50 protein-coding genes (2 of these 50 running past the window's edge) are annotated in these 57,671 nt (G+C 49.6%); 30 read left to right on the top strand and 20 right to left on the bottom strand.

The window, feature by feature from the left end; translation table 11 throughout:
- Positions 1–378 carry the final stretch of a response regulator gene (locus PP769_RS05265; RefSeq protein ID WP_312645870.1) on the top strand. It extends 1,677 nt beyond the left edge of the window, so only the last 378 of its 2,055 coding nucleotides appear in the window; its start codon lies beyond the left edge, outside the window; it ends in the stop codon at positions 376–378.
- A gap of 185 nt (positions 379–563) precedes the next feature.
- Here the strand turns inward: PP769_RS05265 and PP769_RS05260 are convergent, their stop codons facing one another.
- On the bottom strand, positions 564–1,334 hold the full coding sequence (locus PP769_RS05260; RefSeq protein ID WP_312645869.1) for an MBL fold metallo-hydrolase: 771 nt from the start codon (positions 1,332–1,334) through the stop codon (positions 564–566).
- A gap of 48 nt (positions 1,335–1,382) precedes the next feature.
- Between PP769_RS05260 and PP769_RS05255 the strand changes: the two genes are divergently transcribed.
- Positions 1,383–2,018: a HEAT repeat domain-containing protein gene (locus tag PP769_RS05255; RefSeq protein ID WP_312645867.1), complete on the top strand. Its 636-nt coding sequence runs from the start codon at positions 1,383–1,385 to the stop codon at positions 2,016–2,018.
- A 20-nt stretch (positions 2,019–2,038) separates the two neighbouring features.
- Here PP769_RS05255 and PP769_RS05250 read toward each other — a convergent pair whose 3' ends face one another.
- Positions 2,039–2,665, bottom strand: a complete 627-nt coding sequence (locus tag PP769_RS05250) for a hypothetical protein (protein WP_312645866.1) — start codon at positions 2,663–2,665, stop codon at positions 2,039–2,041.
- A gap of 221 nt (positions 2,666–2,886) precedes the next feature.
- Between PP769_RS05250 and PP769_RS05245 the strand changes: the two genes are divergently transcribed.
- The 4 genes from PP769_RS05245 to PP769_RS05230 all read left to right on the top strand — a co-directional run bounded on the left by PP769_RS05245 (position 2,887) and on the right by PP769_RS05230 (position 6,520).
- Positions 2,887–4,125, top strand: coding sequence for an ornithine cyclodeaminase, nickel-pincer nucleotide-dependent (locus PP769_RS05245; protein ID WP_312645865.1), 1,239 nt, complete (start codon positions 2,887–2,889; stop codon positions 4,123–4,125).
- 15 nt (positions 4,126–4,140) lie between these two features.
- Complete coding sequence (locus tag PP769_RS05240) at positions 4,141–4,941, top strand: dimethylarginine dimethylaminohydrolase family protein (protein ID WP_312645864.1); 801 nt, start codon at positions 4,141–4,143, stop codon at positions 4,939–4,941.
- 636 nt (positions 4,942–5,577) lie between these two features.
- Positions 5,578–5,898 carry an HNH endonuclease gene (locus PP769_RS05235; RefSeq protein ID WP_312645863.1) on the top strand — a complete coding sequence of 107 codons (321 nt, stop codon included), beginning with the start codon at positions 5,578–5,580 and terminating at the stop codon, positions 5,896–5,898.
- 265 nt (positions 5,899–6,163) lie between these two features.
- On the top strand, positions 6,164–6,520 hold the full coding sequence (locus PP769_RS05230; RefSeq protein WP_312645862.1) for a BON domain-containing protein: 357 nt from the start codon (positions 6,164–6,166) through the stop codon (positions 6,518–6,520).
- Between the two features lie 15 nt (positions 6,521–6,535).
- On the opposite strand, the gene PP769_RS05225 is transcribed toward PP769_RS05230, so the two are convergent.
- A complete protein-coding gene (locus tag PP769_RS05225) occupies positions 6,536–7,663 on the bottom strand; it encodes an endonuclease/exonuclease/phosphatase family protein (protein WP_312645861.1) in 1,128 nt (375 codons plus the stop codon).
- Positions 7,664–8,492: 829 nt separating this feature from the next.
- On the opposite strand from PP769_RS05225, the gene PP769_RS05220 reads away from it, so the two are divergent.
- On the top strand, positions 8,493–9,098 hold the full coding sequence (locus PP769_RS05220) for an outer membrane protein (protein WP_312645859.1): 606 nt from the start codon (positions 8,493–8,495) through the stop codon (positions 9,096–9,098).
- Positions 9,099–9,389: 291 nt separating this feature from the next.
- Here the strand turns inward: PP769_RS05220 and PP769_RS05215 are convergent, their stop codons facing one another.
- Complete coding sequence (locus PP769_RS05215; protein ID WP_312645858.1) at positions 9,390–10,004, bottom strand: DUF488 domain-containing protein; 615 nt, start codon at positions 10,002–10,004, stop codon at positions 9,390–9,392.
- A 260-nt stretch (positions 10,005–10,264) separates the two neighbouring features.
- On the opposite strand from PP769_RS05215, the gene PP769_RS05210 reads away from it, so the two are divergent.
- Entirely contained in the window at positions 10,265–11,560 is a 1,296-nt protein-coding gene (locus PP769_RS05210) for a tetratricopeptide repeat protein (RefSeq protein WP_312645857.1), read from the top strand.
- A 1,551-nt stretch (positions 11,561–13,111) separates the two neighbouring features.
- Here the strand turns inward: PP769_RS05210 and PP769_RS05205 are convergent.
- The 3 genes from PP769_RS05205 to PP769_RS05195 form a co-directional block, all read right to left on the bottom strand.
- Positions 13,112–13,795 (bottom strand): zinc metallopeptidase, encoded by a 684-nt coding sequence (locus tag PP769_RS05205; RefSeq protein WP_312645856.1) that lies wholly within the window; start codon positions 13,793–13,795, stop codon positions 13,112–13,114.
- Between the two features lie 119 nt (positions 13,796–13,914).
- Entirely contained in the window at positions 13,915–14,703 is a 789-nt protein-coding gene (locus PP769_RS05200; RefSeq protein WP_312645855.1) for an SDR family NAD(P)-dependent oxidoreductase, read from the bottom strand.
- Positions 14,704–14,776: 73 nt separating this feature from the next.
- The gene (locus tag PP769_RS05195; protein ID WP_312645854.1) at positions 14,777–16,246 is read right to left on the bottom strand and encodes a protein adenylyltransferase SelO; all 1,470 of its coding nucleotides are present in this window, start codon (positions 16,244–16,246) and stop codon (positions 14,777–14,779) included.
- Positions 16,247–16,623: 377 nt separating this feature from the next.
- Here PP769_RS05195 and PP769_RS05190 point away from each other — a divergent pair, with 377 nt between their 5' ends.
- Positions 16,624–16,830 carry a hypothetical protein gene (locus PP769_RS05190; RefSeq protein ID WP_312645853.1) on the top strand — a complete coding sequence of 69 codons (207 nt, stop codon included), beginning with the start codon at positions 16,624–16,626 and terminating at the stop codon, positions 16,828–16,830.
- A 169-nt stretch (positions 16,831–16,999) separates the two neighbouring features.
- Here the strand turns inward: PP769_RS05190 and PP769_RS05185 are convergent, their stop codons facing one another.
- The gene (locus PP769_RS05185) at positions 17,000–17,191 is read right to left on the bottom strand and encodes a hypothetical protein (RefSeq protein ID WP_312645852.1); all 192 of its coding nucleotides are present in this window, start codon (positions 17,189–17,191) and stop codon (positions 17,000–17,002) included.
- Positions 17,192–17,404: 213 nt separating this feature from the next.
- Here PP769_RS05185 and PP769_RS05180 point away from each other — a divergent pair, with 213 nt between their 5' ends.
- From PP769_RS05180 to PP769_RS05160, 5 genes are all read left to right on the top strand, one after another.
- Positions 17,405–17,875, top strand: a complete 471-nt coding sequence (locus PP769_RS05180) for a cupredoxin domain-containing protein (protein ID WP_312645850.1) — start codon at positions 17,405–17,407, stop codon at positions 17,873–17,875.
- Positions 17,876–17,955: 80 nt separating this feature from the next.
- Positions 17,956–19,719: a hypothetical protein gene (locus PP769_RS05175; protein WP_312645849.1), complete on the top strand. Its 1,764-nt coding sequence runs from the start codon at positions 17,956–17,958 to the stop codon at positions 19,717–19,719.
- Positions 19,720–19,878: 159 nt separating this feature from the next.
- Complete coding sequence (locus PP769_RS05170) at positions 19,879–21,264, top strand: sigma-54 interaction domain-containing protein (protein WP_312645845.1); 1,386 nt, start codon at positions 19,879–19,881, stop codon at positions 21,262–21,264.
- A 256-nt stretch (positions 21,265–21,520) separates the two neighbouring features.
- The gene (locus PP769_RS05165) at positions 21,521–22,951 is read left to right on the top strand and encodes a rhodanese-like domain-containing protein (RefSeq protein ID WP_312645844.1); all 1,431 of its coding nucleotides are present in this window, start codon (positions 21,521–21,523) and stop codon (positions 22,949–22,951) included.
- Positions 22,952–22,971: 20 nt separating this feature from the next.
- Positions 22,972–23,508, top strand: coding sequence for a rhodanese-like domain-containing protein (locus tag PP769_RS05160; protein ID WP_312645842.1), 537 nt, complete (start codon positions 22,972–22,974; stop codon positions 23,506–23,508).
- Between the two features lie 182 nt (positions 23,509–23,690).
- Here the strand turns inward: PP769_RS05160 and PP769_RS05155 are convergent, their stop codons facing one another.
- The gene (locus tag PP769_RS05155) at positions 23,691–23,867 is read right to left on the bottom strand and encodes a hypothetical protein (protein ID WP_312645841.1); all 177 of its coding nucleotides are present in this window, start codon (positions 23,865–23,867) and stop codon (positions 23,691–23,693) included.
- Between the two features lie 52 nt (positions 23,868–23,919).
- On the opposite strand from PP769_RS05155, the gene PP769_RS05150 reads away from it, so the two are divergent.
- From PP769_RS05150 to PP769_RS05095, 12 genes are all read left to right on the top strand, one after another.
- Positions 23,920–24,450 (top strand): DUF1264 domain-containing protein, encoded by a 531-nt coding sequence (locus tag PP769_RS05150; protein WP_312645840.1) that lies wholly within the window; start codon positions 23,920–23,922, stop codon positions 24,448–24,450.
- 70 nt (positions 24,451–24,520) lie between these two features.
- Positions 24,521–24,991 (top strand): c-type cytochrome, encoded by a 471-nt coding sequence (locus PP769_RS05145; protein ID WP_312645839.1) that lies wholly within the window; start codon positions 24,521–24,523, stop codon positions 24,989–24,991.
- A 37-nt stretch (positions 24,992–25,028) separates the two neighbouring features.
- Complete coding sequence (locus PP769_RS05140; RefSeq protein WP_312645838.1) at positions 25,029–26,264, top strand: hypothetical protein; 1,236 nt, start codon at positions 25,029–25,031, stop codon at positions 26,262–26,264.
- A gap of 74 nt (positions 26,265–26,338) precedes the next feature.
- The gene (locus tag PP769_RS05135; RefSeq protein WP_312645837.1) at positions 26,339–26,746 is read left to right on the top strand and encodes a hypothetical protein; all 408 of its coding nucleotides are present in this window, start codon (positions 26,339–26,341) and stop codon (positions 26,744–26,746) included.
- Positions 26,747–27,057: 311 nt separating this feature from the next.
- Entirely contained in the window at positions 27,058–28,290 is a 1,233-nt protein-coding gene (locus tag PP769_RS05130; protein ID WP_312645836.1) for a molybdopterin-dependent oxidoreductase, read from the top strand.
- 12 nt (positions 28,291–28,302) lie between these two features.
- A complete protein-coding gene (locus tag PP769_RS05125; RefSeq protein WP_312647031.1) occupies positions 28,303–28,965 on the top strand; it encodes a cytochrome c in 663 nt (220 codons plus the stop codon).
- 216 nt (positions 28,966–29,181) lie between these two features.
- Positions 29,182–30,612, top strand: coding sequence for a pyruvate kinase (gene pyk / locus PP769_RS05120; RefSeq protein ID WP_312645835.1), 1,431 nt, complete (start codon positions 29,182–29,184; stop codon positions 30,610–30,612).
- A gap of 27 nt (positions 30,613–30,639) precedes the next feature.
- Entirely contained in the window at positions 30,640–32,289 is a 1,650-nt protein-coding gene (locus tag PP769_RS05115) for an FAD-dependent oxidoreductase (RefSeq protein WP_312645834.1), read from the top strand.
- 259 nt (positions 32,290–32,548) lie between these two features.
- Entirely contained in the window at positions 32,549–32,995 is a 447-nt protein-coding gene (locus PP769_RS05110) for a response regulator (protein ID WP_312645833.1), read from the top strand.
- Positions 32,996–33,288: 293 nt separating this feature from the next.
- Positions 33,289–34,722, top strand: a complete 1,434-nt coding sequence (locus tag PP769_RS05105; RefSeq protein ID WP_312645832.1) for a c-type cytochrome — start codon at positions 33,289–33,291, stop codon at positions 34,720–34,722.
- 100 nt (positions 34,723–34,822) lie between these two features.
- Positions 34,823–36,436 carry a PAS domain S-box protein gene (locus PP769_RS05100; RefSeq protein ID WP_312645831.1) on the top strand — a complete coding sequence of 538 codons (1,614 nt, stop codon included), beginning with the start codon at positions 34,823–34,825 and terminating at the stop codon, positions 36,434–36,436.
- Positions 36,437–37,715: 1,279 nt separating this feature from the next.
- The gene (locus PP769_RS05095) at positions 37,716–38,504 is read left to right on the top strand and encodes a sulfite exporter TauE/SafE family protein (RefSeq protein WP_312645830.1); all 789 of its coding nucleotides are present in this window, start codon (positions 37,716–37,718) and stop codon (positions 38,502–38,504) included.
- Between the two features lie 18 nt (positions 38,505–38,522).
- Here the strand turns inward: PP769_RS05095 and PP769_RS05090 are convergent, their stop codons facing one another.
- The 9 genes from PP769_RS05090 to PP769_RS05050 all read right to left on the bottom strand — a co-directional run bounded on the left by PP769_RS05090 (position 38,523) and on the right by PP769_RS05050 (position 49,339).
- Entirely contained in the window at positions 38,523–39,527 is a 1,005-nt protein-coding gene (locus tag PP769_RS05090; RefSeq protein ID WP_312645829.1) for a potassium channel family protein, read from the bottom strand.
- Positions 39,528–39,627: 100 nt separating this feature from the next.
- Positions 39,628–41,448, bottom strand: coding sequence for an SLC13 family permease (locus tag PP769_RS05085; RefSeq protein ID WP_312645828.1), 1,821 nt, complete (start codon positions 41,446–41,448; stop codon positions 39,628–39,630).
- A gap of 600 nt (positions 41,449–42,048) precedes the next feature.
- Positions 42,049–42,279, bottom strand: a complete 231-nt coding sequence (locus tag PP769_RS05080; protein WP_312645826.1) for a hypothetical protein — start codon at positions 42,277–42,279, stop codon at positions 42,049–42,051.
- Positions 42,280–42,652: 373 nt separating this feature from the next.
- Positions 42,653–43,720 (bottom strand): SAM-dependent methyltransferase, encoded by a 1,068-nt coding sequence (locus tag PP769_RS05075; protein WP_312645825.1) that lies wholly within the window; start codon positions 43,718–43,720, stop codon positions 42,653–42,655.
- 158 nt (positions 43,721–43,878) lie between these two features.
- Positions 43,879–44,232 carry a hypothetical protein gene (locus PP769_RS05070; protein ID WP_312645824.1) on the bottom strand — a complete coding sequence of 118 codons (354 nt, stop codon included), beginning with the start codon at positions 44,230–44,232 and terminating at the stop codon, positions 43,879–43,881.
- A 183-nt stretch (positions 44,233–44,415) separates the two neighbouring features.
- Positions 44,416–46,218, bottom strand: a complete 1,803-nt coding sequence (locus PP769_RS05065) for an ATP-binding protein (protein ID WP_312645823.1) — start codon at positions 46,216–46,218, stop codon at positions 44,416–44,418.
- Between the two features lie 144 nt (positions 46,219–46,362).
- Positions 46,363–46,764: a phage holin family protein gene (locus PP769_RS05060; protein ID WP_312645822.1), complete on the bottom strand. Its 402-nt coding sequence runs from the start codon at positions 46,762–46,764 to the stop codon at positions 46,363–46,365.
- 599 nt (positions 46,765–47,363) lie between these two features.
- Entirely contained in the window at positions 47,364–48,350 is a 987-nt protein-coding gene (gene hpnA / locus PP769_RS05055; RefSeq protein WP_312645821.1) for a hopanoid-associated sugar epimerase, read from the bottom strand.
- Positions 48,351–48,448: 98 nt separating this feature from the next.
- Positions 48,449–49,339 (bottom strand): polyprenyl synthetase family protein, encoded by an 891-nt coding sequence (locus PP769_RS05050; RefSeq protein ID WP_312645820.1) that lies wholly within the window; start codon positions 49,337–49,339, stop codon positions 48,449–48,451.
- A gap of 862 nt (positions 49,340–50,201) precedes the next feature.
- Here PP769_RS05050 and PP769_RS05045 point away from each other — a divergent pair.
- Entirely contained in the window at positions 50,202–50,381 is a 180-nt protein-coding gene (locus PP769_RS05045; RefSeq protein ID WP_312645818.1) for a hypothetical protein, read from the top strand.
- A 6-nt stretch (positions 50,382–50,387) separates the two neighbouring features.
- Here PP769_RS05045 and uvrA read toward each other — a convergent pair whose 3' ends face one another.
- A complete protein-coding gene (gene uvrA / locus PP769_RS05040; RefSeq protein WP_312645817.1) occupies positions 50,388–52,922 on the bottom strand; it encodes an excinuclease ABC subunit UvrA in 2,535 nt (844 codons plus the stop codon).
- Positions 52,923–53,083: 161 nt separating this feature from the next.
- Between uvrA and PP769_RS05035 the strand changes: the two genes are divergently transcribed.
- Together PP769_RS05035 and ruvB are read left to right on the top strand one after the other, a co-directional pair.
- Positions 53,084–53,641: a hypothetical protein gene (locus PP769_RS05035; protein ID WP_312645816.1), complete on the top strand. Its 558-nt coding sequence runs from the start codon at positions 53,084–53,086 to the stop codon at positions 53,639–53,641.
- A gap of 156 nt (positions 53,642–53,797) precedes the next feature.
- Positions 53,798–54,811: a Holliday junction branch migration DNA helicase RuvB gene (ruvB, locus tag PP769_RS05030; RefSeq protein WP_312645815.1), complete on the top strand. Its 1,014-nt coding sequence runs from the start codon at positions 53,798–53,800 to the stop codon at positions 54,809–54,811.
- Positions 54,812–55,669: 858 nt separating this feature from the next.
- On the opposite strand, the gene PP769_RS05025 is transcribed toward ruvB, so the two are convergent.
- Positions 55,670–56,191 carry a hypothetical protein gene (locus PP769_RS05025; RefSeq protein WP_312645814.1) on the bottom strand — a complete coding sequence of 174 codons (522 nt, stop codon included), beginning with the start codon at positions 56,189–56,191 and terminating at the stop codon, positions 55,670–55,672.
- A gap of 780 nt (positions 56,192–56,971) precedes the next feature.
- Here PP769_RS05025 and PP769_RS05020 point away from each other — a divergent pair.
- A protein-coding gene (locus tag PP769_RS05020) for a formylglycine-generating enzyme family protein (protein WP_312645813.1) crosses the window boundary here: on the top strand, positions 56,972–57,671 show its 5' portion. Its footprint extends 227 nt past the window's final position; the window shows 700 of its 927 coding nt (coding positions 1–700); the start codon lies at positions 56,972–56,974; its stop codon lies beyond the right edge, outside the window.

Below are 57,671 nucleotides of genomic sequence, written 5' to 3'. Positions count from 1 at the left end.
CATATTTTATTTGTGGATGATGAGGAGGTCCTGGTTTTTTTCTGGAAGCAGGCTTTAGAGGATCTCGGATATACGGTCGAGGTTCGAACGAGCAGCGTGGAAGCACTGGAGGTTTTCCGTAACGCTCCGGACGCTTTTCATGCGGTGATTACTGATATGACCATGCCTCACATGACCGGTGAAGTGTTGGCACGCGAGATTTTGCAGATCAGACCTAACCTCCCAATTATTCTTTGCACCAGTTTCGGCCAAAGCAGTGAATCTATGAAAGTCCAAGCGACAGGAATACAAACCTGTTTAAGGAAACCTCTCTTGATTCGAGATCTTGCCATTGCTCTTCATCAAGTCTTGGGGCAGAAACATGGAGGAAACGTGTGATAAGGAACGTCATTTGGGTTGGCTATGGCTCAGACAAGGTCCGCCCAGACATTAGAGCGTCAGCCCGATGGCAATTTGCAGGCGGCACACTATTGGAGGCTTGCATGTGCAGGTTCTGGCAATTGCCAAATTCCCAAAAAGAATAGGGGTCAGGTCCTAGGCCAGATTCGCTTCATTCTCCAACACTATTTTGACAATGCTCTCCCCACTTGAAAGGCTTGAAGGTCCTTGCCTTTGATGACGGGTCCTGAAAAAAATCGGCGGGCTTGGGCCACAACATTCGACCGATCGGCCGTCTCATAAAAATGCGAAAGAATAAGTTTTTTGATATTGGCTTCTTCTGCGACTTTTCCGCATTCTTCCGCATGCATATGCGATCCACCTGGTTGATGAGACGAAAAAGAGCAGTCCAAGACCGCCAGATCCGCATTCTGACATAGGCGAAACAGGTTCGGTGAGGCCATCGCATCTCCCGAAACAACCGCTGACCGGCCCTGATACTCAAGACGATAGCCAAGACAGATCTGTTGCTCAGAATGGATCATGGGCAAGGGCGTGATTTGTGTGTGGCCGATCACAAACGGCCGATCATGGACCTCTTTGAGGGTCACCCGGAAGGGTGAACCCGAAAAATTGGGAAATGTCCGGAAAATGGTTCGAAAGAGTCGTTGAGTGCCGGGTGGACCATAAATCGTGAGGTCGGGTCGAACCTGCGCGAATTTTGAATGGCACACGGCATCAAAGAAAAATGGAATAAAATCAGAAAAATGGTCCGCATGGTAATGGGTAAAGAGTAGGTGTTGAATCGTATGGCGATCTATGCCGGTTTGTAATAAATTTGAGAGCGTTCTCGGACCAAAATCCAGTAGAATAGGCCGGTCCGTCTCGAAGACATACCCGGCCGCAGCGCGGGTAGGATGAATATTGGTTCCTGAACCTAGTATGGTGAGCTTCATTGTTATACCCTGTCGGCAAATAAAGACTCTGTGGTAACCACACCTCGTATGGCAACACAACCCGAGACAACCCGTTCCATCAATCCGTTTATCGGCCTATTAGGTCTGGGCCTGATCGTAGCAGTCATATGGATATGGAATCATCTGACGTTTGACACTCAGGATTACATTACCGATGAGATCCTCCCCATACTCGGAGGCATTCTTGTCTTAGGGATAGGAATATGGGTCAGCACAAAAAAATGGCGCGCTCGCAAAGAACGTCTTCAGCTTCGTGATCGGCTCCTCCAACGCTTTCAAAAAGAACCTTCAGCCCAAAAACGGCGGGATTTGGCCTTTACACTGATTGAAGTGAACCAATTTGAAGCCGAAGGATTGGAGACCGTCACCGAACCCATGGCGGAACTCTTTATTTGGACATTGAAGACGGCACTTGGTGACAAACAACATCGCATACGGGGAATGTCAGCCAGTTACCTGGGGGTCTTGAAACATCAAGCCTCGATCCCGTTGTTGATTCGTGCGTTGGAAGATGACCATGCCCATGTGCGAGCTTGTGCCGCATTGGCCCTGGGCCGCATGCGGGCTCAAGATGCGAAGGCGATACTGGAAGAAAAGATGAAAGAAGACTGGGACCAGACGGTCCGCAGCCGGTCCCGAGAAGCGTTGGAACGAATACGATAAGTGCTTCATCCGACACGCTATCAATTAAGCTCCTGATTCAATGCCCGTTGATCCGCTTCGGAAAAGCGATACCCCTTGTTCATCAACACCTGCATGCCCTCCATCAGGTATTTGAATTGAACATCCCTGCGAATACTATCGAATAAGCCCGTCAGGGCGTTCATATACCCTCCCAAGGGTCGTCCCTCTTGAAACGGTAGTCTGAAGGCTTCCAGCAGATCGTGGATTTCGTGTGCACTATATTCCTGATTATCATCTCCATCCCCCACTAAAGCCATTTGATAAAACGTCAGGCTGAGGGAGAGAAGTTGTTGCGAATTCCCAAAGGCTTCCCGGGCCTGTTCCAACCCCTCGGGAAAGAGCCTCACACAATCAAGATCAAGCCCTGTCTTTAAGAGAGGGGAGAAATGAATGCGCTCAACCTCAGGCCGGGCTTTTTTGTTCCAAAGTTGATAAAAATAGACCGTACAGGAATCGGCAATTGCAAATTCCTGTTTATCTTTCCCGATTTGAGCACCGATGTGTTGAGTGAAGGCTTGGAAGACATCCGTGCCGGGGGAAGCCCATGCCGTCGCCTGCAAGGCCTGCCCCCCACAACCCCAGACGAGTCCAAGACTGAATAGGAAAGGAAAAAGATACTGGTTCAAATTTGGTTCCCCCAGGAAAATGATGGATGCTTCTAGTATAGCACCGTCGGGAAACCCATGAGAATGATTCTTCTCCCATTTCCTTTAAAAGGTCTAACAGGATGGGCCGGGGCATCATGAGCGAGAACTATTCCAAGTCCCTCTTCGCCATCGCGCGAAGGATTAACCCCCAAGCGATATTTTCATCAAGTCTTTACAGAATTTCATGGTAAAATAAAACTATGATCGTTCAAACCGTCACCATCCAAGGGCATATCATTGATTCACTGATCCTCGCGAAGGTTCTGGATGACATTGTCATGTTGGGAGGGACCTTTACCCTCTCGGAAGTCACGGTGGGAACCCGACGGGAAGACACTTCTCATGCCACCATCCTGATTGAAGCGCCCACGATGGAGTTACTACAGGAAATCCTGAAAATCATCCAACCCCATGGAGCTGTAGTTGAAACCGAGGAAGACTGCACAGTTGAGCCAGCCCCGGCTGATGGAATTTTACCGGAGGATTTTTACGCGACCTCTCATCTGGCCACTCAAATCCGGTGGCAAGGAAATTGGATCGATGTTCCGCAACCCGAAATGGATTTAGCCATCAGGCTGAAGACCTCCCCCCCTTCCGCGCAAATGGTTTCCATGGGCTCTGTAAGAAAAGGCGATCTGGTTGTCACGGGGCGGAAAGGGGTTCGGGTATTCCCGCTGGAACGTCCAAAGGAACGCGATGTCTTCGGGTTCATGGAAGCCCAGGTTTCTTCCGAACGCCCACACCGTCATATCATCGCCGATGTGGCCAAGCGAATGAAGGCGATCCACCAACAACGAAAAGAGGGCAAAGGGTCAGGGAAGGTGTTGTTTGCCGGTGGTCCGGCCATCATCCATGCGGGAGGACGGGAAGCCCTGGCATGGATTATCGAAGCGGGATACATCCATGTGCTCTTTTGCGGGAATGCCCTGGCCGCTCATGACATGGAAGCCAGCCTGTACGGAACGTCCCTGGGATATAACCTGGGGATCGGCCGTTCGGTGCCCCATGGACATGAACACCATCTTCGCACCATCAATCGAGTCCGGGCCCTAGGAAGCATTCAACAAGCCGTCAAAGGCGGTCTCATCAAAGAAGGGATCATGGCGGCCTGCGTGCGACGGGGGGTCCAGATGGTATTGGCCGGGACGATTCGCGACGACGGCCCTTTGCCGGACGTCATCACCGATTCCGTTAAAGCCCAGGAAGCCATGCGCGCGGCCATTCCCGGCGTGGGATTGGCCTTGTTGGTGGCCTCCACGCTGCATGCCGTGGCGACGGGAAATTTGCTACCGGCGTCGGCACCTACGGTCTGTGTTGACATCAATCCCGCCGTTCCCACAAAGCTGAGTGACCGTGGAAGCTTCCAAGCCGTCGGGCTGGTGATGGATTCTTCTTCTTTTTTATGGGAACTGGCGCGTGAACTGGGCTGGAAAGGATAGGAGGATACCAATATCATGAGCCGTTTATTGATGTGCCCGCCGGATTATTTCGGTATCGAATATGAAATAAATCCATGGATGAGAGTGTCCAATCAATCCAATGGAGAACGCGCCAGGACCCAATGGAAAACACTGACCCAGGTACTCGAGAGCGAGGTTGGAGCCAAACTTGAATTTATGGAACCGGTACCAAAACTTCCAGATCTGGTATTTACCGCCAATGCGGGTGTCCTACACGGCGGCAAGGCTGTACCCAGTCAATTCCGCCACCCGGAACGGCAGGGTGAGGAACGATATTTTATTGATTGGTTCACCAGGAAGGGCTATGAAGTCATCAACCTTGACCCCGACATAAACTTTGAAGGTGCGGGGGACTTATTGGGATTTCCGGATTTCTGGATCGGCGGCTACCGCCAACGAAGTGATATCCGCGCTTATGTCCAATTGTCGGAAATTTTCCAAAAAGAAATCATGCCTGTGGAACTGGTGGATCAACGGTTTTATCATCTGGATACCTGCTTTTGTCCCCTCAGTGGAGGAGAACTCCTTTATTTCCCCCCCTGTTTCGATTCGTACGCCCAAACCGTGCTGACCTCTCGCATAGAACAGAAAAAACGATTTGCCGTTCCATCCCGGGAAGGCGAGCGGTTTGCCTGCAATGCAGTGTGTATCGACCGCCATGTCGTGCTGCCGACCGGATGCCCGGAAACGATGGCGTGGCTACAGAAACAGGGCTACACCACCCATCCCGTGGAACTGGATGAATTTCTCAAAGCCGGTGGCTCCGCCAAATGCCTGACTCTGGCGCTGGACTAATCGCACAACCTTCAATCTCCTTCTATCTGAACTGCGGGACTGCAGTAGCTTTCACTGACTCATTGTCATCCCGAGGCGTTGCGAAGGATCGGTGCCCCAGTGGAAAACCCGATCATACAGGTTGTATGGCTCCTCGTTCTTTCATGTGAATCATTGAAATAATCAGTTTCCCATGGTCCGACGCCTGCCGTCTGGCCCAAGGAAGGACGCTCTCATTCGCTGGCGGGCCTTGTTTGAGCGGAGCGAGTTGGTCCGCCCTCCGCAGGCTGGCGTCCGTCCGCTCCAATGAGGCCAGACAGGGCGTCAATGGTTTGGGTCCTTTTCCCGAAAGTAAAAGACCTCCCCTGCCGAGGCGAAAACCGGCAATACAGAAAATTACGTGGGCAGCAGGATTGCTCCCAAGTGCGACTCGTTCACCTGCCTATTTTTTCCCTGGAAAACCCCAACTGGCATTAGATTCACATCGTAAAAGTATAAGGCCGGAATCATAATTTTTTTTTATGATCCGAAAATCACCCGTGTCTTTTAAAAGCGCCGACCCAAGCGCTACAATCTTTCAAAGCAGGTTAACCTGGCTCATGACTTCAATGGTCATCAACCCGCATAAAGTCTTGTAAACAGAGGCCACCTTTCTTTATGACCCAACCAGAACAGTTTTACTCACTCGGTGACGATGACGCGATCAGACGGCATATACGAATTGAGCGCGAAAACGGGAAAAAGTTACGGAAGACTCCCTGGTGGAAAGCCCAGATCCAAAAAGGGGAGTGTCACTTTTGTCATCAGCAGGTGGGAGCAGAAAACTTGACCATGGATCATGTGGTGCCATTGGCCAGGAAAGGAAAAAGTACCAGAGGCAATGTCGTCCCGGCCTGTCAGTCCTGCAACCGCAGCAAAAACCTCACTACCCCCGCTGAAACTCTCCTCGATCAGATAAAGCAGAAGGATATTAACTAACCCGATTTCTAAAATTTCGTCCTTTTAAAATCTCCTCGGCCTGTTAACACCCACTTTCCTTTTGCTTTCCAAACCATTTCTCGGGCCTCCTAACAAGAATTTTTCTGCCCTGACGACTCCCCCAAGAACCCAGGCGCCTCAAGTCAAAAATCAAGGGTTTTTATCAATTCTGCTTCGTCCCTCTTTGACGCATACTGACCCAGTCTATTGTCGAATGGCCTAGAGGCTGTGCCCAAAAACTTTCATTTCAAAAAGGAGAATTGTTATGACCACCACCTTCACAAACCAACTGAGAGTCAAAGCCATGTTAATGGTGGCAAGCGTAGTATGTGCATTGGCATTTTCAGCATGTGCGAGCGATCCCCATGGGCGGAGTGTGGGAACCACGGTTGACGATGCCGTGATTACGTCATCGGTCAAGTCATCATTGATTGCCGATGACCTGGTGGATGCGTTTGAGGTTGAGGTTGATACCCACCGAAGCACGGTCATGTTGAGTGGATTCGTTGAAACACAAAATCAGATCGATCGGGCCGTGGAAATCGCAAAAAAGACAGATGGAGTCCAGAAGGTCGTTAATAAATTAGCGATTAAGCCCAAAGCGATGTCCAAGAACAATTAACACGCAATCGGAATTTCAGAGCCATCCAACGACTTTGTGCCCCTGGCGTTCCGTCAGGGGCACAGGTGTGTGGAGGTCATTATATTTTTGTACCTTGTTTAATGTTTCATCGACTTCTTGCCGATCATCTGAGTCTGCCTCAGGGGCTCCGGAAATGGTTCGATCTTCCGGTTCATACGATAAAACCGCCAATATGGGAAAATGATCAGACCCGATGGGCGACAATCGCTTCATTTCAACCAGACGAAATGCGGGAGAGTGAAAAATATGATCAACGGGGAAGCGAAATATCGGATACTTGGCATGGTAGGTATTGAAAAACCCCCGGCCGATTCGAGGATCCACCATTCCGCTAATCTTCTGAAATAACGTTGTCGTATAGGACCAGGCCACATCATTTAAATCTCCGGTAACTACAACGGGTTTTTTGGCGCGTGCCACCTCCCGGCCAACAATTAAAAGTTCCGCATCCCGTTCATCCGTATCCTGGCCAAAACTCGGAGGACGTGGATGTAGTCCATAAAATTCAATAATTCTTCCGGACGGCAACTCAATTTCAGTAAAAAATGATGGAAGGTGGTCTTCAACCATGAAACGAATATCAGAGTTTCGCAATTTCAATCGTGAATAAAGCAACATCCCGTAAGTATTGCCCAAAGGTTGTTTGATGGTATGGGGATAGGAGGCTTCAAGTCCGCTGAGGTGTCGTTCCCACCACTGATCGGGTTCAATAACGAGCACGACGTCGGGAGAGGCAGACGATACGACGTTTAAAAATCCTGATGCGTTTCGATTATTCTTGTAGATGTTGGCTGTCAAAACACTCAAAAGATCTTCATGAGGGGATTTGAGAGAATCTAACGCTTGCTTGGGAGCCAACCGCGTGTAAGGAAACATCCGGAATGCCTGATAGACGAGACATGGGATAAGTGCAATGAGCACCCATTTCCCAAACGCATGCTCTGAATAGAAAATCGAGTAGACCAGCGCCACGGCGAGAGCCACCCCAATGGTAAATATCTGAAGTCGTGGGAAATCGAAGATACGCACCCACCACTCATCAACCCTAAGAAGCGGCAAAAGGGTTGCCGTCATAATCAGCAAAGCCAGAAAGATAAGAACGGGATAAATTATTCCCAGCATGGCATCTTATTTACACCGCCCCAATATTTCGATAAACATCGTGTCCAGCTTTCCTTTGTGTATTTAGGCTCTATAAACAGCAAAACGCCCAATCGGAGAATAAAATGATGAGATAATTTCATTTACCCCTTCTCAGTGTGAATAGGAAAAAATGGCACGGTGGATCTCTATAAATATTTCGACCTATTCAATCCTCTACCTGCCGGTTCTTTCGTCGCCAATAGACAAAAGTGGAATGTAGGGAACCCATTTATTCAACCACTAATTCCTACAGAGTGAATCATAGGATTCCGCTCAGCAGTAATAGCCCCACGTGGGCAGATCTTTCCCCCTTGGCTCAAGATGCCCGACTGAAGAAACCTCAAGAAGGCAGCAGACGAGTCTTCAATTTCTGCACTTGCTGGTTTTTTAAACTTTTACCATGTAGCAAGTGATCCTCCCCTTTTTCTCCAATCTCTAGAAATCTCTTCTCCGCCATCCCGAAACCAAACCAAAAACAAAAGTATTTCAAGTCAGGCGTCCAGGGTTTTTAACAATTATGTCAGGTTACTAATTAGATCATAATCGCAAAGTTCAAACATTCAATGATGAAAATTATGTTCATCAACTCTTTTTCTCGAAAAAAGAAATATGCTGTCCACCCGCAGGACCGGCACCGAATAAAAGGATAAAGGGAAAGAAATCTCACGCCTTGATGACATGAAAAAGTCGTGAGAAAAACCACAGGAGTAGCCGAAAAAAAGCTGTTTGGAGATTTGAATCTTTACCACCATCGGATCAAATCTCTTCTAATTAAATAGATGGTGAAGGTTAAAGGAAAGGAGTCCTTATGGAAGTGTCGGGAAAGTGTCTAAAAAAGTTCGCGTGGCTTGGTACAGTATCCGCCTTCGTCCTCGGGTTCAGCATGGTCCATAGTCCGGTAGGAGCAGCCGATAGCATTTTTTCCGAGAAAATCAGCAAAGGAGATTTTTCCATTGGTGGTCGGGCCATGTATTACGATCCCATTGGCGGAGATGACAGTTGGTATGGAGGAGCCCAGGCCCGATGGTACTTAAATGACGTCTTTGCTCTTGAAGGGTCGATGGATTATCGAAAAAATGATTATGGTTCTACCACGGCCAAGACTTTTCCACTTCAGTTATCCGGCCTCGTCTATCTACTGCCGGGAAAGCGGTTGAGTCCTTATCTGATCGGGGGCGGGGGCTGGTATTACACCGATGTGAAGGGACCCAATAATTATAGTGATGCACAACAACGCTTTGGTCTTCATGGCGGTGCCGGCCTGCAACTGATGGTGAACCAGAACTGGTCGGTCGATGGGTCTTATCGGTGGGTCTGGTTGGAGCGAATTCATTCAAAAGATCAAAGTGGAAATTCGGTATCTTTTCATGACGAGGGTCATATGGTCACAATTGGTCTCAACTATCATTTCTAAACTTCTATCCGGAGTTTCCTCCCTCTAAACCTGTGCCCCTGAACAATCAGGGACACAGGTGCCCGAGGGTCAGTACGTGCGTGGTCTTAAAAAAAAACGCTTATCTGCAGGGAAGGGTCATTCCAATCTGTAAAGTCCCTCGCCTAGCAAGTACTGAAAGCTCATATGTTCTAAGGGATCCATCTCACCAGGACATGATGTCTATTCACGTGGAAGATGTAAGGTATGAAGGGGACAAATAAGCGATATACCTGAGGCTGGCAAGTGTACGTGAGAAACTTCAGCCTTCCCTTAGAATAGTCGGAGAGTCGATTCCGAGGAGGCTTCAGAGGGGTAAGTGAGGCGACCTGCGTCAGGCTTGGCAAAGGGCGTGAGTGCGTGCGTTTTGAGAGAACTTGCCGAAATGATGTGGTGGACCGTCCAACCACGGATGACCAATGCATCTGCTATGAGCGTCCGGTGGCAGCGCCAGGGCACCGCTTCCGCGCACATCACGGCTGATGGTGACTGCTGTCCGATATTCACCAGTTCCTCCAGCCCACCCCAAAACTTTTGAGTTTGCATATAATCCGCGTAACCTCGGAAACCCGCATTCCGCCATCCCACATTTACCGAATCCTGGCGGGTTTTCCTCCGACCTCCCAACTCCGGCATGTGGCGATACTGCAACCCGGCTTCACGAAGACTCTGGGCCAGAGTCTTCTGGTGAAACTGCGGATTGCGCCGTGAAAACGGAATCGTTCTGACGTCCACCAACAATTGAATGCCATGCGATTGAAGAAGCCCGACCAATTCCTCAATAGGCCGTGTCGAATGACCGATGGTCCACAACACCGGAGACACGGGTGTCTCAGGCGAGTGAGTGTCGCCAGGCTTGCTGAGTCCAGAGGGCTGGTCAATCTCCATCGTTCAAAATTTCCACCAGCATTCGTAGGAATGCTTTGACCGTCTGTTTATTAGAACCAGGAAAGATAGAAGAGGCACGATATCATCTTATCCGCCATGGAAGAAGAAGGGCCAGCGCGTCACACTCCCCTGGCTCTCGTGTTTTTCCGGAGAACAACCGGCCATTCTGATGTAACTGCTTATCAAACGGATTGCATTGACACCTTTAATATCCGGCTGTAATCTTTGGCTCATTCTCCTTCCTTCCCAGGAGGTCCCCTATGCGGATACCCTTTTCCTCCTGCGTCTCTGTTTTTTCTTCTGTCCACGCGCACCAATTATTGCTGTCGTGGTTCGTGCTGGGCGGAATATTGTCCGGAAGTCCTCTCTTTGCCGCTGGCTCGTTTCAAGAAGACTGTCTTGGAAAATCACCGGCCGGCATCGCCTTGCAGAGCCATCTTGTCGCGGGGAAATCCGGCAAGGTGGACTCCATGTTCTGCGCCGGAGCGATTCACCTCTACGTGCAACATGATATCAATAAAGCGCTCCCCTGGTTGGAAAAAGCCGCCAACGGGGGCGACCAGCGGGCGCCGCTGGTCCTAGGCATCCTCTATGAAAAGGGAAACGGAATTCCAGAAAACCCCGCTACTGCCGCCAGGTGGTATCAAAAAGGCATGGACAATGGAAACCCTGCAGCCGTTCGGCGCCTGGCGGAATTATTCCGCCTCGGCTTAGGCGTACCGCACGACGAATCCAAGGTGAAGGAACTTTTGGAAAAGGCTGCGGCGATGGGAGACAAGGCCGCACCGAAATTTATTGAAAAGCACGAACAGGATCGCTTGCATCCCAAAGCCGGGCAGAGCATCAAAGAGGAAGCCTATCGGGCCTACAAACAGAAGCAATTCGAAAAGGCCGCCAAGCTGTATCGCCAATGCGCGGACATGGGCAACGACCAATGCCAGCTCGCGCTCGGTGTCCAATACGAATTTGGGGAAGGTGTCCCAAAAAACGAAAGCCAGGCTGTGGCGTGGTATCGAAAATCCGCAGATCAGGGGAATGCCATCGGTCAGAAAACGCTCGGCCTCATGTACGAATTGGGAAAGGGTGTGGGGGAGAATTGGGCTGAGGCGTTTCGCCTTTATTCCCTGAGCGCACCGAAGTATAAGGATGGAGCGTTCGCTTTGGGTCGCATGTATGAATTCGGCATGGGCGTGCCGCAAAACCGGGCACTAGCGATCGAAACGTTTAAGAAAGCCGCCAGCCTTGGACATCCGGATGGAAACTATTGGGCACGCTGGCTCAACAATTACACCAACTGCATCGGCTTCCGAAATGAGGAAGAGCAGAAGACGCTTGGATTTCTACGCTGCCCGGCCGATCCCGTCGGCGTCACTTTTCGCAACAACAACGAACGGTTGGCATACATGCGAGAAAAAGGAAAGGAATTTGACCAAATGGAAGCTGAAGCTCGTGCACGCCAGGCCGAAAGGGGAAAGGCCACAAACGAATCCTCATGTAACTTCGCCGGCGGAGTCTGGATGGGCCGCAATTCTTCAAGCGGCGGCTATTGCCAATAGGTAAGCATGAACGTCCCTCCTTATTGGCGGCCGGCTATCCTGCGACCAGGACATGAAGACAGCCCTGTTTCCCGAGACTCTGCGCAAGAGTCTTCTGATGGAACTGAGGATTTGCCACAGGAAAAACGGGATCGTCCGGGCATCGGCCATTATGTGAAGGTCGTGCGTCTGGAGAGGCCCGATGAAGTCTTCAATAGGCCGCGTCGAATGACCGTGGGTCCACAGCTCCGAAAGTGTTACAATCTAAGACGATTGAGATACGGGAGGCGTATTTTGTACATTGGAAACGTTGTTCGTCCTTACGAAATATCCATGGGGATCTCGTAATACGTTTTAAGTATCCTGACTACATAGGGATCGTCGCCTCAATGGGACGCTTCAACTTTTCGAACAGATCCTTCTCGTCCTTCCATACAATGTGATTATAGTGGCAGATATCGAAATGGGTATTTCCCAAATCGATATCTCGACATGTCCAAATCACTTCATCCTCTGTCCCTTCGCAAATCCAAACTCGAAGTAGACACCCCCACGATGACCGATGAAGTCCGCCCCGAGAAATCGGCTTTTCCGAATCTCAGCTATTATAGAATCACATATTTTTTCGTTGTGTTCTTGGAGATCAGTTCGCATGGCCTTATATCCCGTTTCATTAATCGTCATTTGTAACCCTTCTGCCAGGCAGTTTCCAAGGATCGGTCAAACCACATTGCACAAAAGCCTGTTTTGATTCCTTCCGCGTTTCACCCTTCTCCAGTTCAGCAATTCTGCCCCACCCAGCCTCGGTCAGAGTAACATCGACTGTATGCGTATAAAAAGAACAAGATATCACCCCCTTTTCTTCTAAAGTTTTTGCAAGAAATATTATCGCATGGGCTTTTTCCGCAAAAAACCGGATAGCCCTGTGTTTTGGTAAATCGGATTTTAGCTCCTGGGTACGTGGACCTCTTAAAAAGATTTTTCAATATTCGGACTAGCCGTTCACCTACTGGAGTTGGAAACCGTTTTCTAAGATTACCATCGACCTAGATCACAGGGGTATTGAACGACCCGTCGAAGGTATCTCAACCAGGCGGAACTCTCGCTACAAGTTCACCAGGTTGAAGAGTGAGGAGGCGACATTGGTGAGGGAGACGAGGGTGAAGATACGCTTCGCTTCGTGCAAATCCGTAGGGGCCAGGTAGCCGTCTTTATCCAGAATGAAAAGGACCCGACGAAACGTGGCATTTCATTCCACGGGTTTGAAATGGGAATGATCCTCCATTGGTGAGTTTGTTCGGCACCTTTTCACTCTTCATAGTCCTAACAGCACCAATAGCTCACTGCAACGTTTCGTTATTTCCTGGGTCCCTCCAAAAGTTCTTTTGCTAGGATGCGGCCTCTACTCATTAATTTTTTTAGGAATCTGGGTTCTAATCAAAGATTGGTAAATTCGGCCACGCTCTTGGCTGTTGATGAGGTCGTTTTACTGGCCGGAGGATCTAAGAAGAAAGGTAGGATTTCGTTTGGTTACAGGACCGAAGCGTATCCGGAAGACGTCCCTACTGAGAATTACCGCCTGACGAGGCGAATCCACCGCCACATATTCACCAGGCTGAAGAGTGAGGAAGCGACATAGGTGAGGGCGGCAGCAGTGAGGATACGTTTGGCGCCATGCAAATCCGGAGGTGCCAGGTAGCCGCCTTCTCTGAGGATCGGCAGGGCCCGTCGAAAACTGGCATTCCATTCCACGGGTAAGGTGATGAGATGCACCATTGCGGAGACGCTCATGGTCCCGATCGCCACGGCTAAGACGGCAAGACCTACTGCAGGAATCCGGGTCACTCCAGCCAGGACAGGAATGCCCAGCATCAGATAGGACCCGGCCTTTTCGGCTTTCTGCGCAAATTTGATCAAATGAGTTCGATCTTTCAAGAGGGTATAGCCCTCATGATCTTGCAAAGCATGGCCGACTTCATGCGCTGCGATAACGGCCGCTGTGAGGGATCTACCGTTGTAATGCTGTGGGTTCAAACCGACGACTTTGGTTTCGGGATTGTAATGGTCTCCCATCGGCGTGGGTTCCACGCGCACCTGTTGCAGACCAAACCGATTGAGCAAATGCCGCGCTAATTCCCCTCCCGTTCCTCCAAGATCCTCACGGTGTTGACGATATTGGCGGAAGACCCACCACACCCACAGTTGGGGTCCCAACACGATAATCATGAGCAGGAGAAAAAGAAGAATCATGCGCATAGAATTACTCTATCTCCTCAGCCCACTCCTTACCAAGAAAGGGATTGCAGCTTCTGTTGTATTCCTGATTACACCCAAGGATTTTTCGAAGAGGTCTTTTTGCTTATTGGCTTGTTCCATCAAAAGACCGTACGCACGAGGCCGCCTTCGGCCCGGATGCAAGACCCATTGATCACCGAGGCGCGGGCACTACAGACGAACGCCACAATCTCTCCTATTTCTTTTGGATCAATCAGCCGACCGATCAGGGAGGTCGGGCGATTCTCCAACATAAAACGGCGTCCGGCTTCCGCGGGCGTAAGATCAGGAAATATGTTCCGGATAAACCTCTCCACGCTTTCCGTGCGGGTGGGACCGGGGAGCACTGAATTGACCGTGACCTCCGTCCCTTTGGTGAGTTCGGCCAATGAGCGTGCGATGCTTAATTGCATGGTTTTGGTTGCGCTGTAGTGTGCCATTTCGGGAGCCGGAGAGACGCCCGATTCGCTTGATATGAAGACCACACGCCCGTGGCCACGTTCAAGCATGCCGTGGAGGTAATGGCGGGCGAGCCGCACGCCGCTCATGATATTGACTTCGAACATCTCCTGCCACGCCTGATCCGTTTCCTCGAAAAATCCGACAGCCTCGTAGATGCCGAGATTGTTGACCAGAATATCGACCTCGGGCACATGGGAGATGGTGAGATTGCACCCGGCGGCAGTTCCGTTGTCAGCCACAAGAGGAATCATTTCTCCATCGGGAAGATCGGCTCGGAGCTCCGCCATAGCTTGCTCCACGCCGGCCTGCGTTCGACCGTTAATCACGACTGTAGCGCCCTCGGCGGCGAGAGCACGCGCGATTTCCAGCCCGATGCCCCCTGATGAAGCTGTCACCAAGACCTTTTTACCGTTCAGTTCCAGATTCATGATGACACTCCCTTCCCATGACGGATGATTGGAAATCCCCGACCAGGTTTGACCTATATTGTTGTTGAATTGTTCACGAAGAGCACGAAACGATAATCGGTGGTTCGCCGGAAGGCGGAGGCACAGCATAGGATTCCATGCCGGGGCGGTTAGTAAACGGATCGCCCAGCAGATTCAATAATCGATCAATTTCAGAATAGTCCTTCTGCTGAACCGCCTGGCTAATGGCCTGTTGTGCGAGATGATTTCGAAGGATGTACTTGGGATTCACCTGATCCATTCTGGCTTGGCGCTCTTCATCATCGCTTTTTTCGGCCCGAAGCCGTTCCCGATATCGTGCGGTCCAATCGTCAAACGCTTCCCGATGAAGGAATTGGTCCCGTAGTGCGTCCGGCGCTGACGACCTCTCCTGGCGAACGGCTCCCAATCCCCGGAACAAGTTGGTGTAATCCACCCGGCTGGAGTCCATGAGGTTCAACAGATCGGTCACAAGTTTGTCGTCTCCCGCGTGCGCTTCGACAAACCCCAGCTTGGCCCGCATCAATTCGGCATACTTCGCCAGCATTGCTTTTTCATAGATTTCCGGAATGCCGTTGACTGCGTCTTGATCCACTAACGGTGACAGGGCTCTTGCCAGCGCCCGAATATTCCAAAAACCGATGTCGGGCTGGTTTTGGAAGGAATACCGGCCGTGATGGTCTGAATGATTACAGATGAACGTTGGATCGTAGCGTTCCATAAATCCGAACGGACCGTAATCCAGCGTCAACCCCAGGATCGACATGTTATCGGTATTCAGAACACCATGTGCCCACCCCACGGCCTGCCATTGGGCCACGAGCTGCCCGGTGCGAACCGCCACCTCATGTAGCAGTCTGGCGTAGGGATTCTCCGATCCGACCAAATGCGGATAATGATATTCGATGACATAGTTTGCCAGAGTTTTCAGATATTCATGTTGACGGCGGTAGTAAAACACCTCAAAACTGCCAAACCGCACATGTGTCGGCGCCATCCGGAGCAACATGGCTCCCGGTTCCGGCGTTTCCCGCCAGACAATTTCTTCTCCGACCACAATACATAAACTGCGGGTTGTGGGAATGCCCAACCCATGCATGGCTTCGCCACAGAGATATTCCCGAATGGTCGAACGCATCACCGCCCGGCCATCGCCGTCACGTGAGAATCGCGTGAGCCCTGCGCCTTTTAATTGCAACTCCCACCGCTCCCCGTTTTGGTTGCGCACCTCACCTAACATAATGGCCCGCCCATCGCCGAGCTGCGGCACGTAATGCCCGAATTGATGCCCCGAATACAACATGGCAATGGGATCGCTCCCAGGCAACAGCTTGGCCCCGCAGAAATATTCGGCAAACTCCCGACGGGTCCATTCCGTGGGGTCAATATCGAGTAATTGGGCAGCGGCCGGGTTCACGCTTACAAGGTGGGGATTTGGAAAAGGCGTTGGTTTCACCCGCTGATAAAACACATCAGGCAGGCCCGCATAGGTGTTCTGAAATTTGAGTTGTTCTAATTTGGCCATGAGTTCATTATCCGTGACCTAGCCGGGGTCGGGCAACCACAAACATTTTTGTATCACGTTGACCCATTTGAAAATTCAACGGTGATCGCAAAAGCCTTAAAAAACTCGGCAAAAAATGCTACATCTCAGTATTTGCTGCAAAACGCTTCACTCAGAACCGTATCTCTTTCGATTCAACTGTGTGTGGTATTTTCTCAACAACCATATCTTTTATTTCTTTAAAAATTGAAAAACATGAATAAATACAATATATTACGGTTAATATTTTTCTAGGTTCAATAATTGCTTTTGCCATAAGGCAGTAGACTATTGCTGGAAGCTGATGTTTATTGGGTGCGCCATTGTTTCGTGTGCCCTCGAAAAAAAAAGGAGATTGCATGATTCGGATTTGTGCATGGTGTCGACAGGAAGGCAAGGCCGGAATTCTTGGAAGGAACCCTGTGGAGTCTGGGGAAATTAATGAACCGGAATCCCATGGGATCTGCCACGATCATGGAATCCGCCTTCGCCAGGCATTCACGCGAAACCTTGGCCATCGCCCTCCTTCAACCGCCACACTCTCTCCCTCTTCAGCCTCCTACTAGACACCGTTCCTCCTTGTCTGATGCTGAAAATCCCGCTGCAGGATGATGGCGGACCGGAGAAGTGTGTGATTCTGGCCGGAAAACAAATATACGTCACAACTGCACACAGGGGATCGCAAAAGCTGGGTTTGTTGGTTGGAAGCCGGCAATCGAGGGGATTGGGGAAGGCTTACTGTCGGCGCGGAGCTGGGGTTTTACTGGTCGTCTTCAATCGGTTTTTAATCAGGACCATCCCGATATGAGGGAGGCGTGCGGTTCGACGGACCTCAAACCATCCATACGCCAGCACGCTCAGAACCAACACAAGGGCTATGACCATCGAAAGAGGGTCATGCCCGATAAATAATTCTAAGAGATGCACAGTGGACCAAGCTCCTGATGTATACTCATATTTTTCGGTCGTTTCGGCCCGATCTTAAGATTTCCGCTTTCCTCTACCAAAATCTGTTCCCATTTATACATATTTTCACTTACGGCTGGGCCATCTTTTTCATGAAATTGACGAACAATTCCTCCTGCTCGTTTCGCGCCAGAATCGCCAACCGGTATAATACGCCTAATTATGATGGTCCCCTTGTCCTCTTTCAAATTATTTCAGGCCTGTATTCTGATGCTGGGCCTCACGGTGTTGGCACCTCCAGGCTTGAGTACAGTTCGGGGAGCAACGCCGGTCAGTCTCGCTCCTGCCGCTGATCCCCAGGAAACAGTCGTGACCATCAATATTAAATCCCGGGAATTCAGCCCCAATACCCTTTCAATCACCGTGGGGCAAAAAACCCGGCTGGTCCTCAAAAACTTGGATTCGGAACTGCATGCATTTCTGCCAATCGGCCTACTGACAGACATCCACCTGAATGTCAGCGGAAGTGGTGCTCCACAGTTTTCCAAAGAAGGCCTCAGCCGTGTTTTGCTTCCCACCCGAGGCCAAACCGACATTGTTTTTATCCCATCGCGTCCAGGTACGTTTCCCTATTTTTGCGATTTACCGGGCCATGTGATGCAGGGTACCATCGTGGTGCATAAGAATGAGGGTGTGGTAGATTAGCCAGCTGGATTATGAGGGACATTCCCCTCTCTGCTACACAAAATCATTAACCAAGCATGTTTGAGGAGGAGTTTGGTTCCATGAGTATTGTTCGTCGTCAACCAATTATGACAAATACCCTGCAACCTGAGGCAGATCATCGTCTCGGGTCCCCTGTTCACCGGATGTGGCCTACGCTTAAACGGGTGGGCCTCCTGTGCGGTTCTGTGCTTTTGGCCTCCACTCATGTGTGGGCCGCAGAGCCAGCCTCCGTCAATGAGGAAGCCTTGCTCTCCACGGTTCGGGAATATGCCAATGCGGTCGGAAAGGGGGATCAAGTCGCGGCCGGCCAACGGGATTTTGTGTGCTTACATCAGATGGCTCAACAGCAGTTGTTTTCAAACGGGAACTTTCCCGACCCGTCAAACCCCATCTATGAATGGTGTGACCAGCGTCGGCAGGAGGCCCACCAACGAGCCATTCAACAAAATGACCGGGCATTAGATAATGTCTGGCCTGGACCGGGGAAACTGGTCGATTTTTCGGATTTCGAACGATTTTTTATTGCGGAGACGCTTAATCAGCAATTGGCTCCATCGTTTTTCGTCATGCAGGCCATTGCCGTCCAAGAACCAACAACCCCATTTATTATTGAGGCCGTGGAATCGGGAACCCTGCCCCATGCCTCATTTCCTTCTCCAGATGAATCCAGAGTGGTAGCCGCACCCACAGCCTTTCTCACCACCCAGGTATCCTATCCGAATGCCTTGACGGCACCCATCGCCAATGCTCCCGGTGCCGAGGATTGGGCCGTTCCCTACAAAAAAGCCCAGCGAGTCGTAAAATCCGTCAACGTGAAGTGGGTCGTGCTTTCAGATCTGAAACAATTGGGTTTTCCTACGGATCGTGCCGTGCTGGATCTGGTTCTCGATGGCCCCCGTGGCACCACCATTCCATTCGTCGTAGACCCGGGTGGCTATGTTCCGCGCTCAACAGAATGGTTTGGCCTACCGGAGAGCCTGGCGGCCATCCAAACAGGCATTCAACAGGCCCAAGCCGCACCGACCAGACTGGAATCCGTAATGAGACTGAACCGGGTTTTGCTGATTGGCCCGTCCCACAAACCCGCACTGGAAGTTTTTTCAGATCAACTGTACAAAGGGTTTCTGGATTATGGAGGTCGTTTGAACGGCCTTCAATTGGGTGATGAGCGTCTGGCCCAACGGTTCAACGAACTGTATTGGACGGTGCAATCCCAAACCGATCGATTTGATCTCTCTCTGGGAATGGAAATAGGCGGGAAGTCTGAGCCGATGCCAGCCGATTATCTCTATCGAATGATCCCGGTGATGGAGGCATTAGCATCTCTGGAGCCCGGTGATTTCAACAACCGGATTCGATTGTCCTCGACCTACCGGTGGACGAACGATCAAATGGCGGCCCTGTCCGCTCCACAGGAATTATTGACTGAGGTGCCAGCCGAACAGGAAGAGCTTCGCGCACAGGTGCTCTTAGAGTTGGCTTGGGCCCGCATCGGAAAAGTGGCCTGGAATCGGCACTTTGACGATCCCGATATTCAGAGAGGTTATGAGGCGGCCCAGAAAGCTTTTGAGCTCACAAAAGATCCGCTCAACAAATTTACGGCAGCCTATGCGATGGCCTATAGCCTGGCGTTTCACGTTCCCCGTGACAATCAGGCGATGCTGGGTCTCCTGCAACAGGCCCGTGACTGGTTTGAGAAAACTCCCGGCTCAAGCCCGCAAAGCTGGGCGTATATGTTGCACAACGATACACTGAAGGGGTTAGTCGAGAATGACCCTGCCTTCAAGTCCTTGCTGGCGGCACAGTTAGAACCTACAAAATAGGTGTGTGAGGCCTTATGAAATTACGGACAAACTAACGACTACGCAAGGCTGGAGAATGGTATTGTCTCAATGAACGTTCTCCAGCCTTCTTGGTTCACCTACCCTCTTTTTTTCAACCCGCTCAATCTCATCCTGTGAACTCCCTTTGAATCACAAACCATGGAGCTAGATTTCCGGAAAAATCCCGCCATCCTCAGCAACATGGTAGACGTCATGGCGGATGGCGTATTTACGGTCGATGCTAAAGGTCACATTGTAGCCTGGAGCACCGGGGCAGCTCGCATTACGGGATATTCCAGCCAGGATATCCTGGGAAAATCCTGTCATATCTTAGAAGGTCAAAATTGTAAGGGCTTTCGTATCCTGACAGAATTTTTGGACAACCCCACCCCGTATCCTTGGGGCATCTGCAACCAGGAATGCAAAGTGCTGGGGAAAGACGGCCGCGAACTCTACCTCTTCGGCAATGTCTCGATCATCCGGGATGAACAAGGCCAGGTGGGGGGCGCTGTCGGAACCTTTACCGACCTCACCTCATTTATTTTAAATAACCAAAAAATTGCCGTGCTGGAGGAACAGGCAAAATCCCGTGAGTCCTTTCAACAGCTCATCGGGAAAAGCCCGGCGATGCAAGAGGTGTTTCGCCGGCTCCGACTGGCTGCCCAAAGCGATGTCACGGTATTGCTCACCGGGGAATCCGGCACAGGAAAAGAACTCGCGGCCCGGGCCATTCACACCCTAAGTGATCGAAACGATAAACCGTTTTTCGCCATCAATTGCTCGGCGATTCCAGAAACCTTGCTGGAAAGTGAACTCTTCGGGCATGTGAAGGGGGCGTTCACCGGAGCCATACGCGATAAAATCGGGGTCTTTCAAGCCGCCGACGGTGGCACGTTATTTTTGGATGAAATCGGAGATACCAGCCCTCTCCTGCAATTAAAATTGCTCAGGGTCCTGCAGGAAAGCGAAATACGCCGGGTTGGAGATGACCGGGGCATGCGGGTCGATGTCCGTCTCATTACGGCCACCAATCGGGATTTGAAAGCCCTTATGGCAGAAGGCACGGTGCGGGAGGACTTTTATTATCGGATTCATGTGTTCGAGATTACCCTTCCACCCTTGAGGGCCAGACGAGAAGACATTCCTCTCCTGGTTCACCATTTCATGGCGGCCTACTCCAAGACATTTGGTCGCGAAATAGGAGACATTGCCCAGGATGCCCTGCAACGGTTAACTGACTATAAATGGCCCGGCAATGTCCGTGAATTAAAAAATGCGATCGAACACGCCTTCGTCACCGTTAATGGTGATTGCCTCACCCTGTGGGACCTCCCTTCAGAAGTTCAGAGTCTTCTAAGGTCCCGAAGCCCCAAGCCCCTCTCAGCCAACACGGAGCCCTCCCTTCCACCGGAGGAGGAAGCTCGTATTGCGGAAGCTCTCCAGCAGACCAGAGGCAACAAAACAGAAGCTGCCAAACTACTTGGAGTAAGTCGAGTCACCCTCTGGAAGAAAATCAAACAACTCCAGCCCCCTCCCAAGGCTTAAACAAACCGCTAATACGTTAACTTAACAGTTAGCGCATTCTGTTCAGTTTACGGCCACATCCAGGCTTCCCATATTTTCATTTCTCCATTAACACCTTGATTTTGTTGAAAGTTATTTCATACGCCCGCGAAACATAACCTGGCACAATCCCTGCTTAACTGTATTCAACGAAAGGGAAATTAAAGGAACTTTTCGAAAAGAGATCAGTCGATTTTGACCAATGCTCCTTTTCAAGAAGGAGAGGAGGGTATGCATCATGATTGTGAAACAATTTTATTTGAGTTGTTTGGCTCATGCCTCTTACATGATTGGCGATAACAAAACCTCAACCGCTGTGGTCGTGGATCCTCAACGGGACATCGAGCAATATCTTCAAGAGGCCCGACGCCACGATTGGAAGATCCGTTATGTGTTTCTCACCCACTTCCATGCAGACTTTTTAGCCGGGCACCTGGAACTCCAACGACAAACCGGCGCTGAAATCTGCCTGGGCGCCAAAGCCAAGACCGACTTCCCCATTCGAAACTTTCGGGACAAAGAGGCTCTTGAGTTCGGGTCTGTGCGCATTCAGGTGTTAGAAACCCCGGGGCATACCCCGGAAAGTATTTCGCTTGCCGTCTACGACCTGGACAAGAGCACGGACCATCCGCATTGCGTGCTGACGGGAGATACTTTGTTTATTGGCGATGTGGGCAGACCGGATCTTATGGCCTCCATTGGTGTCACCGCCGAAGAGTTAGGGGGGCAATTATTCGATTCGCTCCGAAATACACTCATGCGTCTTCCCGATGAAACCCTGGTCTATCCTGCCCACGGAGCGGGATCCATGTGCGGGAAAAATTTAAGCAACGACACGGTGTCCACATTGGGCAGGCAGCGATGGGAAAACTATGCACTTCAACCCATGTCGAAAGAAAAATTTATTGAATTGGTTACGGCTGATCAACCGGAAGCGCCTTCGTACTTTGGCTATGACGCAAGAATGAATAGGGAACAGCATCCTGTTCTGAATGATGTGGTGCGGAACAGCCTCGCTCCTCTTTCTCTCCAAGCGCTCTTAGATCATCAGAAGAATGGAGCTCAAGTCCTTGATGTCAGAAATGCCATTGAGTATGCGGGAGGGCACCTGAAGGGGAGTCTCAACATTGGATTAGGAGGAAAGTTTGCGACCTGGGCCGGAACACTTCTGACACCCAAATCCTCCATCGTCATCATTGCAGAGCCTGGATATGAAAAGGAGGCAATTCAACGATTAGGCCGCATCGGATTTGACCGCGTCCTGGGCTACCTGAAGGGTGGCATGCAATCCCTTGAGGTGAACCCGGATGTGGTCCAAAAAGTCCAACGCATCACCGCTCAGGGACTTGCGGAACGACTAACGGCCTCTCATCCCCCCATGGTCGTCGACGTGAGATCGCCCAGAGAGTGGGAGTCCGGGCATATTGACGGAAGCCTCAATATCCCTTTGCCTCACCTGGCCGAACAGGTTCAGAACATCCCTGCAGATATCCCGGTGGTGGTTCATTGCGCCAGTGGATATCGGTCATCTACCGCCATAGGGATATTGGAACAAGCCGGACGAACCCAAACCATGGATCTGGTCGGTGGGTATGACGCCTGGCTCACCACCTGGAGTCATCCACGCCAAAAGGTTCAATCCCAAGCCATATCCGCATGCGCGAAATAAACGGACAAGGAGGAGACCCAATGAACACCTTCGCAATAGATCAAGAAGCAAAATCGGGAATGAGTAAGAACAATCAGCTGCCCTCTTCTTCCTTGAAGGATCCCCTGTATATCGATGTCAGGACACCACAAGAGTTTGAAGGTATGCATATCCCAGATGCTCGAAATATTCCTCTACCGGATTTACATCGATATGTAAGCGAACTGAAAACCCTCTCCCGTGAGCACCGCATTCTGTTGATCTGCCGAACACAGAACCGGGTGAAGATTGCCTACGAATATTTAACTAACCAAGGGATAACGAATTGCGGCATTCTGGAAGGAGGAATCACTGCCTGGGTTAATCAGGGCAAACCTGTCGTCCGTGGACAACAACGAATTTCCCTTGAAGGACAAGTACGCGCCATCGCAGGAGGATTGATTCTCGTGGGGGTAGCATTGGGCCTGACAGTTCATTCAGGATTCCTTCTCCTCCCAACATTTGTAGGGGCTGGACTTCTCCATGCAGGACTCACGGACTCCTGTCTAATGGGAATGCTCTTGAGCAAGCTGCCCTAAAACCGGATCCGAAATTAAATGGTTCTACATGATATTTTGTCATCATTTCCATGTTAAAAAGTTTGGGCACATCATACCCAAAAAGATGTCAGGTGAGTCGGATAAAAAGTGATTTGACTGGGTATGCAATAAAGCTATGGCTAATAGCTATCGTTATTGGCTTAACCTCAACCGCCCAAGCCTCAGGAGAAACTTGGCGATATGAGACCTTCCAATGGCATGATTTTGACGGCAGCCACGTTGAGCGACATCAGGGAAGCCAACTGGACAAGCCGTTCGGCATTATGAGCCTTGGCGTCAAATAATGGTCGTTCATAGAACTCCATGGTAGTATGCGGCGAATTTACCCCGGTTCCCAAGACCTTTCACCTGGTTGAAGGGTTATTACTGATCAACATAAAGGAGGTTGCCATGCAGCGTTCAATCCGTTCCTTTTTACTGTTAGGGGTTTTTAGTCTATTGGCCATGGGGTGTATGACCACTCCAGCCATGAGCGAGGGGGGTGCGCCTGCCCCGGGCCCTGCCCAAGGATATGATATCCATGTGCAAGCTCCTCACTTGATGCCGGATGGGACGCCAGGTGGACCCTATCACCACTATTGCAAAGGGATTAATGACAAGATCTTGCAATGTCTCCTCTTTGAAACCACGGACGCCAATGCCCCTCTTGTGGCCATTGAATATTTCGTATCCAAGGATCTTTCCCGAACCTTGCCCTTGATCCAATGGCATCGGTTTTTCCATGACCATAAACAAGAAATTGCTACAGGCCGCGTACAAATTTTAGATATTGATGATCCGGAAAAGGTCAAAGCCATTGCCGAAGCCGCGTCAAAGACCGACGGAGTCATTTACCATCTATGGCAAAAGGGGAAAGATTTCCCGGACGGAACAGTAACCTACCCGCAATCTCTCGGGCATATCTTTAATCAACCGGAATAATACGAGATCGTCCCGGAGGTTCCCTTCTGGAATCTCCGGGACCTGTCATTAAATTGGAAGGGCATTGATCTTGAACCTGCTTAAGGATAATTTCCAGATTGTGTCGGCTGTTTTTGTTGCGGGGACACTCGGAATTGGTCTCGCGCATGCCGCCGATTTAGAAGTATTGAAACCCAGGGTTCCTCCTGAACAGATCCAAGAAGCCCGAGTGAGAATGAATTCTTTCCCTTCAACCCCAGAAAATATTGAGAAGGGCAAACGCATTTTTCACGGGAAAGCATTTTGCGTCACCTGTCATGGGCCAGAAGGCAAAGGCCTGGGTGACATTCCCGGCCTTCGAGGCAAGCTTCCACGAAACTTTACAGATAAGACCTGGCAGGCAGTTCGCACGGATGGGGAACTCTTTTGGATTTTGCAAAACGGCAGCCCGGGTACGGATATGGCTTCATTCATCCCACTGGTCTTGACAGAAGAAGAAGCTTGGCTTGTGATATTGTATGTGAGATCATTTGGAACTGGCACCGAATCAAACGGGAAATAGCATACGTTCCTGTCACTCACGCACAAAGGAGGCCACCATGATGAAGAAAAACTTTTTAAAGTTTGGAATCATTTTGGGCTTTGTTATGGGCTGGGGCATTCACTCCGTGGGAGCCTATGAAGTGTGGGTGGCCGACCAGTCCGACACGGCGAAAGAGAGTGGCGGCTTCCTGTATGTGTATGATGGTGCGCAACTTTCCGCTGACCCTGCCAAGACCAAACCAACCCTCACCCTAGACGTGGCCAAAGAGATCAATGATTTCTGCCAGAAGTCTACACAGAAAAATGTTCGACGACCTCATATGATCTTTGTCACCAAAGATCAGAAGCACGCCCTTATATCATTTCTAACCGGTCATGTGCTTGTTATGGACACGGCGTCCAAAAAACCCGTCGCATGCGTCTCGACGGGAAAGAACGTGCATGCAGCCTGGCCCACTCCGAATCAATCCATGGCGATCGCCGCCAACATTGCCGAGAAGAAACTGATCCGGATTTGGACCAACTATCAAGAGGGGACCTTTTCCTCTGACCCCGAAAAAGATGTCCTGGATTTGCAAGCACTAGAAAGTGGAGAACGGCCGGATAATGCCCCCATTTGCCCGATTACGGATGACACGAGCACCTATGCCTTTGTCACGTTGCGGGGAGGGGGACTATTGGTGGTCAACGTCAAGGAATCACCCATGAGCGTCACCACCACCTTGACGAATAATGAAATTCATCCCGCGGGCTGCGGCGGTTATCAAATCGGTAACACAATGTATTTAAATTCTGGTGGCGGATGGCCCATCGCGCCGCTTTCCTACGATGTCTATGCTGTCGGTCTTTCGGGCCTTCCAGACTCGGTCTCAGCCAAATTGATGTCTTCCCGCGACACATCATTTTCGGATTCACACGGACTTTGGGGCATTGGGCGCTATCTCTGGAATGTGGATCGCGCAGGGAACATGATTGAGATATTTGATTCGATCTCCAATTTCAGTGTGGGGACAATTCAGCTCGTCAGCACACAGAGCGATGATCCTGCCCCGGACCTCATTGATTTTTCTCCAGACGGCAATTATGCTTTTGTAAACTTGCGAGGACCGAATCCCTTGACCGGAAATCACAAGGATGTCAATAATGCGAAAGGGTCCACGCCTGGAGTGGCTGTGATAAAAGTCTTACATGCCGGGAAAGGTGGTGAATTGATAGGTATTACCCCTCTTACCAATATGGTGGAAGGGAAGGAAACAGCGGATCCGCATGGCCTTGCGGTTGTTCATCCCTAATTGTTCCGTTCGCGAGCATGGCCTCCTCCAGAGGCCATGCTCCGGACCACATCTAGGAAGGAGGACTTAGCGTTATGACGGTTATGCCTCTAGTCGCTCTTGCAACCTGGTTAGCGTTCACCTCAGTTGAATCCTCTGCCCCCCTACCTCCCTTCTCCCTCCCCCCGGAACCTGACGAAAGTACGCGTATCGATGAAATCTACGACCAGGAATCTCGCCTGCTGCTATCCCTGTATTCCTTGAAAGGGAATGGGAAAGCCGATTACGTCACTGGACGGACCGTCGAACAACATGTGCGAAGCACCTATGGCAATCCCGTGTACTACACGTTAGAGTTTCCCATTTTTTACTGGTGGAACCATACGATGTTTAATGACCCGTTTGTCGATGGTGTCAACGGCAACGAACAGGTCTATCAGGAAGAAACCGATTTTGACGTGAGCCGATACAAACCTTGTGTCTTTAACGGACAACCCTGTTAGAAAAGCGGCTTCACCAGCAGGGTCTCTTCCCTCAATTGTCCATCTGGTCCCTGACAGATCAAGGAAGGACTCCGCCTTCCCCAAATCCCTCATTTCGGATGAATGATCTGTACCATAGTCAACTGTATTGGATTATGAAAATGGGAACCCGGGAACGAACATGATGCTGTTTTGCGGAATGCCTGATGACCGGATACGGGAAGTGAGGCAGTCAATTCGTGCCTTCGCAACACGAACGATAAATGTGAAGGACTGATTTGTACGATGCGAGGCTTTATGGTTTATTTGGGAGAAACACGGTAGATTGACTTATGAATAAAAGAAAGCCGGGTATAGACCGTCGACAGTTATTGAAGGGGAGCCTGGCTCTGGGGTTGGCAAGCCTACTCACCCCTAGAGGCACCTGGGCCAACGATTCCCCGGCGGTTACTCTTCCTTTCGAACGGGGTCGCCGTCCATTGGTGGCTTTTCCACAGAAGCGGCCCCTGATGGTGATGACCACAAGACCTCCTCAATTGGAAACCCCCTTTCATATTTTTAATGAAGACATCTTCACGCCCAATGATGCATTTTTTGTTCGGTGGCATCTCGCCAATATCCCTCGGGAAATTGACGTGAACACCTTTCGGCTGACTATTCACGGTCAAGTCAATCAATCCCTATCATTGAGCCTTCATGAATTACACACTCAATTCGAGCAAGTCGAAATTGCCGCCGTCTGCCAATGTTCTGGCAATAGTCGCGGGTTTTTTCAACCACGCGTACCCGGGGGACAGTGGGGGAATGGGGCAATGGGAAATGCCAATTGGAAGGGAATCAGACTCCGTGATCTTCTGCACAGGGCGGGGATAGAAGCCGATGCGGTGCAGGTGAGGTTCGATGGCCTGGACCTACCCGTCGCACCAGCCACAGCGGACTTTCGAAAATCTCTGGCCCTTGATGATGCGCTCCAGGAAGAAGTGTTGGTCGCTCACTCCATGAACGGGGAGGCCCTCCCTATGCTGAACGGCTTTCCCCTTCGGCTCGTGGTGCCTGGCTGGTATGCCACTTATTGGGTGAAGATGCTGAATGATATTGAAGTGCTCAATCAGGCGGATCAAAATTTTTGGACGACCCATGCCTATCGCTTGCCGGCTAATCCTTGTCACTGCGTAAATCCAGGAGAGTCCTTAACGGATACCGTGCCCATGGGCAAAATGCCCGTTCGTTCCTTTATCACCAATCTGGAGGAGGGTCGAACCATACCCGGAGGGGCACCTTGTACCATTTCAGGTATAGCCTTTGATCAGGGCCATGGCATTGATCGCGTCCTGGTCTCCGTGGATGGAGGACAGCAATGGCAATCCGCCCGATTAGGAAAGGATTATGGCGATTTCAGCTTCCGCCCCTGGGAAGCCCAATTTATTCCGAAGCCCGGGCATGCGTATGCACTGCAATCACTGGCCATCAATCGGATTGGAGAATCACAGCGGTTCAGTGCCCGATGGAATCCAAACGGATATCTTCGCAATGTGGTCGAAACGGTGAATATTCAAGCTGGCTGAGGCTAACTCGTGATGCGTGTTTGCATGTTCTTTCTCGTGTTTCTGTGGGTTACAGGACTTGCGTGGGGGCTTGCGACCCCTGACCATGGAAGAGAACAGGAGTCCATTCTCAATCTTCCTCCTGATCCGATATCGTTTCAACCGGGCACTGGGAGTGCCATTGCAAGCCGGTACTGCCTCATGTGTCATTCGGCAGAGTACGTGTATACGCAACCACCTCATACCCCTGAGCATTGGATGGAAATCGTCAACAAAATGAAAGCATCCTTTGGCTGTCCAATCTCGAATGAGGACATGGCTCCATTGATCGACTACTTGGTGACGCAAAATTCACTTCAGCCTTCACCTTCTGTGGCTACCGCTCAGCATGACGACCAGAAGGAAACACCCTATCAATCCCCCACTCACGCTGGCGATTCCCAAAAAGGGAAAGCCATCTATGCACGATACTGTGTGACGTGTCATGGACCTGGCGGCAAAGGGGATGGCCCCATTGGACAGGCCCTGATTCCCCCAGCCGCCAACCTCACGTTACTCGGCAAGCAATCAGATACCACCATTCTTGCCACGCTTCGCAACGGCCGACCGGGAACAGCCATGCCTGCATGGAAGAACGATCTGAATGCATTAGAGTTGAATCATCTTCTTTCATTTCTTCGAACGTTAACTCCATAACCACAATGAACTCTGGGAGCCCGGCTATTAGGCCATTCCATCAGCGGGAGAATCTCTTTCTTGGGTTTCCCCAAATACACAAATATTTCCCATTCAATGCTCCATGAAACCTGAGAAAAAACCCCGGGAAATTTTTGGTAGTTGCGGTCACAAGGGGTCCTGCTTCCCCCACCAATATCTGCTAGAACACCTTTAACCGATCTTGAGACCATTCCCATGCGCCATGTCAAAATTGTAGCCACGATTGGCCCTGCGACTTCATCGCAAGATTGCTTGAAACAACTCCTCCATGCCGGAGTCAATGTCGCCAGGTTTAACATGTCCCATGGAACCGCTGACTGGCATAGGGCAACGATCCAACGCCTTCGAAGTCTTGCTATTGAAGAAAAAACTCCACTCGCCATCCTCGTAGACCTGGCAGGTCCAAAGATCCGTCTGGGGGACCTCCCAAACGAAGGAACCGTCCTGAAGAAAGGGCGGGATATTATTCTGATGGCGAAGTCAGATCAAAACTCAAGGCACAACCAATCGGGGGATACCCTGCCGGTTAATCTTTCCCATTTTCCGGATCGAATGAAACCAGGTCAAATCGTTTTAATTGATGACGGAAATATGTCCCTCACCGTGGAAAAACAAGAAATTGACCGACTGATCTGCAAAGTCCTGGTGGGAGGCCAGGTCACCTCACATAAAGGTGTCAATTTCCCTGGCCTCCGACTCGACATTCCGGGATTTACGGAGAAAGACGCCGACGATCTTCAAGTGGCCATCGACGTTCAAGCCGATTATGTTGCCCTTTCTTTTGTTCGAAGTCCCCAGGATATTCACACACTCCAAACGGCTTTGGCTGATCGATCAGCACTGATTCCTGTCATTGCTAAAATCGAAAGACCTGAAGCCCTGACCTGTCTCGATGAAATCCTTGATGCCGCAGATGGAGTGATGGTCGCCAGAGGTGACTTGGCGTTGGAAATAAGTCCGGAAGAAGTCCCCCTCCTGCAAAAGCAGATCATCGCCCAGGCCAATCGTATGGGAAAACCTGTAATAACAGCCACACAAATGCTGGAATCGATGACTCGAAATTCTTCGCCCACTCGCGCCGAAGCGTCGGATGTGGCGAACGCCGTGCTAGACGGGACGGATGCCGTCATGTTGTCGGCCGAAACGTCCACGGGAAATTTTCCACTCGAATCGGTCCAGGTCATGGATCGGATTATTCGACAAACGGAAAAGGAACTTTTTCGTCGAAGCCAAAACCTCCTTTCGCCTAAAGAAACCCTGCGTTCGACTCCGGAAGCGATTTGTGAGGCTGCCGTCTCTCTTGCAACATCTGTTGGCGCCCAAGCCATCGTGGTCTTCACCGATTCCGGCCATACAGCCATGCTATTGGCCCGCCATCGACCGACGATCCAGATTATCGCACTGACTCCCTCCCCAACCGTTACCCGTCAATTAATTTTGGTATGGGGCATTGTCTCGTGTGTCTTTCCTCAAATTGATGCCACTGATGAACGCATCACTTCCGCCCAGGATCACCTCAAAACCCTCGGCCTGCTTCATGAAGGCCGGCTCATTGTCATCGTCACCGGGGAACGCCTGGGACATTCCTTCGGAACCAATATCATCAAAGCCCATTTGGTCGTCTAAATTTTTGCCGGGAGAACGTTGCGAGCCATGTCCCTCAACATCATCATTGTCGGTGGAGTGGCCGGCGGGGCGAGCGCGGCCGCTAAGGCGCGCCGAACCAACGAAGCAGCACATATTGAGATGTATGAAAAGGGGCCCTATGTATCCTTTGCCAACTGTGGTCTCCCGTATTATGTGGGAAAGACCATTCCGGATCGTGATGACCTTCTGGTCCAAACCCCGGAGCGGTTTTGGAAACGATTCAGGGTCAAGGTCCACGTGTTACACGAAGTCCTTCACATAGACCGAACGGCGAAATGCGTACAGGTAAAAAACTTGGTGACTCTAGAAATCACTTCTCACTCCTATGACACACTCATTCTGGCACCCGGTGCCGGGGCAATCATGCCCGATATACCTGGGATTCACGCCAGGAATATCTTTACCGTTAAAACCGTTCCTGACTCTGATGCCATTAAAACCTTTCTCGCCAGCCAGCCTTCTCAGCAGGCCTTGGTTATTGGAGGAGGGTTTATTGGACTGGAAACGGCCGAAGCCCTGATGGGTCTTGGATTGGCCGTGACGATCATAGAAAAAGCCCCTCAAATTCTGCCTTCTTTTGATCAGGACATGGCCACTTTGGTCGCACATCACCTCCAAGAAAAAGAAGCGAAGATTATTGCGGGTGACGGGATCAACGGATTTCGGCAGGAGGGAGACCTCGCAAAAGAAGCCCAATTGGAAAGTGGAACACGGCTGCCGATGGACCTCGCCATTCTTTCGATCGGCATCAGACCAGAACTCAAGCTTGCCAGAGGGGCGGGCCTTAAAATCGGGTCAGCCGGAGGCATTGCCGTGAATACACGACAGCAAACCTCTGACCCTAATATTTATGCAGCGGGTGATGCGGTCGAAACGCTGCATCTGGTGACTGGCCAACACGCAAGAATTTCTTTAGCCGGCCCCGCCAATAAGCAGGGGAGGGTCGCTGGAGCCAATGCTGCCGGCGGTGACCTACAGTTTCATGGTGCACTGGGAACGGCGATTGTTGAAAGCATGGGCATCGCCGCTGCCAAAACGGGATTAAGCGCACACGAAGCCGAGGCCTATGGGTTGAATTATTTCGTTTCCCTCACCCACCCCTTGGATCACGCAGAGTATTATCCTGGAGCAGAAGCGCTGCACATGAAATTAGTCGTCGAGCAACAGACGGGGAAATTGTTAGGTGCTCAAATTGTGGGTGATCAGGGCGTCGATAAACGCATTGATGTGTTGGCCACCGCCATACATGCCAAATTGAACGTCCAGGATTTGGAACAATTGGATTTGGCCTATGCCCCTCAATTTAATTCGGCCAAAGGACCAGTCATTATGGCAGGTTTCGTCGCCGCCAATACGCTACGAGGTGAGGTCAACACGCTCACGGGCAAAGAATTACTGAAGAAATTAGAAACGAATCCTGCTCTCCAATTATTAGATGTCCGGACCACGGACGAATATCAAGAAGCTCACATTCCCCATGCCCGCATTCCCGTGGATGAACTGAGAGATCATCTTCAGCAACTGGATCCCTCTCAGGAAACCGTCGTCTATTGTCGTGTCGGATTACGCGGGTATCTCGCCGCACGCATTCTCCTCCAGCATGGCTTCACCCATGTATTCAACCTCACCGGTGGCTATTCAAGCTTCCCTCACTAACATTCGATTCCTCTCAATCCAAGTAAACCAGTAAAACTTTGAAAGCTGGACCGGTGAACGTGTTAACTCCAGACGTTAAATCAGGCTTAACGTCCCACCATATTTTCCGTTAGTACACATTGCCTCTTTCACTATAAGTAATTGAAATTATTCATATTTAATCCACTTGGTGTATTTGGCATTTGGTTTGCTGATGTTATTGACATAAAGAAGAAAAATCGAACGGCGTCTTAACAATATTTATCGAAGGAGGGTTCTCATGGAACAAACAGCCAGTCAATCTCGAACGGCGGCAATGTTTAGCGGTCAAGCCTCTTTGGGCCGGATCTTGGTAGTCGATGACGAACCGGATGTTCGCAAAGTTGTGAGGTTGTCATTGGAGAAAGCCGGATACAACGTGATTGAGGCCGAAGACGGTCAACAGGCTGTGCAAGAAATCAAACGTGAAGAAAACCCTCTTTTGCTGGACGTAATTCTCACCGACATCCGAATGCCCAAACTGAATGGAGTTGAGGCTATTCAGTTTTTTCAAAATGAATTCCCCCATGTATCGTTGATTGTGCTGACCGGATTCCCGGATTTAACGATGGCCACATCCTTGATGAAGAATGGGATTATTGATTATTTGGTCAAACCGGTTGAAAAAGAGAAACTTCTGACTGCGGTTGCGAAGGCCATGGAACAACGGGAGCTCAACCATCTATAAGAAGATTAAGAAGAAAGGGGTCTACTTCCCATCTTGTTGACGGAAAAGTCCTTTCGATGTCTGATCAACTATGAGGAAACTTTTAGTCTTTCATTTTGGTGTTGATTTTGCTCTTTCTATTAGGAAAGTGCTGAGCATGGGTTTTATGAGTCAAAATGCCCCAATTAAGGTACGCGTGGGATGGGGAATTTTTCCCCATAAAATATTCAAAAAAGATCTTTTAAATCACAAAACCCCGAACCTGATGAGAATGTCTTGTCTTTCTTAAACAATTATTTATGGAGGTTTTCCCGATGACTCACACGAGGAATGTCCACTTTAGAACTCAAGGCCATGTTCTCGTACTCACGGTGGGCGTCCTTCTTTATATTCTTTTTCCCGGTCCTCTTTTTGCCGCTGACGGAAAAGATGCAAAATCCCTGATCAGCCACACCTGTTCGACCTGTCATAAGTTTCAGGGCGAGGGGGAGAGCCGCTTTAACTTAAAGGCTCCGGATCTCATGTGGGGGGGCAGCAAGTTTCAGCGGGATTGGCTGATTAAATGGCTGACAGGAAAAGAACCGATGCTGTATGCCAAGAGTTACCGTTGGGATCAGGGTCAACAACCTGACCAGCACATGGCCGTCTCTCAACAGGAAGCTGAAGGCCTTGTCGACTATTTTGAGACACACCTACAGGACCCGCGAGTGAAACCGGGATCCATTGATATGTCGACCTTTAGTAAACAGGAGGCGAAGTTTGGAGAGGAAATCTTCATTCAACATTCCTGCATTGGGTGTCATCAGATTATGGTGGATGGGAAAAAGACGGGAGGCCCGCAAAGCGCCTCGTTCTTTAACTCGGGGAAAAGGCTGAAGGCTGATTGGATTTACCGCTTCAATTCCGATCCCCCTGACTTTGTGCCACACAGCGGAGAGTTTGTCGGGGATGTCAGTGCATTAGGGCTGCGATATGTCACGGGGTTTATTGCAACAAGAGGGAATGAGGACTTCCCCTATTATGAACCGTGGAAGAGCGCCGATTTCAACCACCCGAATATCGAAAACGGAGCCAAAATTTATCAAGAATATTGTGCTCAATGTCATGGGGCGGAGGGCAAAGGGGATGGTCCGGCGGCTTCAGGCTTGGAACCCAAACCGGCAGTGCATGCCAATATTCCCTTTGAAAAAATTCCTCTCGATTATCTGTATAACGTGATCTATTACGGGGGGAAAGCTGTTGGGAAGTCTTCCATGATGCCGTATTGGGGACTGACCATAGGCGGGACTGAAGGCGTATCCGATGTCATTGCGTATTTGAAGACCACGTTTAAGGGTGGCCCAGAGATGGCCGGCACGACTTCATCATCTGGTGGTCCTTTAGGAGTATGTCCACAACCACGCAACACGAAGCAGGCGCCTGGAAAATTTCGTCATATGACCAGTCCGTTACCCGCCTCGCAAGAGCACATCAAGGCGGGAGAAACGCTGTATCACGAAACCGCTCAACCCTTGGCCTGTAAGCAATGTCATGGCGATAAAGGGGACGGACAAGGACCAATGGGCGCGGCGTTGATTCCACATCCACGAAACTTTACCTGTGGAGAAACGATGAAAGATATTTCTGACGGGCAACTGTATTGGATTATCAAAAACGGATCTGCAGGAACCGGCATGATGGCCTTTTCCGGTATGCCAGACAACCAAATCTGGCAGGTGATTCAGTACATCAGAACATTGGCCAGATAACCTGGGATTTGGTTCAGACCCGTCGGGGGTGACAAGAAATCATTTCAGGGACTGGAGAAATCTTCTCCAGTCCCTAAACCTAACGAGTAGGAAGAGCATCATGTCCCCAGCACCAGAAAATGTACAGCAGGACAATACGGACACTTCACGTATGTTGAAACATCTTGAACAACACCACGCCCTCATTTTAAAAGCCGCGGGTGAAGGGATATTCGGGTTGGATCTGGAGGGTCGGCATACCTTTGTGAACCCTGCAGCCGCGAAAATGTTGGGTTACGAGCCCCAGGAATTGATCGGCCAACCCAGCCACTCTCTCTGGCATCACACCAAATCCGATGGCACTCCCTACCCGCAGGAACAATGCCCGAACTATGCATCGTACAAAGATGGCCAGGTGCATCGAGGCGACAACGAAGTGTTCTGGCGAAAGAATGGCACCAGTTTTCCCGTCGAATACTCCAGCACACCTATTCGAAATGATGAAGGGGCCCTGGTCGGCGCCGTTGTGGTTTTTCAAGATATTACCTATCGCCGGCAATGTGAAAAATCCCTTGAACAATTTCGTCGACACAACGATATGATTTTACAGGCTGCCGGTGAAGGCATTTTTGGATTAGACCTCGAAGGACATCACACCTTTGTCAATCCGGCTGCCAACAAGTTATTAGGCTATGAGGCCGGCGAGTTATTTGGAAAACCCAGTCACATTACCTGGCACCACACAAAATCTGATGGCTCTCCTTACCCGGCTAAAGAATGTCCAATCTATAAGGCCTATAAAGATGGGTTGGTTCATCATGGTGAGGAAGAGATTTTCTGGAAAAAAGATGGGACGAGCTTCCCTGCCCGGTATACAAGCACCCCGATCTGGGACGACCAAGGAAAATTAGCTGGAGCCGTGGTCACGTTTCAGGATATCACCGAAAAGAAACGTATGGCTGCTCAATTATTAGAAGAAGCTAAGCTTGCGGAAGTGACCAGAGTCCTTGGGGATATCGGGCACGATATCAAAAATATGTTGATGCCTGTGCTTTCCGGCGCAGATTTATTGAAGGATGAATTGGACGAACAGTTCCCCACCTTAATCCAGGAAAAGGCGAAAGGGGCAGAGACCAGTTATGCCAACAGCCTGGATCTGATAAGGATGATCGTTACGAATGCCAGACGCATTCAGGACCGTGTTAGGGAAATCGCGGATGCCGTTAAAGGTGTTACCAGTCCTCCACATTTCACACCCTGCCGCATACGAGACGTCGTGGATGGAGTGCTCGACACTCTTCGCACCTACGCCGCAGAAAAAGGCATTACCCTCCTGACCGATGGCCTTGATGCCCTGCCTGTCATTGATGCAGACGAACGTCGACTGTTTAATGCCTTTTACAATCTCATCAATAATGCCATCCCGGAAGTGCCCCGAGGAGGATCAGTCACGGTCGGCGGATCTCCAGGACCGCGTCCGGATACTGTCGAGTTGACGGTAGCCGATACGGGGAGAGGCATGCCGCCTGAAGTTCGAGACTGCCTCTTTACCGCTCAGGCTATCAGCACCAAAAAGGAAGGAACAGGGCTCGGGACCAAAATTGTCAAAGATGCCATCGACCTCCATCACGGTCTCATTACGGTCGAAAGTGAAGAGGGCCACGGAACAACGTTTCGTCTTGTTCTTCCCATCACTCAAATCACTTCATCTCCAGCCAGGTCTGGGAACTCATGACATGGTCATGCGATACGAGGAAGATTCATACTTTTTCCAACCCGAATATGGAGGAAATTTTCTCCAGACTTTTGAACCCGTTATTGCTGTAATCTTCTTAGGGCTCAAAACGTTCTTCCCAAACTAAAAATTCCCTATTTTCCCTGGACACAATTACAGGTCAAAACCCCTCAGCCTCTCTCAAACTATCTTGCTTTCAGGAAAGGCGGGGAGAGAAAATGAATCCTTTTAAAAAGATTTTTCTTCTTATCCTTCTTCTCTGGTTGATCCGTGTGACATTCGTGTGGACAAGGAAGCTCCGATGGCATGTCCGTCTTTTCTCTATAGTTCATTTTGGGATGAACTGGCTGTGGCAAATCGGGCTAGCTTGACTCCATTTATACACGCTTTGAGATGAGGACAAATCCAGGGTGACAACATCCAATACAGCATTGTGATCACTGAGATCTATGAAAAGATGGGGAAATGAAAACTGCGAGGACGCCCCCTCGAGACGTCCTTTCCCAATGATTGTAGCAATATTACCAGTGACATTCCCCAATACGTGGCCGTGACGGACCGGGTGGGGGGTACCGACAAACCGCCCTACAAATTCGAATTATTGGCCCGCTCCATGCAATGAACAAACCTTCTACCCAAAACCGAAACATCACCATTCGGCAGCTGTGGGTTGTCTCCAAAATTCTGCAGAGAATGATGTTTCTTCAGAGACACTCATTGATGGGGATCCTGACCAACCCATGCGTGCCAGAAATCCTTTCGGCCAATTCTAAATGCCTTGTACACAACCAGTACGGATTTTTTTGCCCGCTGGTCAATTTCTATTCAGGTGACGTGCAAACAACCTCATTTCTCCTCACACGCTGAAAAACGTTAATCTCTTCTCGGTACAACCAAGCATCGAAAACAAGAATAATGAGAACACCTTCGTCTGAACCGAGGACTCTTGTCTCATTCGATTTCTCCCCATACAATGAACTCATATTCCGCTTTAATATTTTTTCATTCATACTCGGGAGATTTCATGCAGTATGCTATATGATGTCTGAAAACTTATCCGCATGGCCTTGGGCAGGGTCATGGATTCGTTATCTTTTCATGCTATCCAAGGGAGACAAGGAGACATTTACCTCCCATTTTTTCCTTTCGTTCTTCCTGTAATATTTCATTGCCAATTATGCTGGTTTACATTACCCACGTTGCTAGTTAACGCATGTCGCACGCCTCTGACGCCTCAGGCATTATTCTTTCACTCGTCCCTCTTTCAACCTAATTTCTCATGGACTTCCACTATCTGTTGGCGCTTCTCTCTGGTGGGATCGTCGGCGTGCTGTTAGGGGCCACAGGAGGGGGCGGATCGTTGGTGGCCATCCCCTTATTAGTGTATGTCGTTGGCGTACCGGTACAAAATGCCACGACCATGTCACTCATCGTCGTTGGCTATTCGGCCCTTTTTGGAGCATGGCATGAGAGTCGACAACAACGGGTTCACTTTATCTCGGCCATTTTGTTCAGCCTGACCGGAATGTTCGGCGCTTGGATTGGGGCTCATGGCCACCAGCTCGTTCCGGACTCCCTGGTCCTCTTTGCATTTGGCAACCTGCTCCTGTTTATTAGCATGTGGACGTTTTGGAAAAATTATGAAGGAGAACACAACGACGTTCCGAGCGGATGCGCAAAGGAATTCTCCTGGCGCTGTGCATTGAAAGCCCTCACGTTCGGATGGGGAGTTGGACTATTGACCGGATTTTTTGGAGTCGGAGGAGGATTTCTCATTGTTCCCGCCTTGATGTTTCTCATGGGGTTTCCCATTCGCTTAGCTATAGGCACATCACTTTTGATCATTGCCCTAATTTCCATCGGCGGGGTAATCGGCCATTTTGAGGGGGCACACCTGGATGTGGTGCTTACAGGATTGGTGTTACTCGGCAGTCTTCTCGGGCTTCTGTTTGGTTCACAAGTCACTCAATCAATTCCTGCTCACCATTTGAGACGGGGCGTGGCCATATTAATCGGAGTCATCGGAATTTTATTGATCATGGCCAACGCGAGGCCACTCATCTTTTAGGTATGGAAGGGAATTTCTTTAAGCGGAAGGCGCATCCTCCGAAACCGGTTTAAACAATAACATGACGTCGCCCTGTTCGAGCCTATGACTTTTTTGAAATTCCCAGGGGGAAATAATCGTTCCTTGTCGATACACTCGGAGTAACACATCCGGCTGTAAATCCGAAGCCGTCTTCCCGACATCCTGCTTTTCCACTGTTCGCTCCTGGATATTGACCTTTCCCCCCGCGGTCAAAAAATCTTCTAAATAATCTGCCAAATATTGTTGGTCCACTGCAGCCGCCAACATATATCCGCCATATGTTGCCGGGGAAATAATGGTTTGCGCCCCTCCTTGCCGAAACAGTTTGACGTTTTCTTCTTCCTTCGCACTGACAATTACCCGACAACGGGAATTCAAATTACGGACAGTTAACAAAATGAGGGCATTGGTATCATCCCGCCCGGCGGCAATAATGACGGCTTTGGCTTCATTGAGGAACGCACCAAATTTCAGCAGCCCTTCCTGCGTCGCATCCCCTCTGAGTGCCACGACTCCCAATTCACCCGCGATGCGTACTCGTTCCTCACCGGGATCGATAACCAGAATATGGTCAGGGTTTGTACCTTTGGCGAGCAGTTCTTTGACGGTCGAATATCCGGTATGACCGAATCCGCAGATGACGACATGTTGATCGAGTGACCTCTGGAGTTTTGCCATGCGAAATACCTCGGTAAATTGCCTGAACGCCAATTGATAGGCGGTACCTAAAAAAATGACCCATAGAAATATGCGGACCGGCGTCACGACTAATGCATCAATCAGGCGGGCCCGTGTCGTGACCGGCACAATGTCCCCATAACCGACTGTGGTCACCGTGACCATCGTGAAATAAATCACATCTGAAAATGAGATCTCTCCATCTATTTGATCCTTGAGCCCGTTTCGATCCAACCACAGGATCCCCGTCAAAAAGCAAAACAGCATGACCACCAATATAATTCTGCTCAAGAGGGTGCGAAACGGATCAAGGTCGGTGGGCATGTAGACCACCCGCCTAAAAAAGAGACGGGAGGACTTTCGGGAAGAATGGGTTCGGAAGGAGAAAGCCACTTTTTCCTCTTAATTCTTACTCAGAAATCCGTTACCCTTGACCCGTTAAGGGCCACATGAAGACTAAGAGAGGGAGGGAGACCACAAGAATCAACAACTCTAAAGGCAATCCCATCCGCCAATAGTCCCCAAATCGATATCCTCCGGGCCCCATGACCAATAAATTATTTTGATGACCTATTGGAGTCAAAAAGGCACACGATGCCCCGATAGCCACCGCCATGAGAAAGGGATCTGTATTCACCCCAAGATTCAGGGCCACCGCGACACTTAATGGTGCCATGACGACGGCCGTTGCCGCATTATTCATGACATCCGACAAGGTCATCGTCATGACCATAATCAGGCCTAAGAGCATTACGGGGGGAAACTCCTCCATCATGCCAACCAGAAACTGAGCCAACAGGGTCGTTGCTCCACTTCGTTCCAGAGCTTGCCCAATTGGAATCATAGCCCCCAACAATACCAGGACCGGCCAATCCACGGCTTGATACACATCCCTCGGAGATACAATATTGAATAGGACCATCCCCAAGGCGGCACAAATCAATGCAATCGGAAGTGACGCCAATCCGGTCATGGCGCTGCCCAAGGCCAGGGCGAATACCCCCCCAGCCAGCCACGCCTGACCAGGCTTTCCCAACTGAATTCCTCGCTCGGCCAAGGGAAGACATCCGAGGAGTCCGATCACTTCCAGGACCCGGTCCTTTTCTCCCTGCAGCAGCAGCACATCGCCGGCTTTGAACCGAAATTCCCTCAGCCTGCCACGGTAAGGAGTGCCTTGACGAGATGCTCCTAACAGATTAATTCCAAACCGGCTTCGCAGCTTTAAAGAACCCGCCATTCGCCCGACCAACCAAGAACGATCAGGAGGGATGACAGCCTCCAACAGCATATCTCCATCCTTAGCTGCTGATGGCTTTTTTTCAGAATCCTGAACCTCCTCCTTTGGCTGAGTTCCCGTTAACTTCAAACCCAATGTGGACACAAATTTATTAATACCTTGTGGTCCTGCCTCAAGGACGAGGACATCGCCAGCTTGAATGTGTTCCCTCCAAGCCGCCCCCCGAATAGATTGGTCACCCCGCACCAACCCAATAATTAAGGCGTCGGAATCCTCAGTGGCCAATTCCAGTTCAGACAGGGATTTTCCTATTGCCTTTGAATTTTCAGGCACCTCAACCTCTGTCAAATATTCCTGTATTGAAAACAGGTCTTGCGGCGCATTCTGAGACCGTCGAGCAATGGGAATGAGACGCCAACCCACCAGCGCCACAAAGAGAATTCCCACCAGCGCCATGATTCCTCCTACAGGAGTGAAATCGAACATCCCGAATGGCTCGCCGGTAACTTCTGCGCGGTAATGGGCCACAATGATATTGGGAGGTGTCCCGATTAAAGTAACCATACCGCCCAAAATCGTTCCAAAAGCCAAGGGCATCAACACCACGGCCGGGGACCGCTTGGCCTCAACGGACGATTGAATTGCCACCGGCATCAGTAACGCCAAGGCTCCCACATTATTCATGACGGTTGAAATCAATCCACCGAGAGAAGATAAGACAGCCACATGAAGGGACGGGGAAAAAGACGTGGCACCCTTGACATAACGCGTAAGAATTTCCACGACCCCCGCGTTACTCAATCCACGACTGATAATTAACACAGCCGCCACGGTGACCACGGCAGGATGACCAAATCCTAAAAATGCTTCTTCGGAGGGAACGAACCCCAACACGGTTGAAAGGAGCAAAGCACTGAGGGCGACGAGATCATAGCGCCATCGTTCCCAGATAAAGAGCACCAACAGGATTCCCATTAGGCCCAGGAAAAAGAGGTGGTCACTGTTCACAAATGAGATGAATCCTCTATCTGGGCATCGATGATGGGGATGGAACGGGGAGGGAAGCGGCCAAAACTCTCCTAAAATCTATAACAATACGCCATTACATGGCATACTCAGATTAATTTGAAATTTCTTAAACAATATAGCGTATCAAGGTTGGGAATGAAATGTTCTACAATTCCCAACCAGCAGGGGAAAAATAATATTCAGGGACTGGTTGGGATTCTTCCGGAAAAGGTGAGCCCAAGCATGCAGAGCTAAATGCCGGATTGGAGATCGCCCATGTCCCCATGGAGGGCATGCCCAATAAATGACTAAAGCAAAAATTGTCAGTCAAACTCAAGCGGTCATGCCAGAATAGCCGCAGATGAAAAATTAGCAGAGTTTCGAGGAAAGGACTATACCAAGGCCATGTGAATAAGAAAGTTAAATTTAAACTCACCCGATTCAGAAACGCCGGAAGAACCGAGAACTTAATCTATTGGTGCCAGGTTCCGGCCACAGCGGAGCACGAGAACTTCATCATGAACCAGAAGTCAATCGGTACCTGAGAGAGTTATTCCTCCCAAGTCGCACCCGATCTCTCAAAATTTTCTGTCCGCCTTTTTAGGCCGTCAATCGAGCAACAGGAGTCCGTGGAGCTCTCCGTAGCCGCTTCCGAAATGGAATAACCTGCGCCTGAACCGGACCATCAGTGCGATGATGATTAATGACGGGGTCCATCAGGTTCCCGCACATAATACATCGATACGCTTTGATCCAAAGTTCTCCCATCGCCCCCTTGATGTCCAGACAGTCATCAACCACCATAAGCCCATCACATCGTACACACTTCATAACTCTCCCTCCTTTGAAAGCCTCCTGCTTCCCACTCTTCTCAACAGGTGAGTCAGTGCATCACGCGTGCCACGCACCACGTGAGATCTCGAAAAGCACCACTTAATTAGGTGTGTATGATTGCGGAAAATGAAAGGAGATCACTAGACAATCGAATGAATTTTTGGAGTCTACAATATTTTGTGATAAAAAAAAAGAGCCAACACACATTTTGTGTGTGCTGGAAACATTGACTAAAATTTAGGCATCATGCTCGTTTTTAAAAAAATTATTTTTTTGACTTATTTCTCACCACAATCCCCTTTCGCCTATGTCGGTTTAAAGAAAAATATGGTGAGATTTGGCAGGCTAGTGGATATTTTGACAGGTCATCTTATGAAATAGGCTGTAGACCTGGCCCATCAGGGAGACCCTTAGTTTTGAATACGAGAATGTCAAAAGTACTTCCCAAGCCGGCCGGCCTAGTTAGCACATCAATCTCTTCTTGATCAGACTCCCTAAGACCCGTTGGCCCTTTATAATCCAGAATTCCAAGATTTCTCAGCCATGTTCCTTGCGGGATAGGCCCTGCTACCTCAAAACCAACTTCCTCTGCGATAAAGCAAGCAGCCGTATAATCCACGTCTGCCGTCAAGTCTTGTTGGCCCACAGCGAAAAACGGGTCATACACTTGGTGCTGGTGATGGAAGGAACGTAGAGTCCCATTTCTATGCCGATGTGAATATAAATTTGAGGCATGATCACCATAATCGATAAAAATTACATACCCTGGATCCACAACTCTCCCTATGCTTTTGAGGAATTGTTTCAACTCCAAACAGATTTCTGCGACTTGCCCTCGCCCAAGCTGCACCCTATCGTCACTCAACCGCTCGGCTAGCTCCCTCGTTGAAAGTGTACATGATTGCTCAAAAAACTCGCCATCCTCATCCAGATCCACATACAATTCCAATACTTCTTCATGGCCCATTCCCATTACTCGATGAACGGGTAACGCATCAAGCACTTCGTTCCCGAACACAAATGTCGGTCCTGGAGTTAAACAGTCCAAATTGTTGATCGCGTGCAATCCTTTTTGTTTTTGCTGGTCCCGCAACCCAGGGCTTGGGTCTAGAACTAGGTATTCATGAGCGTTTTCAAGAAATGAAATAATATTGTTCCCCAACTGGCCTGTTCCTCCACCTAATTCCAAGACCCGCAGGTGAAATCCCAACGCCTTTTCGGCATACCTGATGGCTTGGGCAATGGCATATCCGAATGCCCGAAATCTTGCATTAGTGTCAAACGGCCCATCAGGACTCCCAATTTTGGGTGCCTTTGCATAAAACCCCATAGTTTCGTCATATAAGGCCGCCGCCATAAAGTCCCTGAAGGTCATTGGCCCTTGCGTTCGAATTTTGGCTTTTAAGGCCTTTCCAAGCTCCGTATCAATCCGGTTCAAGACAAGTCCAGGCTAAATTTGTTGGTTGTGTGAGTGAAAAATGGCATAAAACGAGGTTAGGAGCAGATCATGAAAAATGATGCGGAGAAAATATGTCACAAAAAAAGGGTGCCATTGCTGGCACCCTTCCCCTGAGTATTCACACTGCAAAAAGTAAATTACTTAATGACAGTCGATTTGGCCCCGGCCGGATTCGGGTTGGTTTTGTTGAGTGGGCCTTCGACTTCAGGCAACCGACCGGCACCAGCCGACTTTTGGATCCGGCCACGATTAGGATCACTAACATCATTCATAGCAGCTTTGCTGCCAAATTCTTGAGAAGACAACAGACTCTTTTCTCCTCCAGCGTTCGTTTGACCAGGATCATTAGCCGTAGCCTGACCGGTCACTGGAGACTTTCCAGCAGCCGGATACCCCGGATGAGCTGGTAATAACCCCGGATTGGCAAAGGCCATTGATAGGGCGAAGGTGCTAGCACCCACCGTTCCAAGAAAAATTCCAATCCCTTTCATAAGACCGCTCCTTTGTTGGTTATGACTGGTTAACAATAGAAAATGGTCTGGATATGTACATAGCCCAATTTATTCAAATAGAAAAGGCGATCTTATTCAGATTGGCCGGTAGTGTCAAGCTTACCCAACCAAAATGGCAAAAATTTTGAAATGGCACCGCTTCAGGTACTGTTTTTGGTTCAATCAAGCTGGACGGCGTGGCCGATATGGAGTTCGTGGTCGTGGGGCTGGCATAAGAATAGTGACGGTCGTTCCCTTTTCTGGCTCACTAGCGATACTGATCTGACCCTGGTGCTCCTCAACGACTTTTTTCACGGTCGCCAAACCCAATCCAGTCCCTGATCGTTTTGTGGTGAAATAGGGTTCAAACACCTTATCCACAAATTCGGCCGGTATGGGCACTCCATCATTGGCGATAATTATCTGAAGTTCCGGTTTTCGAGCTCTAGTGAGCATGACTTCCACACGCAAATGCCCTCCTGGAGACATGGCTTCAATGGCATTTTTGAAAATACACAGGAATACATGCTGCATTTTCACTTCATCCCAACGGACTTGGGCCAACCGAGCCGGCACCTTTTTGAGGACCTCAATCCGATTGACGCGAATGTCCGTCGACACCAACGAAAAAGCCTTATCCAATAAATCCTGAACCCGGCACATTTTTCGATCAAGTTCCAACGGTTTGGCAAAATCCAGAATTTCATTTAAGACCGTTTCAATACGAATCATATCCCGCATGGCATTTTCCACCCGGGTTTGCGAATCGAAATCAAGGTCGGCATCGGTCGTAATTTCTTCTAACTGAGCCCTGATAAACCCAATAGGTTCACGGATTTCTGTAGCCAGAAACGAGCTCACTTCATGCAGTGCGGCACGTCGCTCTTCCTTACGAACATCCCCTCCCTCCGGTTGAGCAGTAATCACCTGCCCTTTGAGAGCAGGTTGTTCGGGTTGAATCGGGGCAACCTCCATGACGGAGAGATGACACGACGGGTCTTCAAACAATTCCACCAATTTGGTCGAAATGGCCTCGAGGCTTTTCGATTCGGTCCCAATTTGATCGAAATTATTGGGATTTTTTGACGCTAACGTAACAGTCCCCGCCACCCGTCCCCTGACGTAAAAAGGAACGACAATGGTCGACGCGAACCGATCACGATAGAGCTGTTTATAGTCGTGAAAACGGCCTTGGGTCGAAGCCAAATTATTGTCACAGCGAGGCTTTCGATGACGAACAGACCATCCGGAAGCCGAATCATCTAGAGAGAGAAGCTGCCCTGGGCTCACATCTTTTTTCTGAGTTCCGAATACACCCAACACTTCCAGCGTCGCGGCAAGAGGGTCATAGATGCTGACCCAGCCGCGATCAAAGGACAGCCCCCCATTGACTTCTTCCGTCAAAATGCTCCCTATCCGCTCTTGGACTTCCGCATTCGAATACGTTCGAGCCACGGGCGCAGGCCCCTCTTCTCCAGCCACACCCATCGCTAAAGGCTCATTACCCACTACTGGCTTGCTCAATATCAGTGAGGAACCAAATAGCCCCGCTTTCTTTAATTCTGTGGAAATATGCGAGACATTGGTGGAGAGAGTCGTCTTTTCTCTTTTGGTCAGCGCGGAATTTTCTCTTCGGGCCAATACCAGTGTGCCATACACCCGGCCGCCAAACTTTAAGGGAAGGACCAAAGCAACCTTGCTCCCAGGAGTCACCATGCGAATTCTGAGTACGCTCTCCAACTCTCCGCCCCCACCATTCCGAACGGCCAAACTTTTCAAATCCTCCATTGAAAGCGCACGAAGAATCGCGCGGACTTCTCTAGGGGAAAACCCACGGGAAACCTGCTCGACCAATGGTCCACCATCATGAGTCATAATCGCGACCAAGACCGCTTCCATCCCGACCTCATTGACCACGGAAGTCAGAATCTTTTGAAGGGTACTTTGTTGCTTGGTTGCTAGTGTGGATTCAAGACGATTGGACATGCATGCGTTTCCTCTCAGAATTTTTGCGCACAATGAATTGTCGGATATACCGATGGTTAAGGGGCGAAGGGCTTTTCCCCAGCCCTCTAAAAATTCCCGAACCTCTCCTTAACGCTAGGATGAAATATCCAAGGAGTTGTCCCGTTAATTTATATGGCGAATTTTTCGACCCGATGAAGAATGCGTGACAATTTCTATTTGGCCTTGTTCGGAAATCCAGAGATTTAATACCCCACTAACCAGACTAATAATGATCGCGCCGCCCACCGCTGGCCAAAATCCAGAAACAATAAATCCTTTCACCAGAATCGATACCAGATAGAGGAGGAATCCATTAATGAGAACCATGAATAGCCCTAAGGTTACGAAAATAAATGGGGCTGAAAGTAAATAAAGCACGGGGCGGATGATGGAATTGAGAAATGCAAGAATGACCACTGCGGCAATCCCCGACGCAACCCCTGTGATTTCAATGCCGGGGATTATCTGGCTTGCCAACAATACCGCAAACCCCGTGATCCCGCATCGAATTAGAAATCCCTTCATGGTAGCATCATACCGGCCCTGCGGTAGTGGCCTCAAGCGACACGACCCGCAATGTGGTCAAAAATTCTTGAGGATGCCCCTTCATCCCGTCTCAAGACTCGGCAATCATGGAATTGAACCACCCTCGCCACAATGAAGAGAGTAGGACTGTGGTGAACAGGAGATAAATAAAGCAACTTTCTACGCCCATCCGCATTTCCCCAATGCAGAAGCCCCCCAAATTAAATTAAAAGCCCGGACATCACGCTAGAGACAAATACCTAATAGCAGCTTCCATTCACCACCTCACAAGAAATGGGGTCTGTTGCGTTTCGCCCCCCCTCCATACAAGAATACCCAAGATTAAGAGAGTAATCCGACGACCGCTCATCCCGGCATTGGGATTCCGTCCGAGCCGAGGCCTATTCACCCATAAAAACAATTCCCTGCGTGAGGCCGAAAAACCTGCCTGTCAGACGGTATCCGAAGATTTTTTCCCACACAGAGAATGGCACTAAAAAGACAAAAGCATCGGGCATGAGATACCAATGTGGGAAAGCAGAAAAATAATAGATTCCACAATATGGCTTTGTTGATGAGCAAAGCTTGCGGGGGAGAGATCAGCCGTATCCGTGCTGGCGAAACCACTGCACGGCTTTTTTGAGTGCTGTTTCCACCGGGATTTGGGGAAGCGACAGTTCCTGGCGCGCCTTCGTGCAATCATAATGCATATGATACTTGGCCATCCGCACTCCTTCCAAAGGAATTCTGGGTGGACGATGGGTGACCAGATTGGCAATCCATTGATTCACATGCGCCATGGGAAGGACAAGCCGCCAAGGCAATTGAAGCCGCGGGGCAGGCACTCCCGTTATTCGGCTGAGCATCTGACATACTTCTTTCAGTGTAAGATTTTGATTTCCCAGAATATACCGCTCACCCACCCGACCGCGCTCCATCGCCCGGATATGCCCTATGGCCACATCTTCAACATCCACCAAATTCATCCCGGTCTCAATATACGCCAACATTCGGCCACGCATAAAATCTACAATTATTTGGCCAGTTGGAGTGGGCTTGACGTCACGCTCTCCCACTGGAGCCGTTGGATTGACAATAACCACCGGCAACCCCTCTTGAGCCATGCGAAGGACTTCCTGCTCAGCCAAAAATTTAGATCGCTTATAATCCCCTGCCAGTTGGGCCAAGGAAGGAAAGAGGGTTTCATTTCCAAGGCCTCCTTTATCAGGCAACCCGATCGCACCAATTGTGCTAGTGTAGACTATTCGTTGAACGCCTGATTCCCTTGCTGCACGGAATAAATTTTTGGTCCCCTCGACATTGATGGAATAAAAGATAGAAGGGTCTCGATCCCACAACGCATAATGCGCCGCCACGTGATAAAGCCCTTCGCAGCCGGCAATAGCTTTCTTGAGGGACAAGGGATCCTGCAAATCTCCCTGAACAGTTTCGACGTGTAACCCTTCAAGATTTTTCCGATTACTTGTGGGCCGAATTAGTACACGGACCTCATCGCCTTTCGCAACGACTGCTCGTGTCACCGCAGCCCCAATGAAACCCGAAGACCCTGTAATGAGTACTTTCATAAAAATCTGAGGTTGCCAATGTCCCAATAACAATACAGCATGCCTTGCACAACCAACCTGTTGTCAATGAGAAGGAGTAAAAACGGTGTAATGTCGCTTCAAGACCGTCGGGCCATTATATACGTGGCAATGTGTCGTAAGGGGTCAGCCTGTTTATCAAAAGTATTCAATCGGGCTATCGCCCGCTGGACACATTCCTCTCCCAGTTGCCTCGCGCCATCAATCCCAAAAAATGAAGGATAGGTCCGCTTTCCTCTTCTTTCATCCGTCCCTGCATCCTTTCCCAATTCTTCCCGTGTCCCAACCATGTCCAACACATCATCGGCAATCTGAAAGGCCAGCCCAATATCCTCGGAATAGTTGGTTAAACATTGCATTTGCTGGGTCGTGGCCTCTCCGATAATGCTGCCAATCCGGACTGCGGCACGGATCAGACGCCCAGTCTTAAAGGTGTGGATTCGTTGGAGGTGAGCTAAATCAATCTCCTGATTTTCCGCCTGAATATCCATTACCTGTCCGCCCACCATTCCCTGGTGGCCAGAACCCTTTGCCAGTTCCCGCACAATGGCTAACTGCTGAGCGGTCGAGAAACCCTTTGTGCCATCAACTTGACTACATAATTCAAACGCCATCGTCAACAACGCATCACCTGCCAAAATCGCCATGCCATCGCCAAATACTTTGTGATTGGTTAACCGGCCTCGCCGATAGTCATCGTCATCCATCGCCGGAAGATCATCATGAATAAGAGAATACGTATGGACAAACTCCAAAGAAGCGGCGAACGGTAACATGGCGTCCCGGTCATACCCCAGCGCCTGGGCAGCGGCAATCGTTAAAATCGGACGAATGCGTTTTCCTCCACCCAGAAGGCTATACCGCATGGACTCATACAATCGTTGAGGATTGGCCGAGAGCAGAGGTATGCTCTTCTCCAAAAACTGGTCAACCCGTTGGCGCTGTTGGTCTAAATAGGCTTGAATGTTCACAAAGGAGCGAATAGACGACGTGGAAGGATGGATGGAATCGTTGGTGACCCTATCAAATGGTTTTTTGGAGTGTCAAACTGTGATCCTAAAACCCAGGGACATCGACTCAGTAAACGGGTCCAGAAAGTTTTCTTCATTGTTTTCATCTGAATTACTCAGTATACTTTTCTACTATGAGCATTCGAAATCGAGCCGGAGATTGGGAGCCCCTGTTATTGGGTATCGAACCCGAATTGTGCGGAGTATGTCATGAAGGCCTGTACCGGAACCTTACCATGCTCCGTGGAGGATGGTCTCGTTGCAGCATCTGTGAACATTTCGTTCATTATAGTTGTTTGGCTAGTGGAAAGGTCTCCTATCTGAAAAGACGCCCGCGTGTGTGCAAAACATGTGCAGACCAGCAGACTTTCCCCCAACCTGCCATGCCCATCCCTTCGGTGCCTGCCGAAGTCAAATAATGGAACATCCAGGGATTTCAACCCCACAAGCTATGGTTTCTCCTCGACTTTCAGCATCGTTTCTCCATTTTTTTCTGGCTCCCATCCTTTGTGCATTTAGTGGTTTTCATACAGCCAGCTATCTGTTCGTTGGTCTCTACACGTGGCCTCGAACCAGTCGGGTGCTTGTCCTGACCATTGGTATGCTTATTTTCTCATATGAATTCATTTATAAGAACCATTTGTCACGCCCTACTTCCACATGGAAATATTCTTCTTTTGAATCGGTATTCTATACCTGCGTTCTTCCCTATATCATCGGGGCAGGAGCACTCTTGGTCCTCGCGGGCCTGTCAGAGTAGGGCAGCAATTCTGCCAGCACCCTTCAACCTGTATTGATCTGCACTTCCAGAGAGGATACAACCATGAAAAATGTGGAATTGAATGTGAACGGAACGATGCTAACAATAACAGTAGATCTGTCGAAGGATTTTGGGCCTTCTTCATCGGGCAAAACGACGATCATTGCCTCAACTGAAGGCAATGTCTCGATACCCGATCGAGAAGAAAAAATCGGGCTAAATATTTACAAGAAAAAAACCTAGACTTCCTCAGGAAGACCGGTTTTTAAAATCTTCTAGCAGCACCTGCCCTGTCCAGGATGCTTTGACCTTCATCACCGATTGGGGTGTGCCCTCCGCCACCACACATCCTCCTTGATCTCCACCTTCCGGCCCCAAATCAATGACCCAGTCCGCGTTCTGAATCACATCCACATTATGCTCAATCACAAGGACCGTATTTCCGGCTTCCACTAACCGGTCCAGTACATCCAACAACCGCTGAATATCCACAAAATGCAGTCCCGTCGTCGGTTCGTCCAGAATATAAAGCGTACGGCCAGTGGATCGTTTCGAGAGCTCCTTGGAAAGCTTGACACGCTGGGCTTCGCCCCCTGACAAGGTAGTCGCCGATTGCCCGAGTTTAATGTAATGGAGGCCCACATCTGATAAGGTTTGCAGTCGGGTTCGAAGTGGCGGAATGTTCATGAAAAACTCCAGGGCCTCAGCCACGGTCATGTTTAAGACTTCTGCAATCGTTCGGCCCCTGTAGGTCACATCTAAGGTTTCGCGATTGTACCGTTGACCATTGCAGGCCTCACAGGTCACATAAATATCCGGGAGAAAATGCATTTCAATTTTTATGAGGCCATCACCCTGACAAGCTTCACAGCGTCCACCCTTGACATTGAAACTGTAGCGGCCTGGCTTGTAGCCTCGCACTCGAGACTCAGGTAATTGTGCGAAAAGATCACGAATGAAACTAAAGAGGCCGGTATAAGTGGCGGGATTCGAACGAGGAGTCCGTCCAATTGGGGACTGATCAATATCAATCAGTTTATCCAGCTGCTCAAGTCCACGTATGTCTCGACACCCCTCAAACACCGGTTTCTTCTGTGAAAAACCCTGTCCCAGGGATCGGAACAACACATCTACGACCAGAGTACTTTTCCCTGACCCTGACACACCGGTAACACAGGTCAACAGGCCCAATGGAAAGTTTACAGTCACGTGCTGAAGATTGTGCTTTTTCGCACCCACGACGGTCAAAAATCCTTTGACCTGCCGTGCACGTTGGATCAAGGACACGCGGCGGCTCCCTTTGAGATATTGACCGGTCAGCGAGCCTGGATGAGCCATCACCGCCGAGGGAGGACCATGAGCAACTAATTGTCCACCTTCCACACCGGCTCCCGGCCCTAAATCCAATATATAGTCCGCGGCGCGCATGGTCTCGGCATCGTGCTCAACCACCACCACGGAATTCCCCATATCACGCAATCGTAACAATGTTTGGAGTAACCGTCGGTGATCCCGCTGATGCAATCCGATACTGGGTTCATCCAGGATATATAGCACGCCCACCAATCCCGATCCGATTTGTGTGGCTAATCGAATCCGTTGCCCTTCCCCTCCGGACAAAGTGGCAGAAGGGCGATCCAGGGTGAGGTAGCCCAATCCGACGTTGAGCAAAAACTCCAGCCTCTCCCGAATCTCTTTCAGCACCCGCTGCCCAATCATCTGTTCGCGATCGGTGAGAATTAACGCATCCATAAATGCCAGGATATTCCCCACAGACAGATGGGTCACCTCAGCAATAGACTGCCCCCCAATTTTTATGGCAAGGCTTTCCTTTCTCAGGCGACCCCCGCCACACATCGCACAGGGGGTATCGAAGGTCCATTCCTCCCATTCAGAATGACTGGAAGCTTCATACCCAATACCATCACATCCCTCACACGCACCGTGAGGGCTGTTAAATGAAAAAATTCTTGGGGAAACTTCGGAATAGCTGACACCACACTGAATACACGCCAGGTGTTCACTATAGACCCGGACTTGATCATCTTCTGTCAGCACTCCAACGAGTCCTTGCGCCATCTTGAGGGCCGTTTCTACCGAATCAGCCAAACGCCGAGTCACCCCGATCTCTGGCTTGACGATGAGTCGATCAACCACAATCTCAATGGAATGCTTACGTTGTTTATGTAAATTAATTGACTCCCCGAGATCCCGAATGTTTCCATCAATACGAGCCCGAACAAATCCAGCTTTGCGAGCTGCCAGTAGTTCTTTGCGATATTCGCCTTTACGTCCTCGCACAATGGGAGCCAATATGTGGATTTTGGTGCCAAGAGGAAGCCCGATTATGGCATCCACCATTTGTTGTACCGTTTGCGCCGCAATGGCATTTCCACAAAGATAGCAAAAGGGTTGTCCGATTCTGGCAAATAGTAGACGAAAATAATCGTAGATCTCCGTGACCGTCCCCACCGTGGATCGAGGGTTGTGACTCGTCGTCTTTTGTTCGATGGAAATGGCAGGCGAAAGCCCTTCAATGGAATCCACATCCGGTTTCGTCATTTGGTCAAGGAATTGCCGGGCATAGGCGGAGAGTGATTCGACATATCGACGCTGGCCTTCGGCATAAATCGTGTCAAAGGCCAAAGATGACTTACCTGATCCGCTTAACCCCGTAATGACCACCAACTGATCCCGAGGTATCTCCAGGTCGAGATTCTTGAGATTATGCTGGCGAGCGCCCCTAATCACGATAGAGTTGTTCATGGAAGCCGAGTATATCATACGAATCCCCTTTACTGTGGCTTCTCTTTGACCAATAGAATTGACCCTTACACAAAAGGTCGGATACAATCTTGCAGGCTTCATGTATCTCTTTTGTATAGACGGAATCGTATCCTTTTTTCCCAACCTTATTTTCATTTCCCTTATTGATGAGGAATTTCATGAAGAATTTGAAAGCAGCATGTATCCTGACTGCCACTATTATTCTGACGAGTCTTTTGACAATTTCTTCACAAGGATGGGCCGCCAAATACGAACTCACTCGCAACAGCATTGAAGAGGCGAAGGAAATAAATGCTGCAGAAATTTCACTCTATCGAGTGAAATTAGGGGACCCAGAAGCCACTGCGGTGGAGGCCCTCGTCGAAGCAAGAATTTCCGGTGTTCGGGCAGAACAAGAAGGCACCTTCATTCTGTTATGGGACAAAGAAAATCCAACTGGGGCAATGGCAGGGGTCCGTATCACTGATGGGAAAGTGGATCTCATATTTATAAATAATCGATTTGCCCATAAAGTCCGTGGCATCTTCCGACACATTCTCGGGGCCAAATCCACGAAAGAAATTCGCGATCTGCTGGGACCAGAGGATTTCCCCAATGAAACACTGATGGGTGCCAAATTATTGTATGAAAAGCAAGGCTTTCTCGTGAATTTCCTTGAACGGCAAGTAAATGTGGAATTCTGCCTTGGCTGCCAGGATCTATTTTCAGGTTTCTAGATGGCCTGGTTGGAGCCTTAGTTTTATCTCACTTCGCAGTCTGCTTTCAGTTATTGAGTCATTTCCCGAAAGAGGGAGCTCTCCTCCCTCTTCTATTTTCCCAACACCGTCAAGAATGCATTTCTTACAATAGTTCGGTTTAGACTGATTCCATATATGGACGACCGGATTCTTACCACTCATCTCATAGAAGAAGAACAAAGCCTTGAGGGGACCTTGAGACCTCAACGCTTAACGGAGTATATCGGCCAGGAGCGGATGAAAGAATCGCTTCGGGTTTGTATTGACGCGGCAACGGGTAGAGGAGAAGCCTTGGACCATGCCATTTTTTATGGACCTCCTGGGTTAGGAAAAACCACCATCGCTCATATTATCGCCAAAGAAATGGGGGGCACGATTCGCTCCACCTCAGGGCTGGTACTCACCCACGCGGGCGACCTAGCCGCCATTTTGGCAAATCTCCAGCCACGGGATGTTCTATTTATCGATGAAATTCACCGGTTGCCTCCAGCGGCCGAAGAGGTATTGTATCCCGCCATGGAGGATTACCAAATAGATTTGGTGATTGGACAGGGCCCCTCCCTGCGCACCATGAAATTAGATCTCCCACCTTTTACGCTCATTGGAGCCACGACACGCGCGGGCTCCCTCACTTCTCCTCTGCGAGAGCGCTTCGGGCTTGTTTATCGATTGGATTATTATCTGCCTGAAGACTTGCAGGTCATCATTGCCCGCTCCGCTAAACTACTCGGAATCCACATTGAGGATGAAGGGGCGGGAGAAATTGCCAGCCGGGCTCGTGGGACTCCCCGTATTGCTAATCGATTAGTCAAACGTGTGCGTGACTTTGCCGAGGTTAAAGCCCAAGGACGGATCACGAGATCTGTTGCACAGGAAGCCTTACAATGGTTAGGAGTCGATCAGGCAGGATTTGATGAAATGGACCGCAAAATACTCTTGACCATAATCAGAAAATTTAAGGGAGGACCAGTTGGCATCGACGCATTGGCCGCAGCGGTCCAAGAAGAAAAATCCACATTAGAAGATGTATACGAACCTTTTCTGCTTCAATCTGGATATCTGGATCGAACGGCCCGAGGGCGACAAATCACCTCAAAAGCTTTGCAACATTTTGGAGAAAATCCGAATTTCTTTTCGATTGGGATCTGATCCGATCTTCCCTCCTCCATTACCTATCATTAAATCTATCCACCATTCCTTTTTCTCTCTCACTTTTTTTAAAAAATGCTTCCGCCCCTTCCCCTCGTTTGCTGTATTGACGGTATCTGAAAAATAATCGGTATAGTAGAGCAAACTGACAACCGTTTCATGTGTCAGTTGAATAGAATATGTTTGTCTAATCCATTAATACAACAGTGAGGTCTTCACCATATGAATTTACGCGTCTTATCCTCCTTTCCCTTTTTTTACAGGAAAACCTCAGCATCCTTGAAATGTTTGGCCCTGAGTTGCGGTGTTTTTTTAGCCTTTCTCTATTCCTTGAGTCTGATAACCTCAGCCTCGGCTGATGAACTGCCTATCGAGTTTGGGGATTCCTGGGTGGAAGACGGCTACATTTTCCATGTTGATATTCAATTACCACCCTACAATAATTATTGCACAACATCTGGGAGGGGTTTCATTGGCTTTAACGTGTACTATGAAGACACGAGAAGCCTGGATGGAGAGTGGGCCTTTGGTATTGCCCCGTGGCCCGAGGGGTTTGCGTCTGAATCCAAAGTGGGGTCCCACATGACTGCTGTCGCTCCTCAAATATATTGCACCAGTTTTTCCCCCTGCACAATTCAAAATGTTCAAATTGTAAAGGCTTGGTGCCCACCGCTAGAAGGAGAAAGTTTTTATGCACAATAAATCCGCATTCTCCTGTGCGTTCTCAGAACCACCAACCTCATTCTTAGAGTTCATAAAAATTTTGAATAGATGTAGAATAGAAGAAATTTTCTATTCCTCCCGGGGAGCTGGGATAATAGATATCTCCATCCATAAAAAACGCAGTGCCAGGCAAGACTATTTTTCAGGGGTTACAGGCGGAACCCCAGGATCCAGGATGGCTTTCACGTCCTGAATTCCCCTTTTCGCACGGTCGACATAAAATTGGTTGGCCAAGCCTTGGTAGGTTTCAATAACCCGTCGATAGGTGCCCAGGGACTTGTTGTACTGTTGGTTTTCAGAAAAATAACGGGCCAATGCTAACCAATTTTCCGCAGCTGTTTCTTTGGCCGTTTTAATAATTTTCCATTCCTGCGTTTTCTCACCCTGCCTCATCTGCCCTACACGACGAAGCAGGCGTTCTTCACTTCTTAGCGCAAGTACCTCAATCTGTTCATTTTCAAACATAGCTTGCTCAACCTGATGTGATTGCAAATAACCATAGAACATTTCCACATGGCCTTTAATGATATCCGCCTGCTGCTGATACTTATCTCCGATGCACGCAGCTAGAGTGCCTACCATGAGTAGACCACAGAACATTTTCAAGCAGACACACTCCTCCATGCGAAAAGCAGAATTGATAATAGGGTTATTCATGTTCCCCTCGCAAATACCCTAATGGTTAGCCTATTGTTTAAACACTCCACAAACATCCTCGCCAAGAACTCATCCGTGACAATCAGTAAATTCTCATTTTGGACCTAGCCCACAAGCCTTTCATTGTTTTGCAGGATACAACCTTTGCCCGATGGATTGTCATGATTATTTGATGACTAGAACTCTGGACCGATCGGCCAATTGTTCCTGGACAACCTCATGACAGGTGCAACTCCCGCTCCTGCCCTTGAAAAGAAACCACACACAACACATTCTCTAACGGCTGAAGGATACTCAGGTGATGTCTTTAATACGGCTCAAATAACACGGACCTCATCGTCAAGATTTATACGGACCAGGCAGGGACATTTCAACGCAGCAACACCACCATTCACAGAAATTTCCTTTTTGTATCAGCCTTGTTATACATTTTTGTTACCAACCTTGAGACCAGTGCCTGCTCGCAAGATTGCCAAGCCATAAAAACGCGTACTGCTGTTGAATCCGGCATCTGTGGGTGTTTTTCTACTCGCCCGCCTTACAATTTCTGACATAGCCAGATACCACATGCCCTGCGCCAAGCTGTTTCACTTCGCACGAGTCCATGCTGTGTCCATAGCCAGATTTTCAGACTATCCTAATCCTCTTACCCGGTGACTTTCGAACCTATACATCGACTAACCATATTGTCATGTTGCATCTCCAGCTATATCCGGCTTGCTCACAAAGTGCCCTTCACGTAGACTGCCCTCATTTGATTTTCAATCCACGACTAGAAACATGCTCCACACATTCTTCCTAGCGTTCACGGCAGTTCGACTCTTACATTATCGTTTGTTGACGGCCTTCCTTTCCATAGGGCTACTCTGGGGATCTTCCTGCTTGGCAATCGGAGAGACCCACCTACCTCCTGACGAAGTTGATGAGCATATCGCCCATATCGCCAGCTTGGCCAAACCCTCCCCACAGGTTACCATTCCCGAAGGAGTATTTTTGATGGGGACCAATCGTCGAGACGATCTTCGGCATAGTCTTGAAATGCATTATGACGACACGGAATTCCCTCAACGTCACATTTGGGTGGATAGATTTCTCATGGATCGGCATGAAGGCACCTTAAGCGAATATCTGGCATTTTTGCTAACAACCAACAGGCCGGTCTCTCATGAGTTACGAGGACTCATTTGGCATCTCATTAGTGTGCATTTCATTCCTGACCAGGCACTCGCTTCCTGGCCGGCACTCTACATTACATGGGAGGAAGCCAAAGCATTTTGCGAACATCATTACAAGAGACTGCCGTCAGAAGCTGAATGGGAGAAAGCGGCAAGAGGGGAATCTGCCCGCATCTTTCCGTGGGGGGAAATGGACCCGACAGCGGACTTAGCCGTATTCGGACAATATCACGTCCATGAAATTCCTCTGGTTGCAACGGTGGATAGCTTCGAAGATGGCCAAAGTATTTATAAAATATTGCATT

Source organism: Candidatus Nitrospira allomarina (assembly GCF_032050975.1).
Lineage (GTDB): Bacteria > Nitrospirota > Nitrospiria > Nitrospirales > UBA8639 > Nitrospira_E > Nitrospira_E allomarina.
Note: the sequence above shows the minus strand (reverse complement) of the source record. Positions and strands in the feature narration are given on the sequence as shown.

Coding starts and splice junctions, on each gene's coding strand:
- PP769_RS05220 (WP_312645859.1), top strand. CDS start 8,493: ATGGAAGTGTCGGGAAAGTGTCTAAAAAAGTTCGCGTGGCTTGGTACA.
- PP769_RS05255 (WP_312645867.1), top strand. CDS start 1,383: ATGGCAACACAACCCGAGACAACCCGTTCCATCAATCCGTTTATCGGC.
- PP769_RS05200 (WP_312645855.1), bottom strand. CDS start 14,703: ATGAATCTGGAACTGAACGGTAAAAAGGTCTTGGTGACAGCTTCATCA.
- PP769_RS05240 (WP_312645864.1), top strand. CDS start 4,141: ATGAGCCGTTTATTGATGTGCCCGCCGGATTATTTCGGTATCGAATAT.
- hpnA (WP_312645821.1), bottom strand. CDS start 48,350: ATGAAAGTACTCATTACAGGGTCTTCGGGTTTCATTGGGGCTGCGGTG.
- PP769_RS05260 (WP_312645869.1), bottom strand. CDS start 1,334: ATGAAGCTCACCATACTAGGTTCAGGAACCAATATTCATCCTACCCGC.
- PP769_RS05080 (WP_312645826.1), bottom strand. CDS start 42,279: ATGAAGTGTGTACGATGTGATGGGCTTATGGTGGTTGATGACTGTCTG.
- PP769_RS05195 (WP_312645854.1), bottom strand. CDS start 16,246: ATGGCCAAATTAGAACAACTCAAATTTCAGAACACCTATGCGGGCCTG.
- PP769_RS05025 (WP_312645814.1), bottom strand. CDS start 56,191: ATGAATAACCCTATTATCAATTCTGCTTTTCGCATGGAGGAGTGTGTC.
- PP769_RS05095 (WP_312645830.1), top strand. CDS start 37,716: ATGGACTTCCACTATCTGTTGGCGCTTCTCTCTGGTGGGATCGTCGGC.
- PP769_RS05190 (WP_312645853.1), top strand. CDS start 16,624: ATGATTCGGATTTGTGCATGGTGTCGACAGGAAGGCAAGGCCGGAATT.
- PP769_RS05105 (WP_312645832.1), top strand. CDS start 33,289: ATGACTCACACGAGGAATGTCCACTTTAGAACTCAAGGCCATGTTCTC.
- PP769_RS05150 (WP_312645840.1), top strand. CDS start 23,920: ATGCAGCGTTCAATCCGTTCCTTTTTACTGTTAGGGGTTTTTAGTCTA.
- PP769_RS05100 (WP_312645831.1), top strand. CDS start 34,823: ATGTCCCCAGCACCAGAAAATGTACAGCAGGACAATACGGACACTTCA.
- PP769_RS05175 (WP_312645849.1), top strand. CDS start 17,956: ATGAGTATTGTTCGTCGTCAACCAATTATGACAAATACCCTGCAACCT.
- ruvB (WP_312645815.1), top strand. CDS start 53,798: ATGGACGACCGGATTCTTACCACTCATCTCATAGAAGAAGAACAAAGC.
- PP769_RS05045 (WP_312645818.1), top strand. CDS start 50,202: ATGAAAAATGTGGAATTGAATGTGAACGGAACGATGCTAACAATAACA.
- PP769_RS05140 (WP_312645838.1), top strand. CDS start 25,029: ATGATGAAGAAAAACTTTTTAAAGTTTGGAATCATTTTGGGCTTTGTT.
- PP769_RS05135 (WP_312645837.1), top strand. CDS start 26,339: ATGACGGTTATGCCTCTAGTCGCTCTTGCAACCTGGTTAGCGTTCACC.
- PP769_RS05060 (WP_312645822.1), bottom strand. CDS start 46,764: ATGAAGGGATTTCTAATTCGATGCGGGATCACGGGGTTTGCGGTATTG.
- PP769_RS05210 (WP_312645857.1), top strand. CDS start 10,265: ATGCGGATACCCTTTTCCTCCTGCGTCTCTGTTTTTTCTTCTGTCCAC.
- PP769_RS05170 (WP_312645845.1), top strand. CDS start 19,879: ATGGAGCTAGATTTCCGGAAAAATCCCGCCATCCTCAGCAACATGGTA.
- pyk (WP_312645835.1), top strand. CDS start 29,182: ATGCGCCATGTCAAAATTGTAGCCACGATTGGCCCTGCGACTTCATCG.
- PP769_RS05090 (WP_312645829.1), bottom strand. CDS start 39,527: ATGCCCACCGACCTTGATCCGTTTCGCACCCTCTTGAGCAGAATTATA.
- PP769_RS05070 (WP_312645824.1), bottom strand. CDS start 44,232: ATGAAAGGGATTGGAATTTTTCTTGGAACGGTGGGTGCTAGCACCTTC.
- PP769_RS05245 (WP_312645865.1), top strand. CDS start 2,887: ATGATCGTTCAAACCGTCACCATCCAAGGGCATATCATTGATTCACTG.
- PP769_RS05130 (WP_312645836.1), top strand. CDS start 27,058: ATGAATAAAAGAAAGCCGGGTATAGACCGTCGACAGTTATTGAAGGGG.
- PP769_RS05225 (WP_312645861.1), bottom strand. CDS start 7,663: ATGCTGGGAATAATTTATCCCGTTCTTATCTTTCTGGCTTTGCTGATT.
- PP769_RS05160 (WP_312645842.1), top strand. CDS start 22,972: ATGAACACCTTCGCAATAGATCAAGAAGCAAAATCGGGAATGAGTAAG.
- PP769_RS05125 (WP_312647031.1), top strand. CDS start 28,303: ATGCGTGTTTGCATGTTCTTTCTCGTGTTTCTGTGGGTTACAGGACTT.
- PP769_RS05205 (WP_312645856.1), bottom strand. CDS start 13,795: ATGCGCATGATTCTTCTTTTTCTCCTGCTCATGATTATCGTGTTGGGA.
- PP769_RS05115 (WP_312645834.1), top strand. CDS start 30,640: ATGTCCCTCAACATCATCATTGTCGGTGGAGTGGCCGGCGGGGCGAGC.
- PP769_RS05110 (WP_312645833.1), top strand. CDS start 32,549: ATGGAACAAACAGCCAGTCAATCTCGAACGGCGGCAATGTTTAGCGGT.
- PP769_RS05230 (WP_312645862.1), top strand. CDS start 6,164: ATGACCACCACCTTCACAAACCAACTGAGAGTCAAAGCCATGTTAATG.
- PP769_RS05215 (WP_312645858.1), bottom strand. CDS start 10,004: ATGGAGATTGACCAGCCCTCTGGACTCAGCAAGCCTGGCGACACTCAC.
- uvrA (WP_312645817.1), bottom strand. CDS start 52,922: ATGATATACTCGGCTTCCATGAACAACTCTATCGTGATTAGGGGCGCT.
- PP769_RS05065 (WP_312645823.1), bottom strand. CDS start 46,218: ATGTCCAATCGTCTTGAATCCACACTAGCAACCAAGCAACAAAGTACC.
- PP769_RS05235 (WP_312645863.1), top strand. CDS start 5,578: ATGACCCAACCAGAACAGTTTTACTCACTCGGTGACGATGACGCGATC.
- PP769_RS05165 (WP_312645844.1), top strand. CDS start 21,521: ATGATTGTGAAACAATTTTATTTGAGTTGTTTGGCTCATGCCTCTTAC.
- PP769_RS05035 (WP_312645816.1), top strand. CDS start 53,084: ATGAAGAATTTGAAAGCAGCATGTATCCTGACTGCCACTATTATTCTG.